This is a genomic window from Nostoc sp. (assembly GCF_036917555.1).
Taxonomy (GTDB): Bacteria; Cyanobacteriota; Cyanobacteriia; order Cyanobacteriales; family Nostocaceae; genus Nostoc.
On the sequence record NZ_JBALDD010000023.1, the window covers coordinates 346,029 to 403,427 of the forward strand.

Here is a 57,399-nt window from a genome sequence, read left to right on the forward strand (position 1 = left end):
GATATACCCGCGTATCTGCAACTGCTTGTTCAGTTCGGGAAACTTCATTTGTAGCCATAATTATTTTACGGAGTGCGATCGCCCTTCTCCTCTGAGTGAAAATTACCCCCTTACTTCACCTTGTAACCACCCTGACAAATCAGCAAGAGTAGAAAAATCTAACAAAGCATCACTTAAAGCTTCCAACTGTTCCACCGATAAGCCTTGAATCTGGGACAGAAGCGCATCAGGAATATTACCCACGCGGCGATTTAATAGTCGTAAAACAATCGTTCTTTCTCCTTCAACCTTTCCTTCGACTTTTCCTTCCTCTCGTCCTTCAACCTTTCCTTCGAGCTTTCCTTCTTCTCGCCCTTCTTCCTTGGCTTCCAGAATAGCCCGTGGTTCTTCCAAATTCAGTCCCAACATCGCTTGAATCTCCTCTCGACTTAAGGTAGAAAACTTGTAGACGATTATCGTCGTCACTAAATCAATTATCGTTTGCTCCGATTGTTGCCGTGCTTGCTCCAGCAAAAATCGTGCCCCTTCCACTGCTTCTGTTTCAGAAGTAACATTTGTCAGCAACATCAAACCTAATCCCAAAGGTTGTTGTTGCAAATCCCCCAACTCATCTAGATAAACCCGCTTGACTTGACCACTTTCCAACAAAGCGCGATGAATCGAAGAGGAAGAAGGTTCAAGACTACAAGAAGCAAAAATTATTACCCCAAACCAATCATCGTAACGGATAGAGTTGCGGTAGAGAAACAAAAACAATTCGCTAAAGAAGCGGTGATATAAGTCTTCGTCCTTCTGAAACTGCACTTCAGCGAAAAAGACGGTTTTGGAAACTGCATTAGCGGGAGGTAAAAATACTCCATCAATCCGAAACGCCGTTTCTTTCACTTCAACCGATTCAAACTGGTAGTTTTCCGCTTCTGGAGGTGGTTCATCTACTAATTCAAACAGCAAACCGGGAAATTGCTTAAATAATTTGTAGAAGATGGTGTCACGTCGCATTTTTATTCCTCAACACCCAGATAATTACCAGATCGTAAAGGCTTGAGATACCAATTTTAGCGTAGGCGTAGCCCACCGCCGGTATCGCATGTCCCTACGTCCGCGATAAAATTCTCAAGCACAACAGCGCACTCTATACCAATGCAAATTAACTGGCAAACTGCCAAAACCTACGAAGACATCCTGTATCAAAAAACTGATGGCATTGCGAAAATCACCATCAACCGTCCCCATAAACGCAATGCTTTCCGTCCTGAAACCGTCTTTGAACTATATGACGCTTTCTGTAATGCTCGTGAAGATATTACTATTGGTGTTGTCTTATTTACTGGTTATGGCCCACATACTGATGGCAAATATGCCTTCTGTTCTGGTGGCGATCAAAGCGTGCGCGGACATGCGGGTTATGTGGATGATACTGGTATCCCTCGCTTGAATGTGCTGGACTTACAACGCCTGATTCGTTCCATGCCGAAAGTGGTGATTGCTTTAGTGGCTGGATATGCGATCGGTGGTGGACATGTCCTACACTTAATTTGCGACCTTACCATCGCCGCTGATAACGCCATTTTCGGGCAGACTGGCCCAAAAGTCGGCAGTTTTGACGGTGGTTTTGGAGCCAGCTATCTCGCCCGCATCGTGGGACAAAAAAAAGCTAGAGAAATTTGGTTTCTCTGCCGCCAATATGATGCACAACAAGCGCTAGAAATGGGCTTAATTAATTGCGTCGTCCCAGTGGAACAACTAGAAACTGAAGGAATTCAATGGGCGCAAGAGATTTTAGAAAAAAGTCCGATCGCAATTCGATGTCTCAAAGCCGCCTTTAACGCTGATTGTGATGGACAAGCTGGTTTACAAGAACTCGCTGGCAATGCCACCCTACTTTATTACATGACAGAAGAGGGATCTGAAGGTAAACAAGCCTTTCTCGAAAAGCGTCCGCCAGATTTTCGCTCTTTTCCTTGGCTACCTTAGAATTGCAAAAATCGCACGCTTTAGTGAGGTGCGATTTTTGTATATATCAACTTTTACAGCACTAAAAATCTTAAAAACAAATCTTATTTTAAGTAGACTATAAACTTAGTCCAGTAATAATGGATAACTAAATAACCACTGCTTTAGTCTTTACCTGTTCAGATATAGAAGCAGTTATTTCCTCTAGAGGGGCAAGAGCAGCATTGTCTAAATCTGAGGCTAGAGATTGACAAGATGTTAAAACTGGGGCTGCATCTGGCAAACCCCAAGCATCTTCCAAGGTTTCCCAAGAAGGTGCAAAAGGTGGGAGCGCCAAAGAGCAAGCCTTCCAAGTTGCTTGAACTGGTGCTCCCAACTGCTGGCACATTCCGCCACGGCGACCTTCTGGCTGGTAATGACAGCAATATCTACAGGCAGATGCTAGAAATTTCATGGGTTTCATTTGGATTCATCTTTAGTGCCGTTTCCGGCTGAATTTCACCCTTCTATTTTGCTTCTATATATAAATACGGATAACAGCCAAAAAGTCATTATTTTATCTAGGTTTCAGCGATCCCAAGGAAAAAATAAACTTCAGGATATTTTTATAATCTTGTTATATATTTAAATAATTAGTAGAGCAATTACATATAGATATTGTCTAAAACTTATTAGGGATCAAGACTAAAAGTAAAGCTTTTGATTTATGCAACCTTTTAACTTCCTCCTTAAGAATGACTTAAGGCATAGATTTTCAGACAAATAGTCTGCTTTAGTTACCACATTCGGCAGATTTTAACGTCAAACTATATTTTTTCTTAAGAATTAGAAATATTTGATGTAATCGGAGAAAGTTACTTCAGGATAAACTATGCTCAACGAAATAATCGCTCAACTATTTTGCTTTGAAAACTGTTTAGCAGCACAGACAGAACAGATTTCCCAGCGCTGGAGTTCACCAGGTGGGGTGGGAGATTGACACTGGGGACAAAGGGGTAAGCCATGCGATCGCGATCGCACAATCTTCGTCCAATGTCCAAAAGCCGCATTTACATCTTTAGTGGGTGTAGCATCAGGGCGGTTAATCTCATCACCAAGGTAACTGGGATGCTCATGGGGCGAAACCGATTGTTGCTGTTTTCTCTCCACCAACGGATTCTGCCAGCCAGCAGTAGAGAAGCGAATATCAACCAAAGGTGTTGGCAGCTTTTTATTCAACTTTAAAAGTAGAGATGTGCGACCAAAAGTCAGGTTTTGCGCCCAAGCAGCACTAGAAGTTGCTACCGACAAAACATCGCGCTGAATTGACAATGGTCGAGTATTTGCGGCAACCACTGGGCCAACAACTTCTGCCCAACACTTGAGCAGGCGTTGAAGTGGTTGCTCCTGCCATTTAGCCTGCTTTTCCAGAATCCTTAAAAGATCATTAATTGATTTCAACGACATTATTCAAAGTGGGGAGTGGAGAGTGGGGAAGGGTAGGAAGTATGGAGCAGTGGAGAGGAGTTTTCCCTTCTGCAAGAACAGCACCCTGCCCCTCTGCCTCTCTTCAATGTCCAACGCCCAATCTATCTATTTAAATAATTTCCGCTACTATTGTCACAAAATATATCTAAAAGTTGATTCCAGTAATCTACGTTTGAGGCACAAAAGCAATGACTCAAAACCCCCTGAACGACTCCGGTATTCATCAATCGTCTAAAATACCTGGGTTGAAACCAGTACTAGCAGCAGCACTAGCGAGTTTAGAGGTACCGCTAGATCAAGAGTTAGCTCGATACCGACGCACGCGAACTGGTTTGGTGTCATCGAACCAATCCCGTGTTGCAAGTTACATAAGCGGCCAACCCCAACCGTTAACTGCCATTCCGACAACATTGGGCGTAACTCACTCATCAGCAACGGAAATTAAAACTAATGTACCGCCTGCATCTGTACCCGTGAATCCTGAGATGAACTCAGCGCCAGCTACAGCAAAAATTGATGTACCACCCGCATCTGTAGCTGTGAATCCTGAGATGAACCCAGCACCAGCTACGGCAAAAATTGAGGAACTGAATAATCTTAATGTGTCCTCCACCTCCAATGCAGCTAAAACACAAACTCAACTTCCACCACCCCCACCCAACTTTAATAGCAGCATCGTGCCAGCAATCGTTAAAAATACTAAAAGCGAAAATCACTTGCAGCCAGATGATAGCCCCAAGCACCCAGATGACTATTTAGAATCTAGTGAAGCACTGCTGCGAAGTCTGACAGAAGAACAACCAGAAACCAAAAAACCAAGCAATTCTAGCGACAGTCTGCTATCACCTTTGGGTATTGGCTCCATGTTGCTGCTATTAGTGGCTAGTCTTACCTTGGGTTATGTAGTGTTCAATCCTAAAAGCTTGCCACAATGGAATTTAGGCAATTTGTTTAACAACAACTCCTTTGCCACACCAGAAAATACTGAGGAAGTTGGGAGTAATGTCCAACCTCAAATCCAGCCACCAAGCACATCTATACCCAAATATCCCAATCTAGCTACTGAAGAGTTTCCTGAAGTAAGAGATCCGAATGATGTCGTTGGCTTAAAACCCAAAGTCCAACCAACCCCCGCAGTAGTGCCTAATCCAGTTGTTCCCCAAAACCCCGCAAATCCTCAAGCGCCATTGTCTAACCCCAATACAGCCCTAAAACCGACCAACCCGATCGCCTTAGCACCAGTACCGACACTACAATCCTTGCCTCCCCTAAATTTACCTCCCACTTCACCGACAAAAACCTCACCCAAGCCAATCACAACCTCACCACAGCCAAATGCAGAAATCAAACCAGGAACAGATGGGTTTTATCATGTCGTGATAGATAATAAAGGCGCAGCTTTTGCCTCAGCACGGCAAGTAATTCCTGATGCTTATTTATCGCCTAACAAAGAATTGATTTATCTGGGTGCTTTTAAAACTAAAGAGCAAGTAAAACAACAGATGAAACTGTTAGAAGCGAAGGGAATCAAGGCACGAGTTCAGCAACCATGAATTGCAAAAATCTACGATACTATGAGATAACAGTCCTGAGTCAATAAGTGCTAAGTGCTGAGTTGCGTTAGCAGTCGCGGGGCGTTTAGCCCGTGCTGAGTGGTAGAGACAAAATATTGTTTGTTTACGACCCCACAACAAAAAATATTATACTCAAAACTTTAATTAGGCACTCAGCACTCCATAACTGCTCTATAACAAAAAATATTATTATACTTAGGACTTTAACTAGGCACTCAGCACTCTATAACTAAATTCATTACTCAGCATGGGCTAAACCTTAGCTATCCGCTAACAGCACTCAGAACTGGATTTCGTGAATGGAGAGCCGACATGGAATTAATCAAGCGTATCCTGCGGGTGATTCGCGCTAATCTCAATAGTTTGATCGGTGGTGCAGAAGATCCAGAAAAGATTTTGGAGCAAGCTGTTCTGGAAATGCAGGAAAATCTGGTGCAGTTGCGGCAGGGTGTAGCACAAGCGATCGCTACCCAGAAACGCACCCAACGACAAGCAGCGGCTGCTCAGTCTCAAACGGAAGAATGGTATCGCCGCGCTCAATTGGCGCTGCAACAAGGCAATGAGCCTCTAGCACGTGAAGCTTTGACTAAGCGCCAAGCCTATAAAGAAACCACTACAGCCCTCTTTTTGCAGATAGAGCAGCAAAACGAGATAGTTGCTAGGCTAAAAAAGGATATGCGATCGCTAGAGTTCAAAATTTCCGAGGCGAAAACAAAAAAAGATATGTATATTGCTCGCGCCCGTTCTGCTGAAGCGTCTTATCGCCTCCAAGAAATGCTCGGCGGAGTTTCTGCCACTAGCAGTCTGAGTGCCTTTGAGCGCATGGAAGAAAAAGTTTTGCAGATAGAAGCTCAATCAGAAGCCATAGCTCAACTTAGTAGCGACGACTTGGAAACACAATTTACTTCTTTGGAATCTAATGATGTAGATACCGAATTGGCAGAGATGAAGGTGCAGGTTTTCAAGCAGTCAGAAAACACACAGCCCAAAAGTCTCCTAACTGAGGAGAGCCAAAAGGCAGAGCAGCCTCCCCAACAGCAGTTACCCAAAACTCAGGATTCTTGAAGTTCGACTAATTACCCCAGTTTGGCGATATCTTAACAATTAAGAGTTGTTAGGAGGTACTGATTCAAACTGGAAAGATTACATTGAAATAGGTAGCTATAAAAAAGTAAAAAAGCTAACTGTCCAATAAAAAGCGTAAATCACACAAGGAAAAACAAAGTTATGGGATTATTTGATCGCATTAAGCGAGTAGTTAGTTCTAACCTCAACGACCTGGTTAACAAAGCCGAAGACCCCGAAAAAATGCTAGAGCAAGCCATCCTGGAAATGCAGGAAGACTTGGTGCAGCTGCGTCAGGGAGTAGCCCAGACGATCGCCGCCCAAAAACGCAGTGAAAAACAGTACAATGATGCCCAAAATGAAATTAATAAGTGGCAACGCAATGCTCAACTGGCACTGCAAAAAGGTGATGAGAACTTAGCGCGACAAGCTCTAGAGCGCAAGAAAACTTATACTGACAGCAGCGCATCTCTCAAAGCTAGTTTGGATACCCAAAGCACTCAAGTTGAAACCCTCAAGCGCAACTTAATCCAGCTGGAAAGCAAGATTTCTGAGGCTAAAACCAAGAAAGAAATACTCAGAGCTAGAATCACTACTGCCAAAACCCAAGAGCAACTCCAAGGCATGGTGCGTGGGATGAATACCAGCAGTGCAATGGCTGCCTTCGAGCGGATGGAAGAAAAAGTCTTAATCCAAGAATCCAGGGCCCAGGCATTAGGAGAGTTAGCAGGTGAAAATTTAGAAAGTCAATTTGCCCGGTTGGAAGGTAGTAGCGATGTTGATGATGAATTAGCAGCTTTGAAAGCACAAATCTTACCACCTGCTACTCCACAAAATCAAGCCCAACTGCCACCGCAACAAGAAACCACTGCTCCTAAATCTAATGAGGTGGTTGATGCCGAGTTAGATTCCTTACGCAAGCAATTGGATCAATTGTAAAATTGACAGAAAACTTATTTAAGCTAGTCCCACACCCGTTGGCTGTGGGATTTTACGTCATTAGTCAATAGTTAACAATCCTAATAACTATGAATTATTGATTATGGACTATTGACGACTTTGGGATAAAGTATTGTGTGTGCCAACTTCGATCGCCACCTGATGGAGACTGCAATGAGTAAGGCTGTAATCACCATAACCGATGCTGAGTTTGAAACCGAAGTGTTAAAAGCCGAGCAGCCTGTATTAGTTTATTTTTGGGCTTCCTGGTGTGGGCCTTGTCAATTGATGTCGCCCGCGATTAACTCTGCTGCCAGCGAATATAGCGATCGCCTCAAAGTCGTTAAAATGGAAATTGACCCCAACCCACTGACTGTTAAGCAGTACCAAGTCGAAGGTGTACCCGCCCTCAGACTATTTCAAGGTCAGGAAGTTTTGATATCCACCGAGGGAGTCATTGGCAAAGAGAAATTATTTGCTCTCCTAGATACCCACTTAAATAGTAATTAGTCAATAGTTCATAGTTTATAGCAAATGACCAATGACCAATGACTAATGACTAATGACTAACATACAGTTTGCAAAACGTTTACAACCCCTAAAATCTAATGTATTTGCTGATATGGACAGAGCCAAGGCAGTCGCTTTGGCCGCTGGACGAGAGGTAATTGATTTGTCGTTGGGGTCTTCTGATTTACCAGCCGAGGCACACGTCATTGAGGCGATCGCCCAATCTCTCCACGATCGCAGTACCCACGGCTATCTGTTGTTTAACGGTACCCACGGATTCCGCGAAGCCGCGGCCAACTGGTACGAACAAAAATTTGGCATCAAAGTCGATCCTCAAACTGAGGTACTACCTCTAATTGGTTCTCAAGAAGGCACAGCCCATTTACCCCTAGCAATACTCAATCCAGGAGATTTTGCCCTGTTGCTCGATCCAGGCTATCCCTCCCATGCCGGGGGAGTCTACCTAGCCAGTGGTCAAATCTACCCAATGCCACTACTGGCAGAAAACAGTTTTTTACCAGTGTTTGCTGATATTCCCGCCCCAGTCTTGGCCCAGTCGCGGATGATGGTCTTAAGTTATCCTCATAATCCTACTGCTGCGATCGCACCTTTATCTTTCTTCCAAGAAGCTGTCGCCTTCTGTCAACAACACAATCTCGTGCTGGTTCACGATTTCCCCTACGTAGATTTGGTATTTAAAGAAACTGGGGAGTGGGCAGATTCTTCTCCCAATTCAAAATCCTTAGTCCCTTCAATTTTGCAAGCTGATCCAGAGAAAAGCGTCTCGATTGAATTTTTCACCCTTTCCAAGTCCTATAATATGGGCGGCTTCCGTATTGGTTATGCCATCGGTAATGCCCAGTTAATTAACGCCTTACGCCAGGTCAAAGCCGCAGTTGATTTTAACCAGTATCGGGGAATTTTGAATGGTGCGATCGCTGCCCTAACTGGCCCTCAAGCTGGCGTAAAATCTGCTGTTACCACCTTCCAGGGGCGGCGTGATGCTTTCATCAATGCTTTACACCGCATTGGCTGGAATGTTCCCACTCCCCAAGCCACAATGTACATTTGGGCAAAATTACCCTCACCTTGGAGTGAAAACTCTGTAGAATTTTGTACCCAGCTAGTCAAGCAAACTGGTGTAGCAGTTTCTCCAGGTGCTGGCTTTGGCAAATCTGGAGAAGGGTATGTCCGTTTTGCCTTGGTGCATGAGCCACCTTTGTTAGAAATTGCTGTAGAAAGAATGGCTGAGTTTCTTCATTAAATTTCTTTTCAAGCTGAACGCCAAAGATTTTTGGTGGGAAAGTCTACCAATGGAACACACGGTAGGCGTTCACATTTGTGCATTAGTGTCAACTTAACGTGAAAGCCAGCCTAGAACAAGCTTTTAGATATTGTCTCATTGTCTCGTTCCCAGTCTCCGACTGGGAATGCCGTCCTAGAGGCTCTGCCGCCAGGAGCAGCATTTCTAGCCTCTGGCTGGAAACGAGGTTTTAAAGGAGTTTCAGCTTAAGTTGACACTAATGACATTTGTGCGTCCCTACTAATCACCGTATTGTACTGAACTAAAAAATAATATATAGTAACTTTTATAACTACATATTTTATTTAAAATATGTAATTAAACGTATAAAAACATCAAAATATTCTTCATCTTTTTATTGATAATAAGCGGTAACTTTACCCAATCAGGTCTCCTCGTTTCTTAAACTGGGTTTGTACGCTCAGATACCAAAGACGGCTAACAATGCAGGTAAGCATCTGTATTGCCAAAAAGCCTGTGGTCAAAAAAGCCCAAGCCTAAAAACAACAGTAGTTTAAAACTTAACTTCCAAACTGACAGAGACTTGAAAACAATGAAAACGACTTTTCAGAAACTTGTAATTGGTGCTTCAATGGCCATTGGTGTGAGCGCTCTTGCCACTGCCCCAGCACACGCTACATCTTTTAGCTTTGATAATACAGGAGAAATTAATACTTACACTGGTGGCTCAAATGGTACTTTCATTAAAGGGAATGCACAAGGTGGTACTAAAGCTGCTATCAAAGCTTTGACAGATAACGACCCCAGCTCTAACGTTGAGCTTTGGTATAGTAGCGAAACCCCAGCCCCAGGTTCTAACGCTGGCTTCACCGCCACAAAAGGAACCTATAAAGCCACCGTTAGCAGTATCACTGCTGATGACTGGAATAGTTTTGGTTCGCAATGGCTAGGTGATTTATTGAGTAGCTACACACCATTTCAACCAGTATGGAACGGGTTTTCATCTGAGACCAAATCACTAGTAACTAGTTATTTTCCTTCCTTGGGAATGGGAGATCCTAACATTGGTGGTTTCCAATTCGGTCAAAATGGCGGTGTGGAACTGAAGTTGGTTGGTCACTTGGATGTAAAGACTAAACTTGCAACAACTATTTCTACTAAGGTTGATGAAAAGTGGAATGCAATTAAATCACAGTTTCCTCAACAAACAACTTCACCAACCCTTTCACAAGTTGAAAGTTTAATTCCACAGTTACAAACACAACTGAACACAATTCCCGGACTAATTGCACCACTGCAAACAAAACTGGATGCAATTCCCGGACAAATTGCACCACTGCAAACACAACTGGACAAAATTCCCGGACAGATTACCACACTGCAAACACAACTGAACGCAATTCCCGGACAAATTGTACCACTACAAACACAACTGGACGCAATTCCCGGACAAATTGTACCACTACAAACACAACTGGATACAACTGTTGGACAAATTGCACCACTGCAAAAACAACTGGACACAACTGTTGCACAAATTGCATTATCGCAAAAACAACTGGATGCACTTCCTAACACTCCAGCCAATGCATTAACAAGGAAAACACTGACGAGTCAAATCACTGTACTAAATAACAACAAAACTCAACTGACGAATCAAATCACTCCACTAAATACCAGCAAAACTCAACTTACGGGTCAAATCACTGTACTAAATAACAGCAAAACTCAACTTACGGGTCAAATCACTGTACTAAATACCAGCAAAACTCAACTGACGAGTCAAATCTCTCAACTGAATACCACTAAAACTCAACTGACGGGTCAAATTTCTGACTTGAATACTTTCAAAAATGTGACACTGCCAGGTCAAATCTCTCAACTGAATACTCTCAAAAATCAACTACCGGGTCAAATTTCTCAACTCACATCATTTAAAGATGTACTAACGCTGCAAGCTGCATTAAATGTATATCAAGGTGAAATTGCGGCTAGTGAAATTGCTAAGGTAGTTACTGGTGGTCAAACTTACTATGCCTATAGCTTTAACCCCACTGCATCTGGCATTACTGCTTCTGATGATGGTGTTTCTTACAGTGCAATTTATACTTGGAGAACACCTAAGTATGTCCCTCACACAGTACCAGAACCCTCAGTAGTATTTGGTATTTTAGGTGTTACTGGTATCTTTGTTAGACAACGCAAGTTAAAAAAAGTTTCTGGTTGAAACTCCGGTTTCCATTCCAAAAAATAAGTAAAGGAGCAAAATTGCTCCTTTTTTTTACAAACTTTTAAGTGGTCAAACCTACTACGCTTACAGCTTTAACCTTACTGTGTCAGGAATTACAGCCTCTAATGAGCAACAATGCATATTACACTTGGAATATACCTGGATATATATCTCCTTCAAGTTCAGTTCCAGAACCATCAGTAATATTCGGTTTGCTGGCGTCTTTATAACGAACGCAATGCAAATTTAAAAAAGCATCTATTCAAAATTGTGGGTTCAAAACTACAAATAAGTAAGGGAGCTAATATAACAGCTCCCTTTTTTTAGGAATATTTTCTTGCAGCTAGAGAATAATTTAATCTTCTAGGTTATACTGTTTCTAAAAATACTTGCAACAAATAAATCGGTTGCAAGATTTTATATCTGTATACCCCTACCAACTTTATTTGTTTGCAATATGGCTCTCGTACAATGGTATTACTTACCCTCACATCTTTAAAAAAGACAATTCCCATCATATTAGTTTAAGTATTACTTAAGTAGTTTTACTCATAAAATTTAGATAATTAAATTTGTAAAAACAGATGTTAACTTAATACTTGAAATTATAAAAAAATCGTAAAAAAAGCTTAATTCTTTATTAAATTATACTTGATAATACTATTATTAAAATATTGTATTACAGCTAAATTTAATTTATTCAAATATTTGATTAGATTACATAAGTACAGTTTTTATTTGTTTCCCTGTTTAAATGCACTACTGTTTTAGTTTATGGTAATAATTGTTGGCTTTTAATTAAGATAATCAGATAATAGGTAGGAATGACAGTACAATTACTCAATATAAATCAGCCATTGCAGTCACACAAAGTTAGACGAATTTTACTAGTTGAAGACCATGACCTCAATCGGATGTTACTTAGTGACTATCTAAGTTACTGTGGGTATGAAGTCCAAAGTTTATCAGAAGGCTCTGCTTTTTTCTCAACCATAGAAAAATTCGAGCCAGATTTAATGTTATTAGACTTGAAATTGCCAGATATTGACGGTTATTCACTCTTAAAACAAGTCCAGCAAAAACCTGATGTGTCAAAAATACCTATCATTGTGGTTTCAGCCTTTGCTTTTAAAGCAGATCAAGAACTAGCTCTGAGTTTGGGTGCATGTAGCTATTTTGTTAAACCTTTAAAACTCAAGGATCTCATCTTTGCAATTGAAGAACAGTTTACTTATCGCCACAGATAAGATTTTTTGCTAGGCGTGTATTTATTCCGCTTTTTGGTCAGCAATAAACTCTTCAACACACTCGCTAAGAGTTTGTACAGAACTGCCAATTGTTGAAATTTTCTGTTGTACTTGCGCTAATAACAAAACTGCTGTTTGCAGTTCATTGAGAGTTTCAGCCATAGCCTCACGATACTGGATTTCAAAATCTTGTAAATTCATAATTTCGCTCTAGTCTAAAATCATCATAATAAATATATTCTCAATCATAATCGTAAACTTAACTGATTAAATCAGTTAATCTGCTTAATATTATAAGTTCAACAAATAAATATAAATAGTATTAATAAATTAAAAGTTTTATATAATATTTATACAAGCAATATAAAAGCATATTCTTTATTAATAAAAAATATAAGTAAATCAAAAAATATTATCATCTAATCTAAAATATAAAGTTTCAGATAATAAAGTATTATCAATTTAAAAATATTAATTATAAATTCAAAAAGCAAAGTTTTTATTCTGACAGTAGCAGCCAATAACTAAGGTCACAGCTAGATAAACTCTCGTCGGCTCCAAAGTTCTAAGCTTGCAGTAAGTTTTCTGGCGAGCCTTTAGCTTGGAAACCGAATAAGTAACTACAGCAGACTTCTTTTTGTGCAGACTAAAAGCCTACCTGGATTGATGCTGTTAGCAGATAGCTAGGGCCTGGCCTGTGCTGTTAGCGGTAGCTAGGGTTTAGCCCGTGCTGAGTTAGGAGTTATTATTCTCCCCCAGCCCCTCTTTCATCTGTTCTGGTATATGGCACTCATGACTGCTACTTTATATTTACTTGATAAATAATTTGTTAAATCGGCACAAAAAAATTATTTTTCTTAAAATAGAGAAAGATTACCTAATTTTGGTTGTGACAATATCTACTCAAATATTACCACTGGTTAAAGAGCCAGAACGACTAGAAAACCGTCTAGCCGAAATTCCACCGGAACCGGGGGTTTATTTCATGCGGGACAAGAGCGATCGCATTATATATATAGGTAAATCACGTAAGTTGCGATCGCGTGTCCGTTCCTATTTCCGGGATGGCTACAACAAGAGTGAACGTATCGCCACAATGGTCAAGTTGGTGACAGAAATTGAATTCATCGTCACTGATACTGAAGCCGAAGCTTTAGCGCTAGAAGCCAATTTGATCAAGCAGCACCAGCCATACTTTAACGTGCTGCTCAAAGATGATAAAAAATATCCCTATCTCTGCATTACTTGGTCAGAAGATTATCCGCGAATTTTTATTACCCGTAAACGCCAATTCGGTAAAGAAAAGGATAAATTTTATGGGCCTTATACTGATGCTGGTTTATTGCGAGAAATCGTCCGTATTTGCAAGCGCATCTTCCCACAGCGACAACGACCTCAACCACTTTTTAAAGACCGCCCTTGCTTGAATTTTGATTTAGGGCGTTGTCCGGGTGTGTGTCAACAGATGATTTCACCAGAAGAATATCGCAAAATTGTCCAAAAGATTGCGATGGTTTTTCAAGGTCGAACTCAGGAACTAATTGATATTTTGACCCAACAGATGAACGCAGCTGCTGAGAACTTGAATTTTGAGTCAGCGGCGCGGATTCGAGATCAAATTTCTGGGTTAAAGTCTCTGACAGCCGACCAAAAAGTTTCCTTACCAGATGATACAGTTTCGCGAGATGCGATCGCACTGGCAGGCGACGAACAGCACGCCTGCATTCAACTATTCCAGATTCGCGCTGGGCAATTGGTAGGACGTTTAGCCTTTGTGGCCGATGCTCACGCAGAACCAGGAGCTATTTTACAACGAGCTTTAGAGGAACATTACCAAACTGCTGATTCCGTAGAAATACCTTTGGAGATTTTGGTACAGCATGATTTACCAGATGCTGAGATATTGGCGGATGTCTTAACTCAACGTAAAGGCAAAAAAGTTACAATATTGACTCCTTTGCGCCAAACTAAAGCAGAATTAATTGAGATGGTAGAGCGAAATGCTCAGTATGAATTGCAAAGAATGCAGAAATTTGGCGATCGCAATCACCAAGCAATGCAAGATTTAGCCGCCATTCTCGATTTACCAGATGTACCTCACCGCATTGAAGGTTATGACATTTCCCATATTCAAGGATCAAATGCAGTAGCTTCGCAAGTTGTTTTTATCGACGGATTACCCGCAAAACAGCATTATCGCCACTACAAAATTAAAAATCCCACGGTGACAGCAGGACACTCAGATGATTTTGCTAGTCTTGCTGAAGTCATCCAACGGCGGTTTCGTAAATATGCCGAAGATCAGCAATTAGCGCGTTTGGGTAATCCTGACTGGCCTGATTTAATCATGATTGATGGTGGTAAAGGTCAGTTATCATCAGTTGTCGCCGTTTTGCAAGAGATGAATTTATTAGAAGACTTGCGAGTTGTAAGTTTAGCAAAGCAGCGAGAAGAGATTTTTTTACCGGGAGAATCTAAACCCTTGACAACTGATGCAGAACAACCAGGGGTACAGCTATTGCGGCGACTGCGGGATGAAGCGCATCGGTTTGCAGTGAGTTTCCATCGTCAGCAGCGCAGTGATAAATTGAAGCGATCGCGTTTAGATGAAATTCCTGGTTTAGGACATCATCGCCAAAAGCAGCTACTAGGGCATTTTCGCTCAGTTGACTATATTCGGCAAGCGACAACCACGCAACTCGCTGAAGTAGCAGGAATTGGGCCGCGTTTGGCTCAAGAAATTTACGATTATTTTCATCCTGCTTGAAGTGACAACTCCCACTCTCACTTTGAACTGGGGATTGGGGACTAGTATAATACGGCGGAATTAAAAATTAAAAATTAAAAATGAATACAGCATAAGCGTTTCATTGATTTGGAATGGGTGGTTTATTTACGCCGTGTTGTACTAGGGACTGGGTAATGGGAAGGTAGTGAGCCTTTATAGCAGTTCTCGTTTACGTGAGGTACACCCGTAAACGAGAATTACTACAAGCGAAAACTTTAGTGCGTACTAAACGGATATATTTCCATAAGTTCTCTCCAAGATGTCAAAAACAGACCAGTTATCAAAAGGATGCTAGATTTTGCTCTACTAAGATTTGGGTTTAATTACTGGCATTGGAGATAACTTTAAGCGGCTTCCGAAGTTTCGACCAAAGAAAACCGCTCCTCATAAAGTTTGGTAGTTTTATTTAAATTATCTCATTAGAATTTCATCTCATAAATCTTGTCAGCAAATATTAACTAAATCTTAAGATAGATATTTTGTGACTAAATATACAGTAATTTATGTGATTTAATTTTTGAATACAAGAACGGCTTTTTTGTATTCATCTAAAATGACTATAAACAAGGCTCTCTCAAGGCATTAATTATAGGGATCAGTAAATATCTAAGCAGCATTTAATTGAAAAAGAATTTATGTATCTAAAGTAGGAGGGTAAAATCACTGAAATTCTAGAATAATAGATAAAGATATGGGAAAGTTATCAAACCTGAAGTTTTCTTTAAAATAATCAGCCAATATTACAGCAGTTTGTTAAGTTGGGTCGAACCAGATTTTTTCCTGGTTTAACTAGTAGCTTTACCAAATAAAAAATAATTACAACCAGGGGTTTTAAAATGCAGACAGTACAAAAGATTTACTGCCCAAATTGTGGTAGTCACCATGCGGAGCGTTATTATATTTTTGATAGTCAATTAACTCGGACACAATGCCCAAGTTGTGACTATTTGATGATTAGTTGCACTCGCACTGGCAAAGTAATTGAAGCGTATGCCCCTGGCATTCATGCACACCGCTAGCTAATAAGAAAAAATTAAAAATTGGAGAAGTTTTTCTCTAATTTTTAATAAAAAAGTTATTTATCAAAACAGAATTCAGGAGTTAGGAGTTAGAATTCAGTGGGAATTCGAGTCTGACTGGCGCGCAGCGGTAGTGAGTCCGCGTACCCTAACGAGGAAGTAAGCTACGCGCATCGTCTTGTAAAGAGCTTTTGAAGAAATATGTTTAATAATAGACTTCTTGCATAAATCAAAAGTCCTCACCCTAAATCCCTCTCTCAAAGAAGAGGGACTTTGAAATGGACTTTAAAATTGGCTCCCCTTCTCCCACACTTGAGAGAAGGGGTTGAGGGATGAGGGCTAGTTTTACATTTGTGTAAGAGGTCTAATAAATACGCTAAGTCGTCCTTTGCACGTCTCTGAAAAAGAAGATTTAGCGGTTTAGTTACATTAGTGGCCAGTCAGTAGCAAGATGCCGCAGGGTATTCTTCACTTTCTTATTCTGGATTCTGAATTCTGGATTCTGAATTCTTCTTCAACAGAAATTTTGAACACTTCACAGGTTTTCTTTCTGTTGTCTAAGTTCTTGCTGTTGTCTCTGTTCTTGTAATCTAAATTGTTGTTGTTGTCTAATTTGTTGATCTTGTCTAAGTTGTTGATCTTGTATTCTCAATTGTTGCTGTCGTGTAAATTGTTGCTGTTGTAGTCTGGTTTCTTGCTGTTGTAGTCTAAATTGTTGCTGGCGTATTAGTTCTTGCCGTTGTCGTGTAAATTCTTGCTGTTGTTGTTGTTGTTGTCGTGGTTGTTGAAGGTTTTGGCGTAGCCATGTTTCCTTCAATTGCTCTTGTGTTTGCTGAGTTCGTTCCTCTTGTTGTTGTCTCATTCTTTCTTGAAAGAACTCAGGTTGCTGAGGAATCGGTTTAATTATTTGTCCATAAGCAGGAGAATTTATGGGCAGAGCTTTTGCAAGAACAATCGCTAGTAGCCATAGTTTAAGTGTCAATGATCGATTCAACATACAGTTATTTGCGATCGGTTGGGTTTAGCGATCGCTTAACCTTAATATAACAATTTTTACCGCTGCCCTATTGCACCAATTGCGACTAACGTCAAGATATCTGTGAGATTAAAGTAATTAAATTTACTGACTGCAACAGATTTAATTCTTACTTGCTCTTAGTTGCCCGCAAGCAGCATCGGCTTCTAAACCACGGGAATAACGGACACTAACAGCAGTATTTTGCTGCTTGAGAACGTTGACAAATACTTGAATGCGATCACGGTTGGGACGTTTATAATCTACTTCTTGGATGGGGTTGTAAGGAATCAAATTCACATGACTTTGGAATCCTCGCAGGCATTTTGAAAGTTCTAATGCATGTTCTGGTAAATCGTTAACACCAGCGAGGAGAACATATTCAAAAGTAACGCGGCGTCCAGTGATTTCCACATATTCCCGACATTCAGCCAGTAAATCTTCTAGAGGATAGGCGCGGGCGCTGGGGATGAGTTTTTCGCGTAGTCCTTGGTTGGGGGCGTGGAGACTCACAGCCAGAGTGATTTGCAAATTGTTTTGCGCGAACTGACGGATGCGATCACGAATTCCCACTGTAGAAACTGTAAGTGATCGCTGCCCAATACCGACATCTTGATTGAGGGATTTCAAGGCTGCTAGGACATTCTCAGTATTCAACAACGGTTCACCCAGTCCCATAAACACCACATTGCTAACCCGTTGCTGAAAATCTTCTTGCACAGTTAACACCTGATCAACAATTTCGTGCCGTGCTAGGTTGCGTTTGTAGCCTCCCTTACCAGTAGCGCAGAAATCACACGCCATTGGGCAACCCACCTGAGTAGAGACGCAAACTGTCAGACGGGCTTTTGGGCCTTCTCCCCTTTCTGCGAAGGTGGGGATGCCAACAGTTTCTATAATCTGCCCGTCTGTTAATCGTAAAAGATATTTGACCGTACCATCGGGAGCCTCAGAGCGGTAATGTAAAATCGAGCGCCCAATCGGAACTTCTGCTACTTCTTTCCGCCATTGTTTGGAGAAGACAGAAATATCAGCTAGCGATCGCACTCCTTTGTCGTATATCCATTCATGCAGTTGCTTTCCTCTGTAAGCAGGTTGTCCTTGTTGCTGCACCCAAGTAATTAACTCCGCCAGAGAAGCACCTAGAAGGGGAGGGATTAATTCTGATTTTTCTGAGTTGAAGTTAACCTGAGATACAAGAGGCGTAGCAGACATAAAAAAATCACGAGTTGATGTTGGATCTCTATCCTACACCTGCTAGATCGAGTTAGTCTTGACCAAAGAAGACGGGGAATTAAGCAAAGGTTGTGCCATTCCAGCCCCACATTGCACCCTTAGCGTCTGCAAACTCTATATAAATTCGATTTTTCGGCACACCTAGAGTTTGGTTAATCTGCTGGCAAAAGTCTTGACTCATTGCTGCGGTTTGCTCTGGCTTCATCGTGCCAACGCTTTTAATTTCAATATAGCAAACTGGGTCTGTATTCCCTGCAAAGGTCATGGGGATTTCTGGCTCAAAAGCAGTCATTACATAAGATTCTGGTTTTCCCAAATGTTTTGCTAACTTGGCTGATAGGTTTAAAAGCATCGACTCAATTTCAGCTTTTTGAGGAGCAGTTGCAGAAGTTTGCACTTTAATTAATGGCATAGTACTAAATTGGGATTTGGGACTTTATTCACACTGTTAAGTTTATCGTCATACCAATTCTGTATGAAGATGCGCTAAACCATATTTAAGTACAAGGAAGAAAAACGAACCGCAAAGGACACAAAGAAACAAAGAAAGAAGACTGCTTAGATACACTGAAATACATCTGGGTCAAAATGACCCGGAATGGCCTTTTTCCACAACCAGCTTGGTTAATCTTCTAAAAGCTTTTGCTAATAATTTAAGGGTATTTTTCCCTAGTTGCAGGTTTTTTAATACTACTGCCAATAACGCTAACCTTTAAGGTTATACCTGACTTTTTAGGCAACCATCCTATTTGTATAGCTTGTTTTATCCATAATGCTACGTCTTTTGGTGTTACTTCGCTATTAATGAGGCTGTAACCTTGTGGATGAAGCCTATCAGTAAGAATCGCTAATACTGACCCAGCCTCAGTAGCGTGTTCTACTGCAACATGGAGATGTCCATCAGCATAGTCGGCTTGTGCGTTAGTAGCTTGTCTTCGGATTAGCCAGATGAATGGTTCTCCATCAACTATTATTTTTCTTGTACCTTTTTTCGGTATTGACATCTCTGTTGCTATATTTTTTGGACTACTCTGAGCGAAATAGATGACTATGTTCGGGATGATATAAACGCGATCGCCCTGTTGCTGATGAAAGTGTTGGACTGATGATATAAAGTGTAGTGCGAATTAATTTTTCTTGATGAGTGCAGTCTGCCATTTGATTCAGAGGGACAACCTTAATTTTTTCATCGGGCCATCCGATGCGAAAGCAAATGGCAATCAAGGTTTCGGCTGGGTAATGTTCGAGTAGTTTAGCTTGGGCATTTTCGACGTGACGCGCACTTAAATACAAGCAGAGGCTAGCCTGATGTGCTGCAAGAGTGGCTAATTCTTCAGCTGCGGGGACTTCTGTACGTCCGCTGATGCGTGTCAAAATGATAGTTTGGACTAAACCGGGGACAGTCAATTCTATTTTGAGTTTGGCAGCAGCAGCTTGAAAGGCGCTGATACCAGGTATGACTTCAAAAGGAATATTTGCCTCTTTTAGGAGGTGCATTTGCTCGTGGATGGCGCTGTAGAGACTAGGATCGCCAGAATGGAGACGGACTAGAGATTTATGCTGCGATCGCACCCTATCGATCATAATCGGCAAAATTTCTTCTAAAGTCTGATTCGCAGTTTTAATTATCTCCGCATCTTTTCGGCAAAGTTCTAAAATTTGTTCGGGTATTAAAGAATCAGCAAATAAAATCACATCAGCAATAGCCAGCAGTTTCTGCGCCTTCACCGTTAATAAATCAGGATCTCCAGGGCCTGCTCCGACAATATACACAGATGGTTCTACAACATATAGTGTTTTTTTATAGCTTAGGCTTTCTGTATATTCACTTTTAGAAGAACACACGGCAATCCCTCAAAAAATTTTTTGGTATTTTCTCAGTATCTTTCCGGATTCACTCTTTTTCCCTAGTAGAGAGTAATGGTAGATGCACCCTGGTTAAGCCCTAGAGAATACTCTGGGGCATTTTTTATTTTTTAGTCATTGAGAATTGAGCATTGGGCATTGGGCATTGGGCATAATTATTCTCCTTGTCCCCTTGTCCCTTTGTCCCCCTCATGCCCCCCTCTCTCCATTTCCCTTAGAAGTAGGAACTACATCGGGTAAAGGGCGTTTGAGTAAGTAAAGCCAAGCTAATCCAACTAATCCCAATAAAATTCCTAAACTACTGACTACTTGTGCCATCCGTAATGGCCCCAGCATCAAGCTATCAGTGCGAAAGCCTTCAATCCACAAGCGTCCTAAGCTGTAGGCTGGCCAGTAAATTAGAAACAGTGTGCCTACCTTCAGACGTGGCTTACCGGATAAAGACCGGAAAAACAACGTTATTAGTAGCGTAAACACCATTAAATCCCATAGAGATTCGTAGAGGAAGGTGGGATGAAAGTAATCGAAACTAATATACTCTAAAGGACGATGGTCTGCTGGAATATACAGCTTCCAGGGTAAATTCGTAGGATCGCCAAAAGCTTCAGAATTAAAGAAATTGCCCCAACGTCCGATCGCCTGCCCTAAAATCAGCGAAGGCGCAACTAAATCTGCCAGTTGCCAGAAAGAAACCTGCTTGATTCTGGCAAAGATTAACGCAGCCACAACACCACCAAGAATCGCTCCATGAATGGCAATACCTCCTTCCCAGATCGCAAAAATTTTTCCTGGAGTTGGGGCATATTTTGACCATTCAAAAAAAACGTAATATAGTCGTGCGCCAGGAATAGCCCCAATCAATAACCAAAAGAACAAATCGCCTAGTAACTCAGGATTAACGTTACGGCGCTTTGCCAAATTCTGGGAAAGGATGACGCCAATTAACACTGCTGTGGCAATTAACAAGCCGTACCAACGAATACTTAGTGGCCCTATTTTCACCAGAATCGGTCCTGGAGAAGTAAATTGAAACGCCAAGGGCAAAGTGGGAAAATCCAGTGCCATGAAAAATTACCTAGAAAAGTTCGTTAACTACCCGCGCACTTTGCTAAGTACGGAGTTCCTTGTGTCTCGAATACTGTAACTACACTTGAATCTTCCACAACATTGTGGGGACGTAGGTAAAAATCCAGTATTCATATTTAGGAGTCTAGTTCCTAACGCCTAGTTGAGCATAACTTATGCCACTAAAACAATTGAGTTTACCATCCTTACCGAGAGCGCAAGATGGTAGATTTGAGTAAGTTACACAAAATGGTTTCGATATAATCACTTAAACAACTTTGATATATTTAAAATTGTGATTGCTATTTATCCTGGTAGCTTCGACCCCATTACCTTGGGACACCTCGATCTCATCGGGCGCGGTAGTCGGCTGTTTGAGCGGGTGATTGTCGCTGTACTACGGAACCCTAACAAGATGCCACTTTTTAGTGTGGAGCAACGGCTAGATCAGATCCGTCTTTCTACAGAACATCTACCTAATGTAGAAGTAGACAGCTTTGATGGTCTTACCGTCAATTATGCTCAAATGCGACAAGCACAAGTTTTGATCCGGGGTTTACGGGCTGTGTCAGATTTTGAAGTGGAACTGCAAATGGCTCACACCAATAAAACTCTTTCTACCCAAATAGAAACAGTTTTTCTCGCAACCTCAAATGAGTATAGTTTTTTAAGTAGTAGTGTGGTAAAAGAGATTGCAAGGTTTGGTGGCTCTATCGATCATCTCGTTCCCCCACACATTGCCCTAGATATATACCAATGCTACAATCAGAAATCTCCAATGTTGAACCCAATCTCAACGGAAGCAATCCCCCCTCTCAAGAATATCTCGGTGGAGAGGGAAGCATAGATATTCAGCAGGAACTCAACCGCCTAGAGGAAATGGTTCTCTCTAGTCTCAGAATTCCGCTGACGGGACGCACACTCATAGATGAAGAAAAGCTGCTAGATCAGCTTGATTACATCCGGCTGGCTTTACCATTACTTTTTCAAGAAGCAGCAGTAGTTCTTAACCAAAAGGACGAAATTCTGCTGGAGGCGGAAGAGTATGGACAGCAGGTAGTTGAGGCTGCACAAGCCAAAAGAGCGCAAATTTTAGCTGAAAGCGATATTATTCATCAGGCGGAACAAGAAGCTGAACAACTCCGGCGACAAGTGCAACAAGAGTGTGAGGGAATAATGCAAGAAACCCTCGCCGAGATTGACCGCAAGCGGTATGCTTGTCAGCAAGAGTTAGAGCTGATGCGACAAAATGCGATCGCTCAGGCTCAAGAAATTGAAGATGGTGCTGATGCTTATGCTGATGGCATTTTGGGAAATATCGAGCAGGATCTCAAAGATATGTTGCGAATTATCACCAACGGCCGGCAACAATTGCAAATTGATAACCTCACCCAGCGTAATTCACCTCCTGGAAAGAAAAGATAAACTGTAGTCCTAGCATTTACCAGTTTGGACTGACGGGATTGTAAAAAGATGGTTTGATGCATTTTTCTCATAGAGAGGCAATGTACACATCGCGTTTGTACAAAAGATGCTTTGCTAGAGGCGCAACAGCTGATTGAGCTTGTTGCAAGTATCAGAATATAAGCAGGTTTTATCCAACCAGACCCAAAATTTCTCAGGTTGTACAGTCAAACTAGAAGAAGAAGGTCTACTCTGTTTGTGAGCCACGTCTGCTTGGCACTTTTGCAATGTTTTCTGCCAACAGAGGAATATTATGCTAACTAGGTTGAAAGTTTCTGGTTTTAAGAACCTCGTCGATGTTGATGTCCGCTTCGGGCCATTTACTTGTGTAGCCGGAGCTAATGGGGTCGGGAAATCTAACTTATTTGATGCTATTAGATTTTTGAGTGCGATCGCTGATCGAACCCTAATTGACGCTGCCTTATCTGTGCGAGATGAAGAAGGTCGAACAGCGGATGTGCGTAGTCTATTTCACCGAGTTAGTCATGAATATACAGATAAAATGTCTTTTGAGGCAGAAATGATCGTACCAGAGGAAGGCGTAGATGATTTAGGACAACAGGCAAAAGCTAGTATTACCTTTCTTCGTTACTCTTTGACTCTAGCTTATCGTTCAGATGATAGTTTACGGTCTTTAGGGTCGTTGGAAATTATCAAAGAAGAGTTAGTTCACATCAACCTTGGTGATGCAAGAAAAAACTTATTGTTTCCTCACAGTGTTGAGTGGCGTAAATCCGCAGTTAAGGGAAAAAGAACTTCACCATTTATTTCAACTGAGACTGATAAAGATAAGACTGTGATTAAGCTACATCAAGATGGTATCAAAGGAAAACCTCTATCTCGACTAGCTGCAAATCTTCCTCGAACAGTACTTTCTGTTGCTAATGCTGCTGAAAGTCCAACAGCCTTACTAGCGCGAAGAGAAATGCAATCTTGGCGATTACTTCAATTAGAACCTTCAGCACTACGTCAACCAGACGAATTTACAGCACCTACAAAATTAGACATGGATGGTTCTCACTTGGCTGCAACACTCTATCACTTAGCAAGGTTAAATAAAAATTATTCTCTAGATGGAGTTTCTGAGGATGAGGCCGAAGCACAAGTTTACAGCCAAGTTGCTAATCTTTTAGCAGAACTAATTGATGATGTGGGTGAAGTAGGGATTGATCGAGATGAACGTAGGGAACTCCTGACATTAATGGTGATTGGTAGAGATGGTACTTCACATCCAGCCAGGGCTTTATCAGATGGAACCCTACGATTTTTGGCTTTGGCAGTTTTGGAATTAGACTCACAAGCACAAGGTCTTTTATGTTTAGAGGAACCAGAAAACGGCATTCATCCTGAGCGTATTCCCAAAATACTGAAATTGCTTCAAGATATCGCCACTGATGTTAATGAAGCTATTGGTATAGAAAACCCACTCCGCCAAGTAATTATTAACACTCACTCACCATCTGTAGTGATGCAAGTACCTGATGATAGCTTATTAGTTGCTGAATTAAAGGAAACAGTACATTCAGAAAAACGGTTTAAACGTGTTTCTTTTGGTTGTCTTCCTGATACTTGGCGAGAAAAAGAACTAGAAGCAGTCAATATTGTCCCGAAAGGCAAACTTCTTGCTTATCTGAATCCAGTAATAATTGACAAATCAGAGCTTGATAGCGATGGAGAGGTAAAAAGCTCCCAGCAATCCAAAGTAACACAAATTAAGAAACGCCGAGTTGTAGATAGAAATGACCTTCAACCATTAATTCCTGGTTTTCCTGCTGAATTGGTATGAAAGAACTTTGCTACACCTTCTTGTCAGATGGCAGTTCAGACAAAGCATTGATGCCTCTTCTTACTTGGTTATTACAGGTGAATCAGGTTGAGTGTGCTATTCAGCCACAATGGGCAGATTTGCGACGCTTACGTGAACCACCGAAAACCCTATCACTACGCATTACTAAAAGCCTAGAACTATATCCTTGCGATCTTTTGTTTGTTCACCGAGATTCAGAGCGAGAACCACGTGAAAAACGTGTAACAGAAATTCAAGAAGCTTTAAAAGAAGCTGTTCAACCAAGTGTTAAAGTACCACCTACTGTTTGTGTTATTCCAGTCCGTATGCAAGAGGCGTGGCTTTTATTTGACAAAGTAGCACTACGGAAAGCAGCAGGAAATCCTTATGGGCGCCAGTCATTAGAATTACCAGACATTCATAAACTTGAACAACTACCTGATCCTAAAGATATTCTTCATGAACTTCTATGTAAAGCTAGTGGATTAACAGGTCGGCGGCTTAAGCAATTTTCGTCAGATAAGGTTAACGGATGTGTTCATAGATTAGCAGAACTCATCAATGATTTTTCACCACTACGGGCTTTGTCTGCTTTTCAAGCACTTGACGCTGAAATTAAAGAAGTTATAGAAATACAAGGCTGGTATTTTGAATCAGAAGACAATTAGCTACAATAACTTCTATCCAAGTTAAACTAAGGTTTACATTTTAGGCAAAAGAACTCAGCCTAAGATTATTAGTATAAATTTTAAATTAATTTAATACAAAGATGCAAATAAATAAAGAACTTATTTGCATCTTTATGCAACAAATTCACAAAGTATATGTAAAATCTTCCACCAACATACCGGGAACTAAACTACCTCCAAGTTGGCGACTTTCGTATGTACCTACTTCGGCAATGAATTCTTGAAAATCGGTCAAATCTACGAGATTTTCTCCCCAGAAGCGATAGAGACTTTCATCAAAACGTAAGTTTTCAATAGGAGCGATAATTTCTCCATTTTCTACCCAAAAACAAGCATAACGAGTCATACCTGTGATTCTACCAGTATGGCGATCGCTCCAATTCAAGTAATGCAAATTAGATACATATAATCCTGTATCTAAACTCGGAAGAATCTGCTCAAAGATTAAATTTCCAGTACTGACTTCTGGCGCTCGTAAAGTCTCTGAACCATTAGCGCCGTTGGCAATTTTTTGATATTCTTTAGCAGTGCGAGAATTCACCAAAGTATTTACCAAATATCCTTTTTCTATTACAGGTAACTCCGGTGCTGCCATTTCTCCCAATTCATTAAATCGCGGTACTAATCCCCGTTGAAAATTTTCTTTCAAACTAAATCTTAGAGAAAGTTGTTTTTCTTGACGCGATAAAGCAGCTAAAGCACTGTTTCCTTGTTGGATATCAGCTTCGCTTACCGCTCCCCAAGAAAGCATTACTAATAAATCTGCAACAGCAGCAGGTGCAAAATAAGTTTTGTACTGTCCCCGTGGCAGTTCTTTCGCTGGATGAGCAAGCAATTCTAGTTGTTTTTTAGCTTCGCTAATTTTGGCTATATATTTAGATTCATTCCAATCACTCCCAGCAAATGTACCCTTAACGGCTTGTCCAGATGGGGAAAATAGAGAATAATCTAAGGTAAAAGAATCAGTAGCAAACCAGTGTTTTTGACTGCTAGAATCACCATAAGCTTTAATTACAACTCCCCCTGCGTATATTCCCGTAAAATCCAATTCAGCAACTAGTTCTAGCACAGTTGGTACTACTGCTTCAACCGCCAATAAATTCCCAGAATGTATTTCTCGACTGGTATTATTTCCTGATGGCAAAACTAGATATGGATCGACGGGTAGTAGAATAAGTTCGTCACGTAGTTCTTGCAAAGCAGTATATGCTAATTGCCAGTCTACCTCCCAATTTCCAGTAAAGGGAAACTGCCGAACACTGTTGCATTGCTCTTTCATCAAAGTCAGTTCTATCCAACCATCAGCAACACAACCAGTTTGTCGCACTTTCGCATGATTAAAACGAGTAAATTGACTTATTTCACTGCTAAGTCTCACAGTAAATTGTTCATTTTCTACTTTTTTAATCAGCAAACTTTCAATCAGTCGATTAAAGCTGACTTCTAACGCAGATAATTCCTCAATTTTCATAGATATAAAATATTAATACGGAATAGTGAGAAGGAGAAAGTTAGGAGTTAGGAGTTAAAATGATTTTTCTAAGTAGCTGGCGTAAATAAATTAAAGTTTGTAGTAAGGACTTTTGTCTTGATAATCCTTTTTTTTAGCGATGAATCGCTCACTACAAGCTAGGATTTTATTTGATGTTTAATTATACCTACCTACTTAATTCAAAACTCCTAACTATTGTATTTTTCAAGTTCCTCCACCAAAAACTTCGACATTAGCAAATACACAAACAGGTGAACCATGTCCTACCCAAATGGCCTGATTTGGTTCTCCTTTACCACAATAAGGAGTACCATACATTTGCCAGTTTGTGGCATCTCCGACTTTAATTAAACTATGCCAAAACTCTGGTGTTGTGGCGCGGTAATTAGGATTACGGAGGGTTTTGGTAAGTTTACCGTTTTCAATTAATTTAGCGTACTCACAACCAAATTGGAATTTGTAGCGGCGATCGTCAATTGACCAGGAACGGTTAGATTCCATGTAAACGCCGTGTTCTATCCCGCCAATAATGTCTTCAAAAGTGCCGTTTAAAGGCTCTAAATTCAAGTTACCCATGCGATCGATCGCTGGTCGATTCCATGAGGAAGCACGGGCACAGGCAACTCCTGGTACACCTGCTCTGGCTTGACTCTCTAGACTCCCTAAACCTCGTTGCAGTACACCTTCTTTAACTAAATACTCCCGTGTTGCTACAGCACCCGTATCATCAAAGCCATAACTGGCAAATTCACCAGGCACGGTGGGATCAAAGGTAATATTCATCAATGGCGAACCATATACTAGGTTGCCAAAATCGCTTTTATTCACAAAGCTGCCCCCAGCATAATTACGCTCATCTCCCAAAATTCGGTCAATTTCTAGGGGATGCCCGACACTTTCATGGATTTGCAGCATCATTTGATCTGGGGCTAAAACTAAATTGGTACGGGTGGTTGGGCATTCTTTTGCTGTCAAGAGTTCTATTGCTTGTTCGCCTATTTGCTGCACCCGATGCCATAAGTCTTCTTGTTTTAATAGTTCGAGTCCGCCTTGGTAACAGTTTGCTTGCGAGCCGTTGTTGCTGCGCTGCTGTACAACTGCTCCATCTTGGGCAGTGGCTCCGTAATTGGTGCCGATAGATAGTATTTTTTGATAGACTTCTGAGCCGTTGCTGCTAACAAACCAAGATTCTCTCTCGATTGTGCTGGCACTAGCTATGGTTTGCACAATTTTGTCGTCAACTTTGAGCGTTTGGCAAATACGAACCAGTAAATCATTGATTTCTCCTGGACTCAGAGCATCCAATGGTTCAAGAAATGGAGATTTATATTCACCAACGACTTTAGGGCGCTCACTTTCACGGAAGGGATGTATCCACCATTCACTGGCTGCTAATGCCTGTTTATAGGCTGTTTGAGCAGCAGCTTGTAGGGAAGACAGTTCTAGAGAGTTAGTAGCTGCATAACCCAGACAGCCATTGACCAAAACTTCCAGCATAGCTCCGACAGTGAAGGATTTGCCGTTTAGTTGGGGTAAGGCATCACGGACTAAACGGGTAGTAGAAGTCTCCTTTACGGCTCTAATACCGATCCAATCAGTGGGAATATCGAAACTAGCGATCGCTTTTTTAAGTTCAGACCACATAATTTAAGGAATTGGGAATTGGGAATTGGGAATTGGGAATTGGAAATTGGGCATTGGGAATTGGGCATTGGGAAGAATTCAATTCCTAGTCCCCAGTTCCCAGTACCCTCTAATTCCGGTGCCAGCGTGTGCCATCACGGCTATCAATTAGCGTAATACCTTCTGCTTGGAGTTGGTCACGAATGCGATCGCTTTCAGCAAAATTTTTGGCAATACGTGCTTCTTGCCTTTGCTGAATTCGCACCTCAATTTCCGCATCGCTTAAACCATCATTCACAGGCGTTTCCACTTCTGGGTTGGCTTCTAAACCCAACACTCCAGCCAATGTCACAAGTGTTTGCCATTCCTGAAGTAATTCATCTGCTGGTAGCTTTGTTTTCCCTTCATGTATCAGGATATTTCCTTCACCAATTAGTTCCTTAGCCACGAAAAATAGCCATGCTAATCCACCAGGGAAATTAAAGTCTTTGTTGAGAGCTTCGCAAAAACCTTCAGCGCTGGTGTGGAGATTGGAATTCATTTTCGTATCCAATGGCCAACCAAGTTGTTCAGCGTGTCCCTTAAAGAGTTGACCATTGGGACGAAGTACAGGGTTATTTACTGTATCCAATGACCAACCCAGTTCTTTGCCATACTTATAGCCGAAGAGTAAACCTTCTTTAAGGGTGTGCCAACCGTTGGTTGCTGCAGCGATCGCTTCGTCGGTAAAATCTATGGGTGTACGATATTGAGCAGTCAGGACGAACAACCGCACTGCCATCGGGTCAACTCCTCGATCCAGTAGGTCTCGAATAGTGGTGAAGTTGCCCAAAGATTTGGACATTTTTTCACCATCTACCTTCACCATCCCGTTATGTAACCAGTAACGCGCTAGGGGTTTTCCTGTCACGGCTTCAGATTGGGCAATTTCGTTTTCATGGTGGGGAAAAATTAAGTCAGCACCACCAGCATGAATATCTATGGTATCACCCAAGCGATCGCGCACCATTGCCGAGCATTCTATATGCCACCCTGGACGACCTGCGCCCCAAGGTGATTCCCAAGCAGGTTCTCCCAGTTTTGCTGCCTTCCATAAAGCAAAATCAAAGGGGTCTTTCTTTTTCTGGTACTCTGGATCTTCTACGTTGACACGATCGCTTTTCCCCGCTTGCATATCTTCTAACCTGCGTCCAGAAAGCTTACCATACTCAGAAAACTGTCGTACTGCATAATACACATCGCCGTCAGCAGGGTATGCAAAACCCTTATTTTCCAACTCATGAATTAACCGCAAAATGCCATTCATGGTGTGAGTAGCACGGGGATACTCATCGGCTTCTTTAATCCCCAGCCGCGCCATATCCTCAAAATATGCTTTGATAAAGCGAGCGGCTACAGCTTCCATTGAGGAATGTTCAACACAGGCTCGATTGAGAATCTTGTCATCAATATCGGTAAAATTTTGGATATATCGGACTTCATAGCCGATAAACTGGAGGTATCGGCGCACTACATCCCAAACAATGCAAGCTCTCGCATGACCCAAATGGCAGTAATCGTATACCGTCACGCCGCAGTAATACATCTTAACCTTGCCTGGTTCGACTGTTTTAAACGGTTCTTGACGACGGGTGAGGGTATTGTAAAGGGTTAGGGTCATAACAGAGTAATGCTGAAATAGAGAGATACGTAATAATAGGGTAAAGCAGCTGGGATGACAGTCCAGCATCCCTATGCTAGTGTTTTCTGGACTATCTGCGCTACATTACTACTTTTTGACTATTTGATAACAGCGCTATGCAATCAGCAGTTACACCCGAATCTTCCGCAATGGATACGCCCAAACAAGGAATGCCAGTAACAATTATTACGGGTTTCCTCGGTAGTGGCAAGACGACTTTACTCAATCATATCCTCAACAACCAACAGGGTTTAAAAACCGCTGTTCTCGTAAATGAATTTGGCGAAATTGGCATCGATAACGAGCTAATTGTTTCCACTGGTGAGAACATGGTGGAGCTAAATAATGGTTGTATCTGCTGCACTATTAATAATGATTTAGTAGATGCAGTTTACAAAGTTTTAGAACGCCAAGAAAATCTAGATTATCTAGTAGTGGAAACAACTGGATTAGCAGATCCACTACCAGTAGCTTTAACATTTCTGGGCACAGAATTGCGGGATTTAACCCGCTTAGATTCGATTATTACCGTGGTAGACGCGGCTAATTACAGCCTAGATTTATTTAACTCTGAGGCGGCATACAGCCAGATTGCCTATGGTGATGTAATTGTGCTGAACAAGGCTGATTTGGTTGATGAAGGCACTTTGAATGAGTTAGAAAGAAAAATTAACGAAGTTAAGGAAGGAGCGAGAATTATCCGCTCCACGCGATCGCAAGTGCCACTTCCTTTAATTCTGAGTGTTGGTCTGTTTGAGTCTGATAAATATTTTGACACAGTGGTGGATGAACACGAACATCACGATCATGACGATCATGACGATCATGACCACTCAACATGTGGTCATGACCATCACGACCATGACCATCACCATCACGATCATCACCATCATTCTGACCACTTAGAAAATGATGGTTTTACTTCCATATCTTTCCAAAGTGACAAGCCTTTTTCTATTAGGAAGTTTCAGTATTTCTTAGATAACCAGCTACCCTCAAATATCTTTCGAGCCAAGGGGATTATGTGGTTTGATGAAAGTCCGAAGCGTCATATTTTTCACCTTTGCGGTAAACGCTTCACCTTGGATGATGATGAATGGAAAGGTCAATTAAAAAACCAACTGGTGCTGATTGGTCAAAATTTGGATCGTGAGGCTTTAATTAGTCAACTCGAAAAGTGCATTTGTCTACCTTCAACCTCTCGTGGTAAAGGCTTTGGCAAATAAAAGTTAGAAGTTAGGAACTTACTACTCGTTCCCAGGTGGAACCTGGGAATGCATTCCTAATGGCTCCGCTATCAATTTTGAGCAATGGAAAATGAGAAAATAGCGTAGGCGTAGCCCGCACTTCTCTACGAGACGCTGCACGAACGACAAAGCTCAGTGACCATCGTAGACATTGCTTCCTCACTCCCTTACATTATCAGCTTCTTAACTTGCTAAGTGCTGTAAATTACGTGCAAGTGTTTGGCTAATAATTACGAATTACTGTCTTCTCTACGAGACGCTCCGCGGACGTAGCGGTAGCGAGTCCGCGTACTCTGTAAGAGTTGCAAGCTACGCTTTTAGCGTCTGTCTGCGACACGCTGCGCGAACGTAGAAAGCGTCATTACGAATTACGAATTAGTTAAAATGCGCGTTATTATCCAGCGAGTCAAATCATCTCAAGTTACAGTTAATGGTGAAATTGTAGGTAAAGTTGGGCGAGGGCTAAATTTGCTCGTAGGTATAGCCAATAGCGATACTGATGCTGAAATCGACTGGATGGTGCGTAAGTGCTTAGAGTTGCGGCTGTTTCCTGACGAAGGAGGAGACGACCGTTGGCAAAAATCTGTACAAGAAATTGGCGGCGATTTGTTAGTAGTCAGTCAGTTTACACTTTACGGTGACTGCCTTTAAAGGTCGTCGTCCTTCTTTTGACCGTTCAGCCGCTCCCCAATCAGCAGCGGATTTGTATAATCGTTTTGTCACCAAATTAAGAGCTAGCGGGTTGCAGGTAGAAACAGGTCAATTTGGTGCAATGATGCAAGTTACAATTGAAAACGATGGGCCCGTAACTTTGTTACTTGAAAAAGAAGCAATTTAAGTGTATATACTAAAAAATGAATCATAGTGGCCTCTAGACCGTGGTGTTCTAATTGATGAGAGAATATTAAATTAACCATCACAAAAGTTTAAATTCACTGATCATGGCGAAAATCCAGTTCTCTAGAGGTCTTGACGAAGAGGTAACTCCAGATGTGCGCTTGACGCGATCGCGCACTGGGGACAGTGGTACAGCGACGTTTATTTTTACGAATCCGAAAATTTTAGATCAAGGTACTACCGAAGATATTACCGGGATGTACTTGATTGACGAAGAAGGCGAAATAATTACCCGTGAAGTTAAGGCTAAATTTATTAACGGGAAGCCGGAAGAATTAGAAGCACTTTACGTAATGAAATCTGTCCAAGAATGGGAGCGCTTCATGCGCTTCATGGAGCGGTATGCTGAAGAAAACGATCTGGGACTGAGCAAAAATGAGGCATAGGGCATAGGGCATAGGGAATCGGGCATCGGGCATCGGACATAGGTAATTATTGTCATGCCCAATGCGCCATTCCCCATTATCTATGAGCACAAATTTATGACTGATTTATGACATCACAACCCCACCCAGACTCGCCTCAAATTGCGGTAACTTGTGCTGTAGTTACTGTCAGCGATACACGCACTTTTGAAACAGACAAAAGTGGCCAGCTAATTCAGCAGTTACTCCTTGGTGCTAACCATGCTGTAGGAGCCTACACGATTATCAAAGATGAACCAACACAAATTCAAGGGCAGATAGAAAATCTGGGTAAAAGCTCAAATTTGGATGCTGTAATTTTCAATGGTGGTACAGGTATTGCACCAAGAGATACTACCTACGATGCCATTGAGAAGTTACTTGAGAAAACTTTGCCGGGATTTGGTGAGTTATTTCGTTTTTTAAGTTATCAAGAAATTGGTTCGCGGGCGATCGCTTCTCGTGCTGTTGCTGGTGTTTATCAAAATAAATTAATCTTCTCACTTCCTGGTTCCAGTAATGCTGTGCGCCTGGCAATGGAAAAACTGATTTTACCCGAACTTACTCACTTGGTAAGTCAGGTTTGTAAGGGGGTGAAATAAGCAGCCGTTTTGATAGTTACCATAAGAAATTTTATGAATAATGCTGAGTTAAAAGACTGCCCACAAAGGGAGTTATTAAACTAATCCGCCTTTAAGTTGCATAATCCTTAACTTTAGAAAGATGCTTTTATACGGGAGTTGCAAAAGACGTAGGAATGCAATTTGAATGATTATTAGCTTATTACCAAGTACATCAGTACTGAATATTATTTCCTCACTCAGCACTCAGCATTGAGTAAGATAAAACTAAAGCTTGAGGCATTGTAACTCATCCCTTCTATAGTTACATCTTGAGACTACCCAGAATTATAGTGAAGCAGATGAAATGTTAATATCAGGTTATCAATGGAGTCTTTTTACTGGAATTGTATCATTGCTCACTCCATCACTGCATTTTCCTACTTTGGTATCTCTATAGTAATAGGGATTTTCTTTGCGAAAACTAAGGCAACGATCCCTTCTAAATATAAGCTAGCTTTTTTCTTATTAAGTGGATTCGCACTATTTCGCGGATTTCATCATTTTTTGGCGATTTTTGAGCCACATGTGCCAGTGTCCCTGCTGCACTTAGCTGTACTCGACTTAATAGCGTTTATTTCCTTGGCTGCTTTAGTCTACCTGATGCCAACCAGTTATCAAATTGTAGGGGCGATCGCCAAATCTCAAGAAGATACCCGTGAACTTCAACACAGCCAGCAGATACAACAGCTATTCTTAGATCAGGGACCGTTTGCAGCCTATATCAAAGATGAGCAATCTAGAATGCTCTACTACAACCAGGAAGTACAGTCTAGATTTTCGGTAGATCCACAAGAATGGTTGGGGAAAACGGCTAGTGAATTCTTGTCAGATCCAGAAGAGGGGCGGTGGGTAATGGAAAACGAGCAAGTCGTTTTGAAAACTCTACGCCCCTTGAAGCTGATTGAAGAGGTAAAGATACCTGGTAACGATCAGCCGTGTTACTGGCTATCGTTTAAGTTTCCGTTTAGCGATTACGCAACGGGTGCTTACCGCATTGGTGGGATCAGTATCGATATTACAGAATCCATAGAAGCACAGCGATCGCTCACTGAGCTAAATCAGCAGCTAGAAGAAAAAACACTGGAATTAGAGGCAAAAAAACGAGAACTTATATATCTCTCAGATATGACGGATATGCTTTATTCCTGTGAGTCTAAAGATGAGGTATATCAAATAGTTGCTTTAACTTTTTCCCAGCTATTTCCTAATATGAGTGGTTGTATCAATATAATTACTAATTCCAAGAATTATGTTCAGATGAATAGTTTTTGGGGAAGTAAAATAGGCAGTAAAGAAATATTTTCACTATCTGATTGTTGGGCATTGCGGAGAGGAAAATTAAACCTTTCATCGCCTTATAATTCAGGACTAACGTGCAGTCACTTAATACAGCCTGTTAGCGGCACACATTTGTGTGTTCCATTTTTCGCACAAGGTGAAACAATTGGGATCTTACACATCAATGCACTTGAAGAAATCAGTCTAGAAGCTCAACGAATTACTGAGATTATTGCTAGAACATTGGGCTTTGCACTGAATAATTTATCGATAAAACAGCGTCTACTCCATGATAATTTGCGGGATGGAATGACCCAATTATTCAATCAAAACTATATGCAAAGTATAACGGAACAAAGGCTAGCTGAAGCTGAACGATCGGGACAACCTCTTAGTATTATTTTCCTTGATATCGATAACTTCAAATCTTACAACTCGCGCTATGGGCACTTGACTGCCAATATTGTTCTCCAGGGATTAGCAAAACTGCTGTTAAAATCTGTTCGCTCTTTTGATATTGCTTGCAGATGGGGTGGTGAAGAATTTGTGATTGTGATGCCTAACATAACACTGGAAACGCTCAGGAAGCGAGTAGAACAATTAAGGCTAGATATTGAACAAATGCAATTGAAAGACGGCGATCATATCCTTGAAACTATCACCGCTTCTTTTGGAATAGCTGTATCAGAACCAGGAATTACGGTTAAGGATTTGCTGAATCGAGCAAATCAAGCGATGCTTGAAGCAAAGCGAACAGGGAAGAATCGCGTTAGGGAATATGTAAATACCTATAATTAATTCAAAATTCATAATATTGTGAGCAGTGAAATAAGCAATTTTTAAGTTGGCATCAAGTATCAGACTTTCCAACATAGAAATCAGAAACTCATAAAATTTACCATATAAAAAAACAACTCCCTGAAGATGTGGGAGTTGTTTTTTATATTCAAGCAGTTTTTAAAACATTCAGAATGGAGCGATCGCTAAACAGATGGTAGCCAAAATAGCAGCGATTATATAAAACACTCCAACCACTTGCAATTCTGACCAGCCAGTAAGTTCCAAATGATGGTGTAAGGGTGCCATTTTGAAGAGACGTTTGCCTTTGCCATCGGGACCCTTCGTAGCTTTGTAATAACTTACCTGTGCCATCACCGAAAGGGTTTCTACGAAGAAGATACCACTGAGAATAAACAGACCTACTAAGGTGTTTGTTAATAATGCTACAGCAGCTAAAGCTCCTCCCAGTGCTAAAGAACCAGTATCTCCCATGAAAACGCGGGCTGGGTTACGATTATGGGCTAAGAAACCTAAACACCCACCACTTAAAGCAGCACAAAAAACCATCAATCCTGGTGCTGTAGGCGCGACTAAAGCACCTAATGCCAAAAGTGCGATCGCAACTGTTCCTGCTGCCAAGCCATCAATACCATCTGTCAAATTAGTCGCATTACTTTCTGCAACTAGTACAAAACCGGCTATTGGCCAGAATAGGAATCCTAAGGGTAGTGTGAAGCTCACCCAAGGCAAAGCAATATTTGTAATATTAGAAGGTTGATTAAACATCAACCATAGACAAAACATAGCCGCAAAACTCACCTGCAAAGCCAGTTTTGTTTGTGGAGATATACCTTTATTTGATTTCCGGCGCAGAATTTGCCAATCGTCGAGCCAGCCAATCAATCCGTAGCTGATTGTCAAAGCCGAAACTGCAAGCACCTCTTTAGAAAAGTTAGACAATATACAGGCAAGTAGCACAGATACAGGTATAAAAAATATACCGCCCATTGTGGGAGTGCCTGCCTTTTTTAGATGAGCTTGGGGCCCATCTTCGCGAATTATTTGTCCAGTTTTAAGTGCTTGAAGTAAAGGTATTACCCAATAGCCCACCACACCTGAACCCAACGCACACAACAGCAGTGGCAAAGTTAACGACATACTTTGCCAGGGTAGCCGATTGGCGATCAAATCCAAGAAAAATGCTGTTGTGCCTAGCCCTACGGCTAATAAAGAGGCTAGAACGATTCCAGAAATATTTAATCCTTGCTCAGGAGATAATTTAGCGTCCACAGAAGTTTCCCTTCACTCCACACTTATAAAATTGAATACCATTAACTAGGGATACTACCAAGTCCCTAGTCTGAAAAGGTTAATTCTCAGCGATTCCTATATCATCATCATCGAGGTCGTAGCCAATTCCATCTTCTACACCCATTAAGGAGTCTATTCCTTCTTCGTCAGCTTGAAAATCCGGTTCGTGAACGTCACGCGCGATGATGCGACCGTTGTTTTGTAACCAGTCCAACAAAGAGGACTCTGGCTTTAGGGGGATGACATCAGCTCGCTGGTTACGAGCTGCTTCACGTAATGGAGAGTTCAACATATCGAATGAGACAAGAAAAGGTTGACGTAAGTTGACATTTAGAGTCTATCACTTGACACGGATTAATTTAGTTATCTTTTCAACCCTTTAGTTGATAAATCCGCATTCAGATAGAAATTTTTTTATTTAATAAGCATAAGGCTTAAGTCAAGCGATTCTTAGTAATTTTTATGGCTCTACATATATGTCATTAATATCTTGTTTATGCTGATGGAAAGTGAGTGATTTTTGAGGTGACAGGCGATGATGCCAAAAGCGGCTCTTATGGATGCGATCGCAGTTACTAATCGCGGTCTACTGGCGACTGAAGAACAGAAACAGGCTATCTTAGCAGCGATCGCCAATTTAGAAGACTTTAATCCTACACCCCGTCCGGTGGAAGCTAGTAATTTGCTAGATGGCAATTGGCGATTACTATACACCACTAGCAAGTCTCTTTTAAACTTAGATCGTTTACCTTTGTGCAAACTAGGTCAAATCTATCAGTGTATCCGGGTAGAGACAACCAGTGTTTACAACATAGCTGAGATTTATGGCTTACCTTATTTAGAAGGTTTAGTCAGCGTTGCTGCTAAATTTGAGCCAGTTTCAGGTCGGCGTGTCCAAGTGAAATTTGAGCGTTCTATTATCGGCTTACAACGTTTAATAGAATACAATTCTCCGGTAACTTTTATCCAACAAATTGAAGCAGGTAGAAAATTTCCCGGAATTGATGTTGCTATAAACAGTGACAAACAGCAAGGCTGGTTAGATATCACTTATATAGATAACGACCTGCGGATCGGCAGAGGTAATGAGGGAAGTGTGTTTGTCTTAACTAAAACATAAGCTTCTACAAAATAACTGTTTGCGAACGAAGGTACGCTATAACGTGTGCCTTGTCAAGTAGGGTCTAATACAATTTTAAATTTGGGATGTGTTAAGGGAGTGGAAAGATGAGGGAGAAAGAACAACTAATATTCAATGCTCAATGCCCAATGCCCAATGCCCTTCGGGAGTGCTGAGTGGGGAATTTCACTTCTTTACTCAGCACGGGCTAAACGCCCCGCTGACGCTAACGGAACTCGAAACGGGCTAAACGCGCCGTTGACGCTAACGGAAATGTTTTGCCCAGTCCCCAATTCAGACAAATAACTTAACAAAGACTCTTGCTGCGACCTTGAGGTTGTAGAGTGAAATCAATTAGCCCTCTAGATTGGCGATTGATAACTAAAAGGGAAAATAATCATGGTTCAACGTGGTTCTAAAGTACGTATTCTCCGCCCTGAATCCTACTGGTTTCAGGATCTAGGAACTGTGGCTTCCATCGACCAAAGTGGTATCAAATACCCTGTAATTGTCCGCTTTGAAAAGGTCAATTACTATGGGATCAATACCAACAACTTTGCCCAGGATGAATTAGTCGAGGTTGAAGCACCAAAGGCTAAAGCACCGAAAAAATAGCAGCAAAGCTACAAGGGGGTTGTTTGATGCGATGATGAAGGGTAGTCTTAAAGTCTGAAGTATAAAGTCTGAAAATTTCAGTTCATTCATACTTCGTCTTAGCCTACCCTAATCTCCAAGAGCTGCCCTGCGGGTATTTACGGTTTCTTTTGGGTGGTAATACGAGCCATCTAGGGCTATGTAAGTTACTACCCCATCTCTTGTTCCTCAATCCCTTAAATAAATCATAATTGCCTGCTTAACTCAGCTTGAATGCCTGAACTGCCTGAAGTTGAAACAGTCCGAAGGGGTCTAAATCAATTGACCCTCAACCAAGAAATCACGGGAGGAGATGTGTTGCTCGATCGCACCATCGCCTACCCGTTTTCTGTTGGTGAGTTTGTTGATGGAATTGAAAAAAATGCCATCGCTACTTGGCATCGTCGCGGTAAATATCTCCTCGCCGAACTCACTCACTCATCTTCCCTTTCATCAGCTGGCTGGCTAGGAGTTCATCTGCGAATGACCGGTCAACTACTATGGCTGCATCGAGATGAACCATTACATAAGCACACGCGAGTTAGATTATTCTTTGGGGATCAGCAGGAATTGCGTTTTGTTGACCAGCGAACTTTCGGTAAAATATGGTGGGTTCCGCCTGGTGTTGCTGTAGAAAGTATTATGACTGGTTTGGCAAAACTGGCAGCAGATCCATTTTCACCAGAATTTACTGTTGAATATCTAGCAAGCAAACTCCAAAACCGCCGCCGTCCAATTAAGACTGCGCTACTAGATCAATCGGTGGTGGGGGGATTAGGTAACATCTATGCTGATGAAGCATTGTTTAAGAGTGGAATTTTACCTGAAACCTTGTGTATAGATTTACAGCTAAAGCAAATTGAACGTTTGCGAACAGCCATAATTCAAGTGTTAGAAACCAGTATTGAGGCTGGCGGTACGACATTTAGTAATTTCTTAAATGTTAAAGGTACTAACGGCAACTATGGTGGTGTAGCCTGGGTTTATAACCGCGCTGGAGAACCCTGTCGAGTTTGTGGTACAGCAATTCAACGAATTAGGTTAGCTGGGCGATCTAGTCATTTTTGCTGCGAGTGTCAAACGTTACCAGGAGTTAGGAGACGCGATTAATCTCGTCTGTACAAGAGTTAGGAGTTCTAACTCAAAACTCTTTTAAAATGCAGGTGAAAGACGTTACAAATTTGAGAGAGGAACTCATGGCAGTCAAAAAAGGAGATATGGTTCGCGCTGTGCGCGAGAAACTAGAAAACAGTCTGGAGGCTAAAGCCAGTGATACTCGCTTTCCTCCTTATTTGTTTGAAACCAAGGGCGAAATTGTCGATATCAAAGGTGATTACGCCCTGATTAAGTTTGGGAAAGTGCCAACACCTAATATTTGGTTACGTGTGGATCAACTCGAAGAGTTTAAATAAGCAAAAAGAATTCAGAAGTCAGAATTCAGAATTTATCAAGGAAGGCAGGAGGCAGATAGTGCAGCGTAAAGCCTTCTCTTCTGTGCAGGACGCACTTGCATTCGAGAGGCTTGTCTGCGACACGCTTCTCGTTCGCCAATGGCATGGCAACTCTTAGAGAGGCTACTTCGGCTTCGCTCAGTACAAGTGTGCCAACGCTTAGAGCGAGTCCGCGAGTGTTCCGTCGGGCAGGAGGCAGGAGGCGGTTTCCTGTCGGTTGGGGTGCGGTGGAATTGAGAGTATTTTGGAATTGACGCTTACCGATAAACAAAGAGAGGGTTTGCATACTTCTGCTCGATCTGTGCGTCAAAATCTTGAGCGATCGCAGGAAATTTTGGCTAACAAAATAATTCGTAATTTGTAGAAATAGCAGCAAAAATAAAAGGCAGTAGGATTAGAACCTACTGCCTTATTTTTTATTCGGAAATTTATCACCCTATAAATCAAATTTGTAAATCCCTTTCCAAGCCTCTCCTCTAGAAGACAAGAGGCTTTGGTTGTCTCCATTTTCTGGTAGCGAAGGAGGTTGGGAGGTCAGGTTTTGCGTTAACGGCGGGAATCCTGATCTGCGGGGTCGCCGTAGGGATCTTCGCTGGCTGGGCGGACGTCACCAAACTCCCCTGTGTCTGCGGGGTCGCCGTAAGGGTCTTCGCTAGCTGGGCGAACATTGCCGTAAGACGCGATATCTCCGGGGTCGCCGTAGGGGTCTTCACTAGCTGGGCGAACATCGCCGTAAGATGCCGGATCTGCGGGATCACCGTAGGGATCTTCGCTGGCTGGACGTACATTGCGATCGCGGAATTCAGCATCTTGATCGGCTTGATCGCTGTTCGACCCCAAAAGCAACTCCTTCGCCTTTCGGAAAAATTCATCTACCATAATCTGTCTCCTGATTTAAGTTCGTGTTTCCGACGTGCGCGATCAGCGTTATCCTCCGGGAAACCCGCTTTCTTATTTACACACGCTTCGCTGATCTAGAGTGCCGGAGCTGCGGATGAAGTTATACCAGTGAGATCGCGACCTGTGGCACTCCGGTTATAGCCTTGGAATTCCCGATATTTTTGTGCTTCAGATTCTGGTACTCGAATTCCTTCTGATGGTGCTGTTACCCAGTGAGCGCGATGTTCAGCATCACGGTAGTATACACGCCCATTCTTGGAAAGATAGTATTTACCTTGCGCTCCTTCTTGTGAAGCATTCTTATGTTGGTTGTAGAGGTAATAAAGTCCCGCAGCACCTGCCAAAAGAGCCACTTTTTGTCCTGTACCCAATCCCTTCTTCGCTTCGGTTTGGCGATCGCTCACTGTTCTACCGGCGGTATCATCAACAGGTGGTGGAACTGAAGCGTTTTTAGAACCGCCTCCGCAGCTACTCAGCAAGGGCACCATTAGCAATGCCGAAAGCAGCACTGCAAATAGACGCGAAACTATTTTACGTTCTTTATATATTGTGTTCATTGGATTTCGTTCTCACCTGTATTTGCTAAAAGCCTTGCTGTTGCAAAAACAAAGTTGGAATTCCTGTTATTTCGCTGGGAATTGAAAAAACATATACCACTCAATTTACAACTGCACAGCTACAGCGTTTCTCTGTCATGTTCGTCGATTTTCTCAAGCATTACATCCCGCCTTTGAGAGAAACTGCATTCATCCCAAGGAAATATATTGTTGATTTTTGATTAATCTATTTACCTGAAACGCCGAAATCTTCAGCAATTTCTCGGTTATTTTTTCTGCATAAATAACTTAGAAAGATACAGTTACTATGATGCTTTTTGTCAAAAAGTACACTCAATATGACATCAAAAAATACTAGCACTCGTCTTCTTTTAGCTTTATGGGATTTGGGAGGAGTGCAGCAGGAAGTTAAGAAGGGTCAACTCACTAAGCGAATTGTATCCAAAAGCCAGAAGGTAGCAGATTATCAGGGCATATTCGAGGAATTACAGAAGCAGGGTGCGATCGCAATCTCCAAAAAGGGATATTCTCTGACATCTGGTAAGGGTTTAGAGGTATTGGGTGAGGGTTTGAGAAGTGGCGAGTTTAAGTTTGAAGGGACAATTGTCGGTACTTGGGCGGCGAATGCGTTGGTGAAGTGGATTAGTCATATTGATGTTGCGGTAACTGGTGCAGATGTACCAGTTAATGGGAAGAGTGCGTTAGCAAACCTTTCCGAAGGAATCGCATCTTACGACGAGTTTAAATCCGTGGCGTTGGAAGTCTATGACAAGTTGAACTATGAGTACAACTTTAATAATCTAGTGCCAATTTATCGCATTAGAAGAGAAATTGGCGATCGGGTTAGTCGTACACAGTTCAGTGAGTGGTTGCTGGAAATGCAAGAAAAAGATGTTTTGCAGCTGATGGCAGGAGAAATGCGAGATATCACCCCAGACAAGCGTGATGATTCAATAACAATTCCTGGTGGTGGGTTGCGTTACTACACCAAGCTTTTAAATTCCTAAATTTATCCGAATCCTTATGTAGCTTTTTACTCAGACAAAATTACTATGGACAGTTCACCCGTCTCTCCAACAGAAGCTCTTAACGCTGCGATCAGAAGTCATAATCCATTTATCAACGCTGGTATAGTCAAAGAACAAGATGTATGGGGGAAGGGATTCCCCGATGTACCAACTTTAAATGCTCACGCTTCTAATGCAGTTTTTCAGGCAATTGATCTGGTGCGTACTAGCCAATCTATTCAAGAGAAAGTGACATCAATTGCCATAACAGCTCAACAGGGTGTGGGTAAAACTCACATCCTTAGTCGCATTCGCCATCGACTGAAAACCAATGGAACTGCCCTGTTCATTTATGCAGGTGTTAACAACTATACAGATTTAAATCTAGTTAAATACCAGTTCCAACAAACTTTGGCAGATAGTCTCAGTAACACTGGTAGTCAAGGCGTGATGCAGTGGCAGGAAGTAGCAGCGGCGATGGCAAATGAAGGCTTTAAAGCTATCGATTCTAACTTTCCGAGTCTTTTTCCCCAAGTACTAGTTGAAAGATTTGATAAAGTATATTCCAGCTGGTCAGCTAGGAACAAAAATTTGATGGATAGGCTGACGAAAGAAGTTCTCAAAACAAAACCAAATGCAGATCCCTATATTGTCAGGGCTATTTTGTGGACACTTTCAGAAACTCAAGCATCTTTTGCAATTAAATGGTTATCTGGTGATGAATTGGCAACCTCTAATGCTGAGGAATTAGGATTACCCAATTCTAGTAAAGCTAGTCAAGATAGGGAATCTGAAGCCCTCAAAAATATTCAGCAAATCCTGAATTTGGTGAATTACTATAACCCAGTCGTCATCTGTTTTGATGAAATAGATGTAGAAAACAATTGTAGTGATGATGGCTTAACAACTCCACAGGTAATTGCCGATTTAGTAAAGCGTCTACATGATACTCTCGAACCATCTACACTTGGTCGAGGTCTTGTTATTCTTACAGTTATGTTGCCTGATACGTGGACAAATAAGGTAGATATGATGCCTGGAGGTACACCTGATCGAGTTTCAAAATATACGCAACGGAAACCAATAGATTTAAAAACTCTTGGTAGCGATTCTATGGTTGATTTAGTCACACTTTGGTTAAAAGAGTTTTATGAAGTAAAACACTTAAAACCTCATCATCCACTTTATCCATTTGAAGAAAATGAACTAAGAAAATATGGGAAAAACGGACTAACTGTCAGGGAAGCTTTGAAATGGTGTGCTGAAAACTTTAAAGTTGAGAAAGAAATATTACCACAAGACCCATTGCAAAGATTTTATTTGGCTTTAGAAAGAGAAAGTAAGGTAGAGAATGGAGATTATCTAGATGAGAAAAATAACTCTTTAATTATCGATGCTTTACGTTTTGGGTTTCAGAGTTTGAAAGGTCAGACATTAGATTGTGAAACTTCCACTGGTGAAAAACTAGAGGAACTAACAATCGAAGATATTACTGACGTTGAACCAAAGTCAAAAAATCAGGGTTGGATAAACTTTAAAGTAATTGGCAAAGAAAAAGACAAAGTTTTTAAAATTGGTGTTGCTGTTCTCCAATACTTACATGGTAGAGCAGTAGGAGCAGGAATGTGGCGTTTAATTGAATATCGAACATTTGATATAACGCGAGGTTGTTTAGTTCGCTCTAAAGCAAATAAAATTCACAAAAGTTGGGATTCTTATAGTTATCTCAAAAAACTTGTAGAAGAACTTGGTGGAGAACATGTAGATTTAAAAGCTGAAGAAATTCGAGAGCTAATTTACTTTAATGCTGTTTATCAAAAACGTGAAAGCTATCAGCTAACTGAAGAACAAGTTATGGAATTTTCACGGATGTTTACTCGTCAAAATCCTCTGCTTCTAGAAATTTTGAGTGATCCTTCTGGTCATATCGATGACGAAACTATTGAAGGAGAAGAATTATTAAATGACTTCCTTAACCCATCCATTATGGAGAATACGGACGACTCAGAGGATCTGAGTGAGTTGTTAAATTAAATATGAGTGAATCAGTTGTCCTTGACACAGCCTTATGTTTACCAGCTTCTGAGATTGAAGCGTTAATACAAGGGCGAATGATTGCCACAATGCCTCGAACATTCATTAATTCGGGGCGGCAATTTGCCCTTTATCCAAGCGATATATCAATTAACTTACAATCCTATGAGCAGTACTATCGCCCAAGTTTTTTGTCCAAGACTCAAACAATTTTAGCCCAGCAAGCTTGTGAAAAGGTTGTGGTTAAAGCTTGGGCTAGGTGTGAAGGGTGCATTTTGCATCCTCCTGAATCCTTGGATCGTTTGTCACTATTAACAGTCTGGACAAAAGAAACATTACAGCAAACTCTTGGGCAACGACCTCATCTTGTTCTGGCTTACCTACGTGTTTATCTCCTACCTCAATCGCTTGAGATTCTTTTGCAATCCCAAAATCTTCAGTTTCGGCCTTTAAACTCTTCGCTGACCGTTTCTGAAGCAACACCTGTATTAAACGATCGCACCTTCGCCCAACGCAAACGCCAATTAGAAAAACTAGAACCCCCACTGCATCCTGAATTAGAAGAATTGCAGAGTGCGATCGCATCCCTAACCATTAGCCAACCAGCAGCAAAACAATTAGACGACGATATCAAAGTATTCTTAGGTTGGAGTAGTGACAAGCTAATTAAGCAACCTGATCCAGATTTAGCTTGGATAAATGATATTGCAAAATTGGGCGATCGCAGCATCGAGCTAGAGGAGAAAAAAAGCAACTACCAAGCTGGTACAGATTTTGAAAACATCGCACGTCAAAGTCTGGAGTTTTTAGGATTCAAGGTTGAAAATGCTTACAAAGGTGGCGCTGGAGGCTTAGATTTATTTTGTTCAAAACCTTACCCTATTGTTTGCGAGTGTAAAGCGGGTAGGCTTATTCCTAGCGGTACAGTTGAGGAATTAATTAAGCTAGGTGGAATGCATTTAGGTGCTGATCAATTTCTTGATTCAGCAAAATTAGTAATTGGCCCAGGTAATCCATCTACGGATATACTAAAAGCCGCGCAAAAATGGAAAGTAAGTATAAGTAATGCTATGACTTTACAAAAGTTAGTTGAATTCAAAGCCAAATATCCAGGTGCTATTAATTTAGTCGAATTCCAGCAATATCTAGAACCTGGGCAAATTGACTATAGAATTAATGAATATATTGATAAAGCTGAGAGAGACATTAAGTTGCGATCGCAGATTATCACAGCAGTCAAAGAACTTTCTGAACAAGACAACGAAACTTCAAAAGCTACACATCCGAGTTTCACAGTTACAGAAATTCGTGTTCATTACAATGCTACTCATAATCCCCGACTAAATGATGAAGCAGTTCACGATTTACTGATAGAACTTTCCTCGCCTTTAACAGGCTATTTGGGGCGAATTAAAGGTAGTAATTGGAATAGCGATCGCTTTTACTTTCTCCGCGATTTACCTATTAACTAAAGATAGCAAAATATTTCTCTTTTCTTACCTCTGCGTTCTCTGCGCCTTTGCGGTTCGTTTCAAAATCACTGAAGTGCGTAGGCGTAGCCAGCACTTCTCTTCGAGACGCTGCGCGTAACTTGCTTCCCTGTAGGGCTACGACATGGTTCGACTACTTCGGCTGCGCTCAGTACAAGTGCGCTCACCAGCCGCTCAGTGACCACCGTAGGCATCGCAGTTATCCCAAAGTTAATATATCAGCCTGATAATTTACCACCAACGGCAGAATTTTTAGCCACTCTGAACCTAACAATACTTCCGTAATTTCATCCCCTGCATAAATAGGAATTTCATACTCTTGTTCGTTTAATATCAACTTTCCTGAGTATATTTTAAACAAGGTTTCACCCTGTGCAGTTCGCAAAGTTTCCTTACCAATATAAAACCAGTCTAGACTCTCTAAATCTTGTTTGTTAATAGCCAGAAAGCCTGTGAAACCAGTATCTAACATGGCATCCACAGGCAAATTTAATCCATTATCAGTTATTAACTCAATTTCAAAAAATAGTTGCCCCTTTCCCCCAAATTTACCCTGAATCATATTGTGCCGGTGGTTCCCATTTCATTTAGACAAAAAACACAGTGGTCAGTATTTGGGTATTTTTCAAGGGACTTTTTATGAGCTTGCATTTTATCCGCATCAATTAAATAATCACCACTATCTGGCTCCACAGCAATATACCAGCCATAATGTTCCTTAATCAAATCGGGACGCACACGCTCAAAAATTGCTCGACAACGCCGATAAAATATTTCATCTTCAGCTTTGCGTCTAGCAAGTTCTTCTGGTGGTAAAGTGCGCTCTGGAAAAATTCTACCTCGACGTGCAGATTGTTTTTCAGTTGATTCAGTCATAGCATTAATCCTACTTATTGATGCTGCCTTAACTTTATTTTATGGGAAGCAATAACGAGCGATCGCTTTTACTTTCTCCGCGATTTACCTATTAACTAAAAGTGAAGCATCTTAGACGGAAGATATATCTTCTATCTAGGATGCTTCACAATAAATAATTGTTGCTGATACAACAATTATGGACAAAATGTGATATATGACTAGAGCTATCAGCTAGCAGAAACGGTCAAACTGTCGGGTTTGTGAAGATCACCTTGCAAAACCACACCTCGCTGATTGGCATAGATATGACGCAAAATCTTGTAAATTGCCTCAACTTGGTCTGATGCGCCTGCTTTGTTGGCGAGTTCGTCAAGAGAAATGGGAGTTTTTTCTTTTTCTAGGACTGCTACGACTCGTGTTTGCAAGTCGATAATGGTGGCGGCAGCTTTTTTGCCAGCTTCTACACCTGGTTGATGGTAGGCGTTGACGTTGACCAAACTAGCATATAAACCAACAGCACGTTCGTACAAAGCAATTAATGCCCCTACAGTTCGGGGGTTAACTTGGGGAATCGTCACTGTAATCGAATCGCGGTGATTTTCATAAAGCGCTTGCCGGGTTCCTTGGAGAAAACCAGAAAGATAATCGCCTGATGTAACTCCCGGATCTATTTCAGTGGATGGGCCTTGACGATCTTCCAACACTTCGATGAAGGTAGCAAAGAAATTCGCTACACCCTCGCGTAACTGCTGGACGTAAGCGTGTTGATCTGTTGAGCCTTTGTTGCCATAAACGGCAATACCTTGATGGACAACGTTGCCGTCTAAGTCTTTTTCCTTGCCCAAGGATTCCATCACCAGCTGTTGTAAATAGCGACTGAATAAAAATAAGCTGTCCTTGTAAGGTAGAACAACCATATCTTTTTCACCCTTTCCATTGCCTGCAAAGTACCAAGACAAAGCAAGCAAGGCTGCTGGGTTATTTTTCACATCTGGGACGCGGGTAGCGTCATCCATTTCTTTTGCACCATCTAGCATGGCGCGAACATCAATGCCCTGCAATGCGGCTGGTACTAGCCCCACAGCAGACATCTCTGAGGTGCGTCCTCCTACCCAGTCATACATCGGAAATCTCGCGAGCCAGCCTTCATCTTTGGCCAGCTTATCGAGGTTGCTATCAACGCTAGTAATAGCTACCGCATATTGGGCAAACTCCAAATTGTGTCCGGCATAAGCTTTTTTAACTTCAATCATGCCGTTCCGGGGTTCCGGTGTTCCTCCAGATTTGGAAATCACCAATACCAAAGTGCTGGCGAGGCTATTTCGCAGATAATTGATAACGCGATCAATACCTGCGGGATCGTTGTTATCGATAAAGTGAAGTTTCAGGGGCGGGAAATCAGGAGCGAGAGCTTCCGCGACGAATTGGGGGCCGAGAGCGGAACCACCAATGCCGATGGAGATAATATCCGTGAAGCGGCTTGCTCTGGGAGGATGAATAGCACCTGTTTGGACTTTTTCCGCAAAGGCTTCGATTTGTTCTAGAGTTTGGACTATTTCTTGTGTAAGTTCTGGAGCTGGCGCTAAATCAGGATTTCGCAGCCAGTAGTGTCCAACCATGCGCTTCTCGTCAGGATTTGCGATCGCACCCTTCTCTAGTTGAGCCATATCCGCAAACGCCTTGTCAAACTTCGGCTGCAACGATTCCACGAAGGCATCATCAAACCGTATTCGACTCACGTCTAAGTACAGTCCCAATCCCTCGTGGAAATATAACCAGTTTTGGTATCGTTGCCAAAGTGCCCTAGCATCCATAGGGAAATCTCAAATAAAGTGTTTTTCAAAAACCAGTTTAATGTAAGGTTATAGCGATCCCTGCCTAGCCTTATACAGTTTACAGTTTTAAGTGTTCCCTTGACTCTTGACTTTAAACATCTGGCATAGGGATGACACGCAGAAATTTCACAATTTCACCCCGAATTTCTATACCAATCAGATAATTGTCTAGGGTGAAGCGGTGAAAAATGCCTTCACTATCAAGCTGTCGCAGTTCTTTTAAATCACTCAATTGCCACTTTTGGGCTAACTCAATAAAAACAAAATCATGCACCCGCTCGTAGGCGGCAGGTTCTAAATTCTTCAGGTCTAGCAAAAAAGACCTGGCATAGCGCATTTCCAGACTCACTGGGCGTTACCTTCACCAAAACTTGAGGGGCCACTGGCACAAGAGAAGAAAGCGCTGCTGAATCAGAAAAACATCAACAGTCTTACCGCTTCTTCATGGGTTAAAATATCCCACGGTTGCTGCGCTCGCTTGACTTTTTGTATGGCTTTAAGCATATAAAAGTCATAATGTAAAGCTTCGAGAACGTTCCAAATGTCTTGCAAATCGTCATCGCCTAACTGCTCGATTAAGTGATGCATTCTAAGTCGCAGCAAATTCATACGTCAATTATTCCCTACCACCAAACATCAACAATAAATAGTATTCCCATAAAATTAGCTCCGCTCAAGCTACGCTAAAATTTATTCGCCCGGCGAACAGGGCACAGGGGCAGGGAGCAATCAATTCAAAATTAAAGAACTTCTGCCTTGTGCCTCCTGCCTTTTCTTTCCCCATGCCCACTTGCCCTGAGCGAAGTCGAAGGGATGCCCAATGCCCAAATAACTATTTAATATGGTTGACTATCTCATTTTCTTAGCAATTTCTACAGCACTTTTTGCTCTATTCGCACTAGGACTGAATTTACAGTGGGGCTTTACAGGGTTAATTAACTTTGGTCATATTGCTTTCATGACTCTGGGAGCATATACAACGGTATTGTTAAGCTTAAAGGGCGTACCCCTACTGGTATCGGCACTGGCTGGGGCAATTGTCGCTGCCTTGTTGGGTTTAATAATTGGTTTTGTAACTCTACGCTTACGAGAAGATTATCTAGGAATTGTTACCATTGGCACGGGCGAATTAATTCGTTTGGTGGTAAATAATCAGGAATTACCTGTGGGTGACACCTGGATTTCTGGGGCTTTTGGTGTACAAAGTTATCCTATACCCCTATCCACAGAGCCAAGTTTGTTTGTCAGATTAATAATGATTGGGCTTTTAACGCTGCTGGCTGCCGTAACTTTCTTTACTTTGTGGCAATGGATTCGTACCACTCAAATATCTCGGACTACTGATTTGGGCAAAAGGACGACTAGCAAGCAAGAATTTGTATCACGCTTGGGTGTGGGAATTGTGTTAGCAATTTTGGCGGCAGCGATTTATATTTCTGGGGTAATCGGACTGTATAACTACAACCCAAAGGCGGGTTTAATGCTGGTGTTGCTGCTGGTTTTAGCATTTGTATACTGGCGCTTAGAAATTTTGGTGCGATCGCCTTGGGGTAGAATTCTCAAAGCCATCCGCGAAGATGAAGAAATTCCCAAAGCATTAGGAAAAAATGTCTTCTGGTATAAATTACAATCTCTCATGTTAGGAGGTGCGATCGCGGGTATTGCTGGTGCTTTCTTCGCTTGGCAACTCAGCGCCATTTACCCTGATAATTTCCAACCCCAGATCACCTTTGACACTTGGATTATGGTGATTTTAGGTGGTTCTGGGAAAAATGTTGGCACAATCGTAGGTGCGATAATTTTCTTTGCTTACGATGCGCTAACGCGAGAAGTCTTACCCAGAATCGTTTCCCTTGATGAAGCACGTTTGGGCGCATTTCGCATCATGGTAATCGGATTAATTTTGATGGTACTGATGATTTGGCGTCCTCAAGGTATCTTAGGGAAAAAGGAGGAACTCACCCTTGGTAAATAACTATTCATCCCCACTTCCTCTTTTGGTAGCTACTGGACTTTCTAAAAGCTTTGGTGGTGTCAAAGCAGTTAATGAGGCGAAAATCGAAGTTGCTAAAGGCAGCATTACGGGCTTGATTGGCCCTAATGGTGCTGGTAAAACTACTTTATTTAACTTACTCTCGAACTTCATTCGCCCTGATAAAGGACGAGTGATTTTTGACGGCGAACCGATTCACAATCTGCAACCATATCAAATCGCCCAGCAGGGGGTAATCCGCACCTTTCAGGTTGCACGAACTCTCTCGCGGTTGTCGGTGTTAGAAAATATGCTGCTGGCGGCACAAAAACAAACGGGTGAAAATTTTTGGCAGGTGCAGTTGCAACCGCACGTTATCGCTAAGGAAGAAAAGCAACTCGAAGAACGAGCAATGTTTTTATTAGAATCAGTGGGCTTGGCCAAAAAAGCACACGATTATGCTGGTGGTTTGTCTGGTGGACAACGTAAGCTGTTGGAAATGGGACGAGCGCTGATGACTAATCCCAAGTTAATTTTGTTGGATGAACCGGCTGCTGGGGTGAATCCGAAACTGATTGATGATATTTGCGATCGCATTATTACTTGGAACCGTAAAGATGGGATGACCTTTCTGATTATTGAACACAATATGGATGTGGTTATGTCCTTGTGCGATCGTGTTTGGGTGCTTGCTGAAGGGCAAAATTTGGCTGACGGTACACCTGCAGAAATTCAAACTAATCCAAAAGTTCTAGAAGCTTATTTGGGAAAATAGAGTGCGATTAGCTTTCTCCTCCAAAGCTCTCCCTGTGTGGGAGAGGCTTTTATTCTTGTTCTGTTAGCTAGTAGGGAACGTTTTGAGGCTTAGGTGTCGCACATGGTGTCAAATCTTCGGAAATTTGGCTCTTGTTAAAATTGAGTTGTATATATCAGTGGAAAAAGCTTTTTATGTCAATGATGACAGTCAGAGATTTAGAGCAAGTTCAAACCGCTTTTACCGAAGCAGGTTTAGATTACCAGTTGGAACTCGAAAATGGGAAAATTTCAATAATGGGCCCATCAGATATCGTATCCAGCGAAATCAGTAGTCGTCTCATCGCCTTTCTCTTTGCTTGGATAAATCCTCGTCGCTGGGGAAGAGTATTTGATTCCGCCGGCGGTTTCATCATGCCAGATACAAACCTCAAAGCACCTGATGTTTCCTTTGTTCGGGCTTCCCGACTTCTCCAAAGTCCTCGTTACTTTGGAGAACTTGTCCCTGACTTGGTGGTAGAAATTAAATCTCAGAGCGATAAAATTAAACTTATAGTAGCCAAAATTCTAAAATTTATAGAACTAGGAGCGATCATCGGCATTCTGATTGACCCTGATGAAGAGACAGTTACAATTTATTGCTCTACAGGCGAACCTATAGTTTTAGAAAATGGTGATATTTTAACGATACCAGAACTTTTTTCCGGTTGGGAATTGCCCATTACTGAATTGTGGCCTCCTATCTTTACCGAGGAAGAAACACAAATTTAGTGAAGAATTTTGGTAGCGACTGAACCTATCACTTAGAACCGTCCCAAACTATGAGAAACTCGAAGAGTGGAGGCGTAGCATTATGGTAATCACTCCTAATCCCGCATCTGAGGTCATCTACCTCGAAAGCGATGGAAAACCAATGGCGGATAATACCAAGCAATTTCGTTGGATAGTAACTATTAAAGAAAATTTAGAAATTTTATTTGCATTGCAATCAGATGTATTCATTGCTGGAGATTTATTTTGGTATCCAGTTAAAGATAATCCTAACATCAAACAAGCACCTGATACTCTGGTAGTGTTTGGTAGACCCAAGGGAGATAGGGGTTCTTACAAGCAATTTGAAGAAGAGAATATTCCGCCACAGGTGGTGTTTGAAATATTATCTCCTGGTAATATAACTAAAGAAATGGCAAAGAAACTCCTGTTTTATCAACGCTATGGAGTTGAAGAATATTACATTTACGACCCAGACCGAAATGAATTAACAGGTTTTCTGCGCTCAGAAGATTGGTTGCAAGAAATTAACCAGATTTACGGGTGGATAAGTCCCCGTCTGGGAATCCGCTTTGAACTCACCCCACAAACTCTAGAAATATATCGCCTTGATGGATATAAATTTCTTACACCCGTTGAGCTTGACCAAATACGTACACAAGAACGTCAACGTGCTGAACAAGAACGTCAAGCCAAAGAAGCAGCTCTCCAACAACTGCAGGAAGAACGCCAACGATATCAAGATTTATTGACACGACTGCAAGAGCGGGGAATTGATCCAGAACAATTATTGTGAAAATTGAAAAGTTTCGATCTCCGACTTCTTACAGAAGTAGAGGATTTTGCTTGTTGTTGAGTTTAACTAAACTGCTCCCTTGCATCCAGATTGAATAGTATTTGCAGAGTTTGCATATCTTGCTGCGATCGCAATTACAATATTGTTTTAATCTTCATTATTTTCTGCAAAATTGACTTGGTCGTAAAGGTCGCGCAATTCAATTTGAAAATCAACCGTTTGCAGCGATAAAGTTGCAGATTCATGTTCAATTTCAGTGAATAACCATTGACTTTCCGCAGTTTTTACATACTGCATCACATGATACTGATATTGGTCAATTAAAATATATTCCTTGAATTCTGGAATAGAGCGATAATAAAGAAACTTGTCACCTTGGTCATAATTTTTAGTCGATTTAGATAAAACTTCAGCAATTAACATTGGATTCATAACCGTTGTTGTGCTGGTTCCTGTATAAATAGGTTGTCCCTCAATCACCATCACATCAGGATATGTGTGCTGCCGATAACGGGGTATCCACAAACGCACATCACCAATATAAACATCATAATTGTCGCCTCTCAAGCCAAATTTCAAATAAGCATAAAAGTTGCCTGCAATTTTATTATGATTTGTAGTGCTACCCGTCATCGGTACAATTTCTCCATCACGGTATTCGCTTTTAGATTCCGCCTTTTCTTCAATTTCTAAATACTCTTCAGGTGTGTAATAGAATTTTTGGGTTTCTAACTGCATAAAGATACGACCTATGATTGTGCGGTTATTGTGCGGCTAAAATTTTTTGATTATATTAGCATTTTGAAATACTGTTTAAGTTCTTGGTTAATTTCTGCTGCTTCTGCATCACTTACCCACTTGCCTAAACCTAGCTGATTGACTAACTTTTTTTTTCGTAGATAAATTAACAGTTCGAGATTTCCTACAGGCATAGCTGATGAACAAGGAATAACGTGGAAGTGGATGTGCTTGACTTGTTCTCCCCACGAACCAAACATGAATTTTAGCTGGTTTAACTACTTGTGAAAGTGCTGAACAAGTGTTTTGAATAATTTCACCTAAAGCGTTCGCTTCTTCTGATATAAGTTACGCTAAATGTTCACAATGTCGTTTGAGTTTGATAATTAAATATCTTGGTAACAGAACCGGATTCAAAGAATGTTCTACAACCCAGTAATTATTTTCATAAATAACCCCACCAGGCGCTTGTACTTTTCCAGCCAGTACGCTGCAAGCAAGGCATCCATCCACTAACATCTATCATCTCCTTTGAAATGATCTATGTTGTACGCCAATAAATCCCATTTTCTCGCTGCATTAACTGACAAGCAATTAACTCTCGTCGCAGGGTCGCACAGTCAATATGGTAGCGTTTAAGAATCTCATTTACCACGCGTTCAGGGTAGTTGACTCCTACATCAAACTGGTTTGCTAACCACTTAAGAATAACTAGACGCTTTTTTCGACTAGCAGGAATTTCTTTGAGGCGATTGTCCTCGAAATAGTTTTTCAACACTTTGTTTTCCCAAGCTTCAGTATCCACATCCTCAATCAAGGATGCTATTTTCTCAGGTGTGAAAATTTCCTTACTAATGCTTTGTAAAGCCTCGCTATCCAATTGATATAGACGGCTATTGCCTTCGGGACGCATTGTCACCAAATTTAGCTCCTTAAGTTTCGCTAAATGATGAGATACCGTCGGTTCCTTGAGTTGCAGTAGCACCGCCAATTCTTCGACGCTGCACTCCTGATTCGCCAGGATACCTACAATCTTCAATCGGCTATCATCCGCTAATGCCTTGAAAAAGCGCAGTAAGATGTTAAATTGCTCTGGTTGCATAACTAACTTCTAATTAGACATTTATCTAATTAGAAGTATATCTAATTTAAAACCGATTGGCTCAAAACCCCAACTTCTTACCAAAAGTCGGGGTTGTTGCTTAATTTAACTAAACTGTTCCTCTGCATCAAGGTTGAACAGCATTTGCAGAGTTTGCATACAGCGCCGTCTAGCTTCAACATCTTGCTGCGATCGCAATTGCACCATCGGGTCATGTAAAATTTTATTGACAATTCCCCGCGTTAATGCCTCAATTACTTCTTGATGTTTTTCCGCAAATTCCGAACCCAATCTCGACAAAGCTTTTTCTAACTCTTGTTCACGGATGGTTTCGACTTTGTTTCGCAGACAGCTAATAGTAGTAACAGTTTCAAGAGAGCGCCACCAAATATCAAAGGCTTCCACTTCTTCCTCTAAAAGTCTTTCTGCTTCCTGTGCAATCTTCCGACGGCTTTCGTAGTTTTGTGCTACTACTGCCTTCAAATCATCCACATTAAACGCCTGCACATTTTCCAATTCATTTACATCCGCATGAACATTACGTGGCACAGAAATATCAAATAACATTAGAGAGCGCTGAACTTCTAAAACCATTTCCAATTTGGCACGGTCAAGTATTGGCTCTGTTGACGAAGTACTTGTAAATACTAGATCGCTATCGGCAATTACGCTCATCATTTCCGATAGTGGATGAATTTTGATTGGTTGTTGAGGGAACTGCTTTGCTAATTCTTGGGCGCGATCGCGAGAGCGATTTACAATACTAATTTCTACAGCACCTTTAGAAAGTAGGTGTTGCACCAGCAGCCGCGACATTTTACCAGCGCCGAGAATTACCACTCGGCAAGCAGCTAAATTTGCCACTTTTAGCTGCGCTAACTCTACAGCTGCCGAACTGATAGAGACAGCGCCAGTACCAATACTAGTTTCAGTACGAACCCGCTTACCAGCTGTCAGCGCTTGTTTAAATAATCGATTCAAAATGGTTTTTATGCCGTTATATTGCTGTCCCAGTTTGTGAGTAGTCTTCACCTGAGCCAGAATTTGACCTTCTCCGAGTACCAGACTATCTAAACCACCTGCTACCCGCATCACGTGCATCACTGCATCATCATGTAGCAGCAGAAACAAGTGTTGTCGCAGAGAAAGTACGGGTAATTTACTGTATTCTGCAAGAAACTGCGTTATTTCCCGGATACCTTGGTCTGCTTCACTGGTAACAATGTAAATTTCCAGACGGTTACAAGTACTAAGAATTGCAACTTCGTCAATATGGGGATAGCTGGCCAGTTGAGCGATCGCATTTTCAATTTGTGGTTCTGGAATGCTCAGTTTTTCCCGGACTTCTACTGGGGCTGTTTTATGGCTTAACCCCACCACTGCTATATTCATTTGCTAAATTGTAGTTACTAATTGGTAGTTGGCAATCGGGCATTGAGTGAGAAATAGGGAATGGGGAATTTTTGTTTATTGGTTGATAGTTTTTTCAACCAACAAACAATAACTAATCACTAAATACTAACTACTAACTAGTGTAAGGATGAAACATTTGGGTGAATATTTTTCCATTTTATAGAAATATTTCTTTCCAAATGCTTTATCTTTACTTTTACATTCCCCATTCCCTAAAAATTAGTTCAGTTGGAGAACTTTTGGTTCACCAAACAAGTGAATTGTGTCAACAAATCGAGCAGTTTTCGACTGGTTGGAAATAACCAAGCTTTGAGTTCTTGCCCCGTCCTTGAAGAAACGTACACCTTGCATGAGATTACCACTGGTAATGCCGCTAGCAGCAAACAGAATAGTTTTACCAGATGCTAGTTCATGAGCATCATAGACCTTATCGGGGTCATTGATATTCATAGACTTTAAGCGATCGATATTGGCTTCTCTGCTTTCTCCAATCAGACCTGTTTTCACTACTGCAGGGTCGTAGATCAGTTGACCTTGGAAATGTCCACCCAAAGCACGCATTGCAGCTGCCGAGATTACACCTTCAGGAGCCGCACCGATACCCATCAGTGCGTGGATATTAGTTCCAGCAAAACCACAGCTTATAGCTGCACCCACATCACCATCTGAAATTAGGGCGACTCTCGCTCCAGCCTCACGGATTTCTTTAATTAAATCGTTATGGCGTTCGCGCTTCATGACTACTACTACAAGTTCATCAATACCCCGGTCTAAAACCTCAGAGAGAATCTTCAGGTTTTCTGTTGCTGACTTGTTGATGTCTACCTTGCCCTTAGCTGCGGGAGGTGCTGCTAACTTCTTCATGTAAAAGTCAGGAGCAGCAAATAATCCACCCTTTTCAGAAATTGCCAACACAGCCATCGAACCAGGTTGTCCATAAGCTACCAAGTTCGTACCTTCACAGGGGTCAACGGCGATGTCAATTTCAATTAGTTCATCGGGGTTACAGAGAGCTTCGGCATTTGGTTGAGTACAAATACCAACTTCTTCCCCGATGTATAACATCGGCGCATCGTCGCGTTCGCCTTCCCCAATCACAATGCGACCGCGCATATAGATTTTATTCATCCGCTCCCGCATAGCTTCCACTGCTACTTGGTCAGCAATGTTTTTTTCGCCTTTACCCATCCACTTTGCGGATGCGATCGCGGCTTGCTCTACTACTTCAATAATCTCTAACCCAAGTGTATTTTCCACAGAGTTTGCCCTCTCAGCTGCTTGAATTTGCGTCGTTTCATCTGCCTATTTCAGTTTTCAAGTCTACCAAAGGGCGGATACACGTGGAAGAAAGTTAAGTTTTACTGCTAACTCGTTAGAAAAGTGCCAGTTAACACATCCTGATTTTTTACCCATAATTACTCCAGTATAAAACCTGTTTACAAGTAACTAAGTTAAA

58 protein-coding genes and 1 pseudogene are annotated in these 57,399 nt (G+C 41.6%); 30 read left to right on the forward strand and 29 right to left on the reverse strand.

The window, feature by feature from the left end; all coding sequences use genetic code 11:
• Positions 1–102 precede the first annotated feature (102 nt).
• The gene (locus V7K60_RS10165) at positions 103–999 is read right to left on the reverse strand and encodes an Rpn family recombination-promoting nuclease/putative transposase (protein WP_334925125.1); all 897 of its coding nucleotides are present in this window, start codon (positions 997–999) and stop codon (positions 103–105) included.
• Between the two features lie 141 nt (positions 1,000–1,140).
• Between V7K60_RS10165 and menB the strand changes: the two genes are divergently transcribed.
• Positions 1,141–1,974, forward strand: a complete 834-nt coding sequence (gene menB / locus V7K60_RS10170) for a 1,4-dihydroxy-2-naphthoyl-CoA synthase (RefSeq protein ID WP_334925127.1) — start codon at positions 1,141–1,143, stop codon at positions 1,972–1,974.
• Between the two features lie 127 nt (positions 1,975–2,101).
• Here menB and V7K60_RS10175 read toward each other — a convergent pair whose 3' ends face one another.
• Both V7K60_RS10175 and V7K60_RS10180 read right to left on the reverse strand, forming a co-directional pair.
• On the reverse strand, positions 2,102–2,416 hold the full coding sequence (locus V7K60_RS10175; protein WP_334925129.1) for a hypothetical protein: 315 nt from the start codon (positions 2,414–2,416) through the stop codon (positions 2,102–2,104).
• 428 nt (positions 2,417–2,844) lie between these two features.
• Positions 2,845–3,399, reverse strand: a complete 555-nt coding sequence (locus tag V7K60_RS10180; RefSeq protein ID WP_334925130.1) for a DUF721 domain-containing protein — start codon at positions 3,397–3,399, stop codon at positions 2,845–2,847.
• 209 nt (positions 3,400–3,608) lie between these two features.
• Between V7K60_RS10180 and V7K60_RS10185 the strand changes: the two genes are divergently transcribed.
• From V7K60_RS10185 to V7K60_RS10215, 7 genes are all read left to right on the forward strand, one after another.
• Positions 3,609–4,973 carry a hypothetical protein gene (locus V7K60_RS10185; protein WP_334925132.1) on the forward strand — a complete coding sequence of 455 codons (1,365 nt, stop codon included), beginning with the start codon at positions 3,609–3,611 and terminating at the stop codon, positions 4,971–4,973.
• A gap of 333 nt (positions 4,974–5,306) precedes the next feature.
• Complete coding sequence (locus tag V7K60_RS10190; RefSeq protein WP_334925134.1) at positions 5,307–6,059, forward strand: PspA/IM30 family protein; 753 nt, start codon at positions 5,307–5,309, stop codon at positions 6,057–6,059.
• 162 nt (positions 6,060–6,221) lie between these two features.
• Positions 6,222–6,998 (forward strand): PspA/IM30 family protein, encoded by a 777-nt coding sequence (locus tag V7K60_RS10195; RefSeq protein WP_334925136.1) that lies wholly within the window; start codon positions 6,222–6,224, stop codon positions 6,996–6,998.
• Between the two features lie 174 nt (positions 6,999–7,172).
• A complete protein-coding gene (locus tag V7K60_RS10200) occupies positions 7,173–7,508 on the forward strand; it encodes a thioredoxin family protein (protein WP_094349563.1) in 336 nt (111 codons plus the stop codon).
• Positions 7,509–7,560: 52 nt separating this feature from the next.
• The gene (locus V7K60_RS10205) at positions 7,561–8,772 is read left to right on the forward strand and encodes an LL-diaminopimelate aminotransferase (RefSeq protein WP_334925138.1); all 1,212 of its coding nucleotides are present in this window, start codon (positions 7,561–7,563) and stop codon (positions 8,770–8,772) included.
• Between the two features lie 592 nt (positions 8,773–9,364).
• Entirely contained in the window at positions 9,365–10,999 is a 1,635-nt protein-coding gene (locus V7K60_RS10210) for an NF038130 family PEP-CTERM protein (RefSeq protein ID WP_334925139.1), read from the forward strand.
• A gap of 827 nt (positions 11,000–11,826) precedes the next feature.
• Positions 11,827–12,249: a response regulator gene (locus V7K60_RS10215; RefSeq protein WP_334925140.1), complete on the forward strand. Its 423-nt coding sequence runs from the start codon at positions 11,827–11,829 to the stop codon at positions 12,247–12,249.
• A gap of 21 nt (positions 12,250–12,270) precedes the next feature.
• Here the strand turns inward: V7K60_RS10215 and V7K60_RS10220 are convergent, their stop codons facing one another.
• Positions 12,271–12,450, reverse strand: a complete 180-nt coding sequence (locus V7K60_RS10220) for a hypothetical protein (protein ID WP_292811637.1) — start codon at positions 12,448–12,450, stop codon at positions 12,271–12,273.
• Between the two features lie 688 nt (positions 12,451–13,138).
• Here V7K60_RS10220 and uvrC point away from each other — a divergent pair.
• Together uvrC and V7K60_RS10230 are read left to right on the forward strand one after the other, a co-directional pair.
• Complete coding sequence (gene uvrC / locus V7K60_RS10225; protein ID WP_334925142.1) at positions 13,139–15,016, forward strand: excinuclease ABC subunit UvrC; 1,878 nt, start codon at positions 13,139–13,141, stop codon at positions 15,014–15,016.
• Positions 15,017–15,873: 857 nt separating this feature from the next.
• The gene (locus tag V7K60_RS10230) at positions 15,874–16,056 is read left to right on the forward strand and encodes a replication restart DNA helicase PriA (RefSeq protein WP_334925144.1); all 183 of its coding nucleotides are present in this window, start codon (positions 15,874–15,876) and stop codon (positions 16,054–16,056) included.
• Positions 16,057–16,591: 535 nt separating this feature from the next.
• On the opposite strand, the gene V7K60_RS10235 is transcribed toward V7K60_RS10230, so the two are convergent.
• From V7K60_RS10235 to lgt, 6 genes are all read right to left on the reverse strand, one after another.
• Positions 16,592–17,053: a hypothetical protein gene (locus V7K60_RS10235; RefSeq protein WP_334925146.1), complete on the reverse strand. Its 462-nt coding sequence runs from the start codon at positions 17,051–17,053 to the stop codon at positions 16,592–16,594.
• Between the two features lie 141 nt (positions 17,054–17,194).
• Positions 17,195–18,286 (reverse strand): 23S rRNA (adenine(2503)-C(2))-methyltransferase RlmN, encoded by a 1,092-nt coding sequence (rlmN, locus tag V7K60_RS10240; RefSeq protein WP_334925148.1) that lies wholly within the window; start codon positions 18,284–18,286, stop codon positions 17,195–17,197.
• A 79-nt stretch (positions 18,287–18,365) separates the two neighbouring features.
• A complete protein-coding gene (locus V7K60_RS10245) occupies positions 18,366–18,719 on the reverse strand; it encodes a phenylpyruvate tautomerase MIF-related protein (RefSeq protein WP_334925150.1) in 354 nt (117 codons plus the stop codon).
• Positions 18,720–18,960: 241 nt separating this feature from the next.
• Positions 18,961–19,311, reverse strand: coding sequence for a hypothetical protein (locus V7K60_RS10250; protein WP_334925154.1), 351 nt, complete (start codon positions 19,309–19,311; stop codon positions 18,961–18,963).
• A 22-nt stretch (positions 19,312–19,333) separates the two neighbouring features.
• Positions 19,334–20,152, reverse strand: coding sequence for a precorrin-4 C(11)-methyltransferase (gene cobM, locus V7K60_RS10255; protein ID WP_334925156.1), 819 nt, complete (start codon positions 20,150–20,152; stop codon positions 19,334–19,336).
• A 210-nt stretch (positions 20,153–20,362) separates the two neighbouring features.
• Positions 20,363–21,238, reverse strand: a complete 876-nt coding sequence (gene lgt / locus V7K60_RS10260; protein ID WP_334925158.1) for a prolipoprotein diacylglyceryl transferase — start codon at positions 21,236–21,238, stop codon at positions 20,363–20,365.
• Positions 21,239–21,533: 295 nt separating this feature from the next.
• Here lgt and coaD point away from each other — a divergent pair, with 295 nt between their 5' ends.
• The 4 genes from coaD (at position 21,534) to V7K60_RS10280 (ending at position 25,156) form a co-directional block, all read left to right on the forward strand.
• Positions 21,534–22,085, forward strand: a complete 552-nt coding sequence (coaD, locus tag V7K60_RS10265) for a pantetheine-phosphate adenylyltransferase (RefSeq protein ID WP_334925160.1) — start codon at positions 21,534–21,536, stop codon at positions 22,083–22,085.
• Entirely contained in the window at positions 21,995–22,663 is a 669-nt protein-coding gene (locus V7K60_RS10270; protein WP_334925161.1) for a DivIVA domain-containing protein, read from the forward strand. The genes coaD and V7K60_RS10270 overlap by 91 nt, the downstream gene beginning before the upstream one ends.
• 292 nt (positions 22,664–22,955) lie before the next feature.
• Positions 22,956–24,488: an AAA family ATPase gene (locus V7K60_RS10275; protein ID WP_334925163.1), complete on the forward strand. Its 1,533-nt coding sequence runs from the start codon at positions 22,956–22,958 to the stop codon at positions 24,486–24,488.
• Positions 24,485–25,156 (forward strand): hypothetical protein, encoded by a 672-nt coding sequence (locus V7K60_RS10280; protein WP_334925165.1) that lies wholly within the window; start codon positions 24,485–24,487, stop codon positions 25,154–25,156. The genes V7K60_RS10275 and V7K60_RS10280 overlap by 4 nt, the downstream gene beginning before the upstream one ends.
• Positions 25,157–25,301: 145 nt before the next feature.
• Here V7K60_RS10280 and V7K60_RS10285 read toward each other — a convergent pair whose 3' ends face one another.
• The 3 genes from V7K60_RS10285 to cysS form a co-directional block, all read right to left on the reverse strand.
• A complete protein-coding gene (locus V7K60_RS10285; protein WP_334925167.1) occupies positions 25,302–26,648 on the reverse strand; it encodes a TldD/PmbA family protein in 1,347 nt (448 codons plus the stop codon).
• A gap of 225 nt (positions 26,649–26,873) precedes the next feature.
• Positions 26,874–28,313 (reverse strand): TldD/PmbA family protein, encoded by a 1,440-nt coding sequence (locus tag V7K60_RS10290; RefSeq protein WP_334925169.1) that lies wholly within the window; start codon positions 28,311–28,313, stop codon positions 26,874–26,876.
• A 109-nt stretch (positions 28,314–28,422) separates the two neighbouring features.
• Positions 28,423–29,952: a cysteine--tRNA ligase gene (gene cysS, locus V7K60_RS10295; protein ID WP_334925171.1), complete on the reverse strand. Its 1,530-nt coding sequence runs from the start codon at positions 29,950–29,952 to the stop codon at positions 28,423–28,425.
• Between the two features lie 137 nt (positions 29,953–30,089).
• On the opposite strand from cysS, the gene V7K60_RS10300 reads away from it, so the two are divergent.
• From V7K60_RS10300 to V7K60_RS10320, 5 genes and pseudogenes are all read left to right on the forward strand, one after another.
• Entirely contained in the window at positions 30,090–31,199 is a 1,110-nt protein-coding gene (locus tag V7K60_RS10300) for a CobW family GTP-binding protein (RefSeq protein ID WP_334925173.1), read from the forward strand.
• A gap of 405 nt (positions 31,200–31,604) precedes the next feature.
• Positions 31,605–32,058: pseudogene (dtd, locus tag V7K60_RS10305) on the forward strand (D-aminoacyl-tRNA deacylase).
• A 103-nt stretch (positions 32,059–32,161) separates the two neighbouring features.
• Entirely contained in the window at positions 32,162–32,503 is a 342-nt protein-coding gene (psb28, locus tag V7K60_RS10310) for a photosystem II reaction center protein Psb28 (RefSeq protein WP_334925175.1), read from the forward strand.
• A 107-nt stretch (positions 32,504–32,610) separates the two neighbouring features.
• Positions 32,611–33,123 (forward strand): MogA/MoaB family molybdenum cofactor biosynthesis protein, encoded by a 513-nt coding sequence (locus V7K60_RS10315; protein ID WP_334925177.1) that lies wholly within the window; start codon positions 32,611–32,613, stop codon positions 33,121–33,123.
• Positions 33,124–33,468: 345 nt separating this feature from the next.
• Positions 33,469–35,220 (forward strand): diguanylate cyclase domain-containing protein, encoded by a 1,752-nt coding sequence (locus V7K60_RS10320; RefSeq protein ID WP_442944365.1) that lies wholly within the window; start codon positions 33,469–33,471, stop codon positions 35,218–35,220.
• Positions 35,221–35,388: 168 nt separating this feature from the next.
• Here V7K60_RS10320 and mraY read toward each other — a convergent pair whose 3' ends face one another.
• Together mraY and V7K60_RS10330 are read right to left on the reverse strand one after the other, a co-directional pair.
• Entirely contained in the window at positions 35,389–36,492 is a 1,104-nt protein-coding gene (gene mraY / locus V7K60_RS10325; RefSeq protein ID WP_334925181.1) for a phospho-N-acetylmuramoyl-pentapeptide-transferase, read from the reverse strand.
• Between the two features lie 79 nt (positions 36,493–36,571).
• Complete coding sequence (locus V7K60_RS10330) at positions 36,572–36,805, reverse strand: DUF3134 domain-containing protein (RefSeq protein WP_334925183.1); 234 nt, start codon at positions 36,803–36,805, stop codon at positions 36,572–36,574.
• Between the two features lie 243 nt (positions 36,806–37,048).
• On the opposite strand from V7K60_RS10330, the gene V7K60_RS10335 reads away from it, so the two are divergent.
• From V7K60_RS10335 to V7K60_RS10350, 4 genes are all read left to right on the forward strand, one after another.
• The gene (locus V7K60_RS10335) at positions 37,049–37,633 is read left to right on the forward strand and encodes a PAP/fibrillin family protein (protein WP_334925185.1); all 585 of its coding nucleotides are present in this window, start codon (positions 37,049–37,051) and stop codon (positions 37,631–37,633) included.
• Between the two features lie 399 nt (positions 37,634–38,032).
• Positions 38,033–38,248: a photosystem I reaction center subunit IV gene (locus V7K60_RS10340; RefSeq protein ID WP_334925187.1), complete on the forward strand. Its 216-nt coding sequence runs from the start codon at positions 38,033–38,035 to the stop codon at positions 38,246–38,248.
• A 252-nt stretch (positions 38,249–38,500) separates the two neighbouring features.
• Entirely contained in the window at positions 38,501–39,376 is an 876-nt protein-coding gene (locus tag V7K60_RS10345) for a DNA-formamidopyrimidine glycosylase (RefSeq protein WP_334925189.1), read from the forward strand.
• An 86-nt stretch (positions 39,377–39,462) separates the two neighbouring features.
• Positions 39,463–39,678, forward strand: a complete 216-nt coding sequence (locus V7K60_RS10350) for an NAD(P)H-quinone oxidoreductase subunit O (RefSeq protein ID WP_289795289.1) — start codon at positions 39,463–39,465, stop codon at positions 39,676–39,678.
• A 25-nt stretch (positions 39,679–39,703) separates the two neighbouring features.
• On the opposite strand, the gene V7K60_RS35195 is transcribed toward V7K60_RS10350, so the two are convergent.
• The 3 genes from V7K60_RS35195 to V7K60_RS10365 all read right to left on the reverse strand — a co-directional run bounded on the left by V7K60_RS35195 (position 39,704) and on the right by V7K60_RS10365 (position 41,174).
• Complete coding sequence (locus V7K60_RS35195; protein WP_442944366.1) at positions 39,704–40,003, reverse strand: hypothetical protein; 300 nt, start codon at positions 40,001–40,003, stop codon at positions 39,704–39,706.
• Between the two features lie 260 nt (positions 40,004–40,263).
• Positions 40,264–40,596 (reverse strand): translation initiation factor, encoded by a 333-nt coding sequence (locus V7K60_RS10360; RefSeq protein ID WP_334925191.1) that lies wholly within the window; start codon positions 40,594–40,596, stop codon positions 40,264–40,266.
• Positions 40,597–40,691: 95 nt separating this feature from the next.
• The gene (locus V7K60_RS10365) at positions 40,692–41,174 is read right to left on the reverse strand and encodes a hypothetical protein (protein ID WP_334925193.1); all 483 of its coding nucleotides are present in this window, start codon (positions 41,172–41,174) and stop codon (positions 40,692–40,694) included.
• A gap of 338 nt (positions 41,175–41,512) precedes the next feature.
• Between V7K60_RS10365 and V7K60_RS10370 the strand changes: the two genes are divergently transcribed.
• From V7K60_RS10370 to V7K60_RS10380, 3 genes are read left to right on the forward strand one after another with little or no spacing between them, the layout of a single operon-like run.
• Complete coding sequence (locus tag V7K60_RS10370; protein ID WP_334925194.1) at positions 41,513–42,181, forward strand: hypothetical protein; 669 nt, start codon at positions 41,513–41,515, stop codon at positions 42,179–42,181.
• A gap of 45 nt (positions 42,182–42,226) precedes the next feature.
• Entirely contained in the window at positions 42,227–44,215 is a 1,989-nt protein-coding gene (locus V7K60_RS10375; protein ID WP_334925196.1) for a P-loop NTPase fold protein, read from the forward strand.
• Positions 44,216–44,217: 2 nt separating this feature from the next.
• Positions 44,218–45,687 (forward strand): DUF1802 family protein, encoded by a 1,470-nt coding sequence (locus V7K60_RS10380; protein WP_334925198.1) that lies wholly within the window; start codon positions 44,218–44,220, stop codon positions 45,685–45,687.
• A 65-nt stretch (positions 45,688–45,752) separates the two neighbouring features.
• Here the strand turns inward: V7K60_RS10380 and V7K60_RS10385 are convergent, their stop codons facing one another.
• The 6 genes from V7K60_RS10385 to V7K60_RS10410 form a co-directional block, all read right to left on the reverse strand.
• The gene (locus V7K60_RS10385) at positions 45,753–45,899 is read right to left on the reverse strand and encodes a hypothetical protein (RefSeq protein ID WP_334925200.1); all 147 of its coding nucleotides are present in this window, start codon (positions 45,897–45,899) and stop codon (positions 45,753–45,755) included.
• A 5-nt stretch (positions 45,900–45,904) separates the two neighbouring features.
• Entirely contained in the window at positions 45,905–46,267 is a 363-nt protein-coding gene (locus V7K60_RS10390) for an aspartyl protease (RefSeq protein ID WP_334925202.1), read from the reverse strand.
• On the reverse strand, positions 46,264–46,581 hold the full coding sequence (locus V7K60_RS10395) for a hypothetical protein (protein ID WP_334925204.1): 318 nt from the start codon (positions 46,579–46,581) through the stop codon (positions 46,264–46,266). Before V7K60_RS10395 ends, V7K60_RS10390 begins: the two co-directional genes overlap by 4 nt.
• A gap of 209 nt (positions 46,582–46,790) precedes the next feature.
• Entirely contained in the window at positions 46,791–48,377 is a 1,587-nt protein-coding gene (locus V7K60_RS10400) for a glucose-6-phosphate isomerase (RefSeq protein ID WP_334925206.1), read from the reverse strand.
• Positions 48,378–48,489: 112 nt separating this feature from the next.
• Positions 48,490–48,747: a cytotoxic translational repressor of toxin-antitoxin stability system gene (locus V7K60_RS10405; RefSeq protein WP_251959737.1), complete on the reverse strand. Its 258-nt coding sequence runs from the start codon at positions 48,745–48,747 to the stop codon at positions 48,490–48,492.
• A 62-nt stretch (positions 48,748–48,809) separates the two neighbouring features.
• A complete protein-coding gene (locus tag V7K60_RS10410) occupies positions 48,810–49,007 on the reverse strand; it encodes a hypothetical protein (protein WP_334925208.1) in 198 nt (65 codons plus the stop codon).
• 232 nt (positions 49,008–49,239) lie between these two features.
• Here V7K60_RS10410 and V7K60_RS10415 point away from each other — a divergent pair, with 232 nt between their 5' ends.
• The 4 genes from V7K60_RS10415 to V7K60_RS10430 all read left to right on the forward strand — a co-directional run bounded on the left by V7K60_RS10415 (position 49,240) and on the right by V7K60_RS10430 (position 52,690).
• Positions 49,240–50,373, forward strand: coding sequence for a branched-chain amino acid ABC transporter permease (locus V7K60_RS10415; RefSeq protein ID WP_334925209.1), 1,134 nt, complete (start codon positions 49,240–49,242; stop codon positions 50,371–50,373).
• Positions 50,363–51,145, forward strand: coding sequence for an ABC transporter ATP-binding protein (locus V7K60_RS10420; RefSeq protein WP_334925211.1), 783 nt, complete (start codon positions 50,363–50,365; stop codon positions 51,143–51,145). Before V7K60_RS10415 ends, V7K60_RS10420 begins: the two co-directional genes overlap by 11 nt.
• Positions 51,146–51,318: 173 nt before the next feature.
• Positions 51,319–51,894: a Uma2 family endonuclease gene (locus V7K60_RS10425; RefSeq protein ID WP_334925213.1), complete on the forward strand. Its 576-nt coding sequence runs from the start codon at positions 51,319–51,321 to the stop codon at positions 51,892–51,894.
• An 82-nt stretch (positions 51,895–51,976) separates the two neighbouring features.
• On the forward strand, positions 51,977–52,690 hold the full coding sequence (locus V7K60_RS10430) for a Uma2 family endonuclease (RefSeq protein ID WP_334925215.1): 714 nt from the start codon (positions 51,977–51,979) through the stop codon (positions 52,688–52,690).
• Positions 52,691–52,837: 147 nt separating this feature from the next.
• Here V7K60_RS10430 and V7K60_RS10435 read toward each other — a convergent pair whose 3' ends face one another.
• The 5 genes from V7K60_RS10435 to glpX form a co-directional block, all read right to left on the reverse strand.
• Positions 52,838–53,428, reverse strand: coding sequence for a Uma2 family endonuclease (locus tag V7K60_RS10435; protein ID WP_334925217.1), 591 nt, complete (start codon positions 53,426–53,428; stop codon positions 52,838–52,840).
• Between the two features lie 50 nt (positions 53,429–53,478).
• Positions 53,479–53,688, reverse strand: coding sequence for a hypothetical protein (locus tag V7K60_RS10440; RefSeq protein ID WP_334925219.1), 210 nt, complete (start codon positions 53,686–53,688; stop codon positions 53,479–53,481).
• Positions 53,689–53,969: 281 nt separating this feature from the next.
• A complete protein-coding gene (locus V7K60_RS10445) occupies positions 53,970–54,530 on the reverse strand; it encodes a DUF2087 domain-containing protein (RefSeq protein ID WP_334925221.1) in 561 nt (186 codons plus the stop codon).
• Positions 54,531–54,635: 105 nt separating this feature from the next.
• Complete coding sequence (locus V7K60_RS10450) at positions 54,636–55,922, reverse strand: glutamyl-tRNA reductase (protein WP_334925223.1); 1,287 nt, start codon at positions 55,920–55,922, stop codon at positions 54,636–54,638.
• Between the two features lie 240 nt (positions 55,923–56,162).
• Complete coding sequence (gene glpX / locus V7K60_RS10455; protein ID WP_229492457.1) at positions 56,163–57,200, reverse strand: class II fructose-bisphosphatase; 1,038 nt, start codon at positions 57,198–57,200, stop codon at positions 56,163–56,165.
• Positions 57,201–57,399: the final 199 nt, after the last annotated feature.

Excerpts from the sequence above, each read along its gene's own strand:
- V7K60_RS10165 (WP_334925125.1), bottom strand. The coding sequence starts at position 999 with ATGCGACGTGACACCATCTTCTACAAATTATTTAAGCAATTTCCCGGT.
- menB (WP_334925127.1), top strand. The coding sequence starts at position 1,141 with ATGCAAATTAACTGGCAAACTGCCAAAACCTACGAAGACATCCTGTAT.
- V7K60_RS10175 (WP_334925129.1), bottom strand. The coding sequence starts at position 2,416 with ATGAAACCCATGAAATTTCTAGCATCTGCCTGTAGATATTGCTGTCAT.
- V7K60_RS10180 (WP_334925130.1), bottom strand. The coding sequence starts at position 3,399 with ATGTCGTTGAAATCAATTAATGATCTTTTAAGGATTCTGGAAAAGCAG.
- V7K60_RS10185 (WP_334925132.1), top strand. The coding sequence starts at position 3,609 with ATGACTCAAAACCCCCTGAACGACTCCGGTATTCATCAATCGTCTAAA.
- V7K60_RS10190 (WP_334925134.1), top strand. The coding sequence starts at position 5,307 with ATGGAATTAATCAAGCGTATCCTGCGGGTGATTCGCGCTAATCTCAAT.
- V7K60_RS10195 (WP_334925136.1), top strand. The coding sequence starts at position 6,222 with ATGGGATTATTTGATCGCATTAAGCGAGTAGTTAGTTCTAACCTCAAC.
- V7K60_RS10200 (WP_094349563.1), top strand. The coding sequence starts at position 7,173 with ATGAGTAAGGCTGTAATCACCATAACCGATGCTGAGTTTGAAACCGAA.
- V7K60_RS10205 (WP_334925138.1), top strand. The coding sequence starts at position 7,561 with ATGACTAACATACAGTTTGCAAAACGTTTACAACCCCTAAAATCTAAT.
- V7K60_RS10210 (WP_334925139.1), top strand. The coding sequence starts at position 9,365 with ATGAAAACGACTTTTCAGAAACTTGTAATTGGTGCTTCAATGGCCATT.
- V7K60_RS10215 (WP_334925140.1), top strand. The coding sequence starts at position 11,827 with ATGACAGTACAATTACTCAATATAAATCAGCCATTGCAGTCACACAAA.
- V7K60_RS10220 (WP_292811637.1), bottom strand. The coding sequence starts at position 12,450 with ATGAATTTACAAGATTTTGAAATCCAGTATCGTGAGGCTATGGCTGAA.
- V7K60_RS10230 (WP_334925144.1), top strand. The coding sequence starts at position 15,874 with ATGCAGACAGTACAAAAGATTTACTGCCCAAATTGTGGTAGTCACCAT.
- V7K60_RS10235 (WP_334925146.1), bottom strand. The coding sequence starts at position 17,053 with ATGTTGAATCGATCATTGACACTTAAACTATGGCTACTAGCGATTGTT.
- rlmN (WP_334925148.1), bottom strand. The coding sequence starts at position 18,286 with ATGTCTGCTACGCCTCTTGTATCTCAGGTTAACTTCAACTCAGAAAAA.
- V7K60_RS10245 (WP_334925150.1), bottom strand. The coding sequence starts at position 18,719 with ATGCCATTAATTAAAGTGCAAACTTCTGCAACTGCTCCTCAAAAAGCT.
- V7K60_RS10250 (WP_334925154.1), bottom strand. The coding sequence starts at position 19,311 with ATGTCAATACCGAAAAAAGGTACAAGAAAAATAATAGTTGATGGAGAA.
- lgt (WP_334925158.1), bottom strand. The coding sequence starts at position 21,238 with ATGGCACTGGATTTTCCCACTTTGCCCTTGGCGTTTCAATTTACTTCT.
- V7K60_RS10270 (WP_334925161.1), top strand. The coding sequence starts at position 21,995 with ATGCTACAATCAGAAATCTCCAATGTTGAACCCAATCTCAACGGAAGC.
- V7K60_RS10275 (WP_334925163.1), top strand. The coding sequence starts at position 22,956 with ATGCTAACTAGGTTGAAAGTTTCTGGTTTTAAGAACCTCGTCGATGTT.
- V7K60_RS10280 (WP_334925165.1), top strand. The coding sequence starts at position 24,485 with ATGAAAGAACTTTGCTACACCTTCTTGTCAGATGGCAGTTCAGACAAA.
- V7K60_RS10285 (WP_334925167.1), bottom strand. The coding sequence starts at position 26,648 with ATGAAAATTGAGGAATTATCTGCGTTAGAAGTCAGCTTTAATCGACTG.
- V7K60_RS10290 (WP_334925169.1), bottom strand. The coding sequence starts at position 28,313 with ATGTGGTCTGAACTTAAAAAAGCGATCGCTAGTTTCGATATTCCCACT.
- cysS (WP_334925171.1), bottom strand. The coding sequence starts at position 29,952 with ATGACCCTAACCCTTTACAATACCCTCACCCGTCGTCAAGAACCGTTT.
- V7K60_RS10300 (WP_334925173.1), top strand. The coding sequence starts at position 30,090 with ATGCAATCAGCAGTTACACCCGAATCTTCCGCAATGGATACGCCCAAA.
- psb28 (WP_334925175.1), top strand. The coding sequence starts at position 32,162 with ATGGCGAAAATCCAGTTCTCTAGAGGTCTTGACGAAGAGGTAACTCCA.
- V7K60_RS10315 (WP_334925177.1), top strand. The coding sequence starts at position 32,611 with ATGACATCACAACCCCACCCAGACTCGCCTCAAATTGCGGTAACTTGT.
- V7K60_RS10320 (WP_442944365.1), top strand. The coding sequence starts at position 33,469 with ATGGAGTCTTTTTACTGGAATTGTATCATTGCTCACTCCATCACTGCA.
- V7K60_RS10330 (WP_334925183.1), bottom strand. The coding sequence starts at position 36,805 with ATGTTGAACTCTCCATTACGTGAAGCAGCTCGTAACCAGCGAGCTGAT.
- V7K60_RS10335 (WP_334925185.1), top strand. The coding sequence starts at position 37,049 with ATGATGCCAAAAGCGGCTCTTATGGATGCGATCGCAGTTACTAATCGC.
- V7K60_RS10340 (WP_334925187.1), top strand. The coding sequence starts at position 38,033 with ATGGTTCAACGTGGTTCTAAAGTACGTATTCTCCGCCCTGAATCCTAC.
- V7K60_RS10345 (WP_334925189.1), top strand. The coding sequence starts at position 38,501 with ATGCCTGAACTGCCTGAAGTTGAAACAGTCCGAAGGGGTCTAAATCAA.
- V7K60_RS10350 (WP_289795289.1), top strand. The coding sequence starts at position 39,463 with ATGGCAGTCAAAAAAGGAGATATGGTTCGCGCTGTGCGCGAGAAACTA.
- V7K60_RS35195 (WP_442944366.1), bottom strand. The coding sequence starts at position 40,003 with ATGCAAACCCTCTCTTTGTTTATCGGTAAGCGTCAATTCCAAAATACT.
- V7K60_RS10360 (WP_334925191.1), bottom strand. The coding sequence starts at position 40,596 with ATGGTAGATGAATTTTTCCGAAAGGCGAAGGAGTTGCTTTTGGGGTCG.
- V7K60_RS10365 (WP_334925193.1), bottom strand. The coding sequence starts at position 41,174 with ATGAACACAATATATAAAGAACGTAAAATAGTTTCGCGTCTATTTGCA.
- V7K60_RS10370 (WP_334925194.1), top strand. The coding sequence starts at position 41,513 with ATGACATCAAAAAATACTAGCACTCGTCTTCTTTTAGCTTTATGGGAT.
- V7K60_RS10375 (WP_334925196.1), top strand. The coding sequence starts at position 42,227 with ATGGACAGTTCACCCGTCTCTCCAACAGAAGCTCTTAACGCTGCGATC.
- V7K60_RS10380 (WP_334925198.1), top strand. The coding sequence starts at position 44,218 with ATGAGTGAATCAGTTGTCCTTGACACAGCCTTATGTTTACCAGCTTCT.
- V7K60_RS10385 (WP_334925200.1), bottom strand. The coding sequence starts at position 45,899 with ATGCCTACGGTGGTCACTGAGCGGCTGGTGAGCGCACTTGTACTGAGC.
- V7K60_RS10390 (WP_334925202.1), bottom strand. The coding sequence starts at position 46,267 with ATGATTCAGGGTAAATTTGGGGGAAAGGGGCAACTATTTTTTGAAATT.
- V7K60_RS10395 (WP_334925204.1), bottom strand. The coding sequence starts at position 46,581 with ATGACTGAATCAACTGAAAAACAATCTGCACGTCGAGGTAGAATTTTT.
- V7K60_RS10400 (WP_334925206.1), bottom strand. The coding sequence starts at position 48,377 with ATGGATGCTAGGGCACTTTGGCAACGATACCAAAACTGGTTATATTTC.
- V7K60_RS10410 (WP_334925208.1), bottom strand. The coding sequence starts at position 49,007 with ATGAATTTGCTGCGACTTAGAATGCATCACTTAATCGAGCAGTTAGGC.
- V7K60_RS10415 (WP_334925209.1), top strand. The coding sequence starts at position 49,240 with ATGGTTGACTATCTCATTTTCTTAGCAATTTCTACAGCACTTTTTGCT.
- V7K60_RS10425 (WP_334925213.1), top strand. The coding sequence starts at position 51,319 with ATGTCAATGATGACAGTCAGAGATTTAGAGCAAGTTCAAACCGCTTTT.
- V7K60_RS10430 (WP_334925215.1), top strand. The coding sequence starts at position 51,977 with ATGGTAATCACTCCTAATCCCGCATCTGAGGTCATCTACCTCGAAAGC.
- V7K60_RS10435 (WP_334925217.1), bottom strand. The coding sequence starts at position 53,428 with ATGCAGTTAGAAACCCAAAAATTCTATTACACACCTGAAGAGTATTTA.
- V7K60_RS10440 (WP_334925219.1), bottom strand. The coding sequence starts at position 53,688 with ATGTTTGGTTCGTGGGGAGAACAAGTCAAGCACATCCACTTCCACGTT.
- V7K60_RS10445 (WP_334925221.1), bottom strand. The coding sequence starts at position 54,530 with ATGCAACCAGAGCAATTTAACATCTTACTGCGCTTTTTCAAGGCATTA.
- V7K60_RS10450 (WP_334925223.1), bottom strand. The coding sequence starts at position 55,922 with ATGAATATAGCAGTGGTGGGGTTAAGCCATAAAACAGCCCCAGTAGAA.